Source organism: Flavonifractor sp. An52 (assembly GCF_002159385.1).
In the GTDB taxonomy this organism is placed as follows: domain Bacteria; phylum Bacillota; class Clostridia; order Oscillospirales; family Oscillospiraceae; genus Flavonifractor; species Flavonifractor avicola.
On sequence record NZ_NFIB01000017.1, the window covers coordinates 1 to 57,671 of the forward strand.

The following is a 57,671-nucleotide window of genomic DNA, read 5'->3' on the forward strand; positions in this document are numbered from 1 at the left end:
GTGTTGCGGTGGGGGTAGGCGTGGGGGTGGCCGTGCCGCTCTGGCCGGGATTGCTGCCGGCATAGGCGGGGGTGACCTCCACCGGCTCCCAGCCGTAGCCGGGAATATAGACCTCCACCCAGGCGTGGGCGGCGGAATCTGGGACATTCACATGGCCGGAGGAGGGTACGTCGGCCACATAGCCGGTGACATACCGGGCGGGGATACCCATAGCCCGCAGCATGAGGGTGGCGGCGCTGGCATAGTGCATACAGTAGCCCCGGTGACTCTCGGTGAGGAAATAGGTGACGAAATCCTCTCCCTCCGGGGTGGCGGGGGTGTTGGGATCATACTGAGTGATGGAGGCCAGATAATCGGCGATGGCCTGGGCGCTCTCCATGGTCCAAAGATGGATCAGGTTGATATCCGATTTTGTGAGGTCAGGAATACCGTTCTCCGAGGTAATGCCGTAGGAGAAATCGGGGGTACTGGTTATTTCCCTGCTGTCGCAGGCCTCCATGACCTGGGGCCAGAACTGGTCGGTGGCCTCTACCATGGCATCCCACAGCTGGGGAGAGTCGGGAATGGTCAGATATTTCTCGTAGACAAAGGCCCGATAGCGCGCCTCTGCTCGCCGGGCCTCCACCGGCAGCGCCGCCCCGGAATCGGGGGAGCAGCCAGGCTGGACATACAGGGTGTGGGTCCATACATCTTCTCCCCGGGCTAGATAGGAGTCGTACATGAACTTGGTGCCGCCGAGTTCGTTGGGCTGGGACAGGATGTGATAGGGAACGTACACATAGCCTGGATCGGCGCCCGTATTATGAACCGTGACCTTGGCGTATTGTTTGCTGGGAAAGGCGTTCCGGTCAGCCAGGGCGGGGAAGTTCATGGGCTGATAGCCGTCCAATGCGTTTTCCAAGTCGGAAAGGGGGAATTGGCCGGATACCTCATCGATGGGATAATAGAAGGGACCCAGGTCCTGATAGTCCGATTCCTTCAGAGGCCCCCAGCCGTCGCTGTCGTATACCGCGCTGGAAAAGCCCCGCAGGTAGATCCGGCCCCGCAGGTCGGTATCCACCTCCAGTACCGTCCGGCCGGAGAAGTCCAGAGGTCCGGCGTCGTCCAGGGACACCTTGCCGTCGGCATTGGTAAAGGAGCCGCCGCTGCCAAAGCCGAAGGGTCCTTTGCCGTCAAAGAGGGTAATATTCAGATGAGTTGCCCAGTTGTTGATGGAGTCCAGAGCGTCGTCTGCCCACTGGGGCCGCTGATAGGTGGATTGGGGCATGGCGGCGTTGAGGAGGAGCAGCAGCAGAGCTACCGCCGGAAAGGAGACCAGGGTGAGCCGTGCGGCTCCTGCCCGGTCCCACCGCCGGGCCAGGGACCCCAGGCCCATCACGCACCAGGCCAGAATGAGCACCATCAGAGGCAGCCAGGCCGGTGTGACAGAAATGCAAAGAGGAGCCAGCACAAAGGGGGCGGTGAGCAGGAAGGTGGCGGAAAAAGAAGGGAACCGTATAACCGCCAGGGCCAGCAGAACCACCAGAACAGCGGCCACAGCCAGGGCCAGAATGGTTGCGGCTCTGATCCAGACGGAGGGGGCCAGCTGGAGGATGGGCTCAATAAAGCCGTCCAGCTCCAGACTGGTACACACCGTATTCACCACAGAGCAGCGGAAGGTGATCTCTCCCAGCCGCATGGCGGTGAACATCTGCCACACCACCAGACCGTCAATGCAGAGTACCGCAGCCATACTCACCAGCATCCAGCGGGTAGGGAGTGCGCACAGAACGGTGAGCAAGACTGACAGAAGCACACAGCCTGTAAGGAAAAGGGTGAGCTCAAGAGACTGTCCTACCGCAGAGGAGAAGGACCAGAGGGTGCTGGACAACAGCAGGAAGAGCAGGAAGCCGCCGGTCAGCAGCTCCAGCCAGCCCGGCCGGGGCCGGGGCTGCCGTTTGGAATGCTGTTTCATCGTCCCCCTCCTTCCACGCCGTCCGGCGTTACATGGAGATGGCGTACCTTACCGCCGCCGGGCAGCCGGAGGGCGCCGTCCAGAATGGAGCGGCCCTCCAGAGGTGCGGGGGTGGAGAAGGCCAGCTCCAGACAGGACAGCAGAGCGTTGGGACTGTCCACAGCCCGGTCCTCTGCCACGCCGGTGACGGGAGAAGCCCACTGGATGTGGTGGGGGCGGTCCTGCTGCAGCAGCCAGCGGGAGAGAGCCCACAGCTGGGCAAAGGTGCGGTCCAGTTCCTCGGACGGACCGAAGTGGTCATAGGTCACCACAATGGCGGCCTGCTGGGGTTCCAGGGTCTCCCGCACCACCAGTTCGTCCTTTTTGGAGGACAGCTTCCAGTGGACGGACCGCAGGGGGTCCCCCACCCGGTACTCCCGCAGGTCGTAGTCCTCGCCGGGACCGCCGCCGGGCCGGGGGCGGAGTACCGTACCGGCGTTCTCACCGGCAGCCAGCTCCTCCTTTCCTTCCAGCTCCAGCTGGGCGGGGAGGATGAGGACAGCCCGCTCCGGGCCCTTTCGCACCGGCAGAGGAAAGAGCCCCAGCAGGTCGCAGCAGACCGCTTTCTCTACCTGGCAGACCAGACGGCCGCAGTGGGTGGCGGCCACCGTCAGTTCCGCCGGCTTCCGGGCGGTTACCGTGATCTTGCTTTCCCCCGACTCTCCGGTGAGCTGATTGGTCCAGCGCAGCCTGATCCGGGGGCGGATGAGGGGCAGGAAAGAGGAATGGTACAGGAGCACGCCAAACCGGGCGCTGCCGCCTACTGTGATCAGGGGGGCTTGGGGCACTACCGATGCCATACTCCCCATCCATCCGGGCAGAGCCAGCAGCAGGGAGAGAATGGGAAGCACCAGAATGAGTACCAATACAAAGGTGGACAGGTAAAAGCGGAAAAAGATCTGAAAGAGCACCGCCGCGCCCACCAAAACGGCGTATAAAATCCGACGGCCTGCCATAGCCTTACCCGATCTTGGGCGGCGGGACCAGCCGGAGAATCTCCGCCGCCGGCTGGAAGTTGCCGTTGGCCTCCGCCCGGGGGGAGAGAATGAGTCGGTGTGTCACCACATCGGCAAAGACCATGGATACGTCCTCCGGATTGACAAAGTCCCGGCCAAAGACCAGGGCGGCCGCCTTGGCCATGGCGGTAAGGGCCAGAGAGGCACGGGGACTGGCGCCCTGGACGATCATGGGGTGGCTGCGGGTGGCATTGACCAGCCGAATGATATAGTCCAGCACCGGGTCGGATACAAATACCTGGTCGGCCTGGGCACGGAGGGCGGCCAGACTGTTCAGATCCAGCACCTGGCGCACCTGATCCAGCGGGTTGTTTCCCTGCTTGCGGCGCACCATGGCAAACTCGTCCGCCGGGGCGGGGTAGCCCATGGAAAGCCGGATCATGAACCGGTCCATCTGGGAGTCGGGGAGCGGCTGAGTGCCTGAGGCCCCCGCCGGGTTCTGGGTGGCGATGACCAGGAAGGGCTGGGGCACCGGATGGGACACGCCGTCCACGGTGACCTGCCCCTCCTCCATGGCCTCCAGCAGGGCAGACTGGGTACGGCTGGTGGCCCGGTTCAGTTCATCCGCCAGAAACAGGTTGCACAGCACTGCTCCGGGCTGATACTCCATGGCGCCGGTGGACTTGTTGTAGATGGAAAAGCCGGTGATGTCTGAGGGCATCACGTCGGGGGTGAACTGCACCCGGTTATATTGCAGGCTCAGGGCCTTGGAAAAGGCCAGCGCCATGGTGGTCTTACCTACGCCGGGGATGTCCTCCAGCAAGATGTGGCCCCGGGCCAGAATGGCAAGCAGCACTTTGGCGAGCACGTTATCTTTGCCCACCACCGCTTTCTTTACCTCGCCCAAAATTTCCAGGGCCTGCTTGTTGCCTTCCATGCTCCGACCTCCTTAGAACAATAAATCTGATTCCTATTGTACCAGAGGGTTTCCTTATGTCAACTCAAATGCATAAAAAAGACCGGATTGGAAAAAATCACGGCAGACCCTTGCACAAAACACCGGTTTGTGGTATAGTACATACGTTAGTAGTAGAAGTATGGTGAGAGTGGGGTCACGGCTCCGCTCTTTCTTATTGAAAAAACGGGGTATGTAAATTTTTTACAGCCCCTTGCCGGAGGTGGATTATGGCCAAGGTAACGGAACTGGTATCCGCTCTGGCGGCCCCCCTGGTGGAGGCTGCCGGCTGCTCCCTGTGGGACGTGGAATATGTGCGGGAAGCGGGACAGTGGTTCCTGCGGATTTATATTGATAAGGAAGGCGGCGTCTCCATTAACGACTGTGAGGCGGTGAGCCGCCCCCTGTCCGACGCGCTGGACGAGGCCGATCCCATTGAGGGCAGCTATGTGCTGGAGGTCTCCTCCGCCGGCGCCGACCGACCCCTGAAGAAGCCGGAGCACTTTGCCGCCTTTATGGGGGCTGAGGTGGAGGTCCGCCTCTACCGGGCGGTGGACGGCCGGAAGGACCATGTGGGCACCCTGTCCGGCTATGAAAACGGCGACGTGACCATTGAGACAGCCGACGGTCCCAGAACCTTCGTCAAGAAGGACGTGGCCCAGACCCGGCTGTACGTGCGGTTTTAAGATGTAGGGGCGGACAGAAACCGCCCGTGTTGAGGATAAGGAGACAGAACTATGCCGAAGAAGAATGCCAAAGCGCAGAAGACCAATGAGCTGGACGGCAAGGAATTTTTTGCCGCCATCAACCTGATTGAGAAGGAAAAGGGCATCCCCAAGTCCTATATGCTGGAGAAGATCACCCAGGCCCTGGTGTCCGCCTACAAGCGGGACCATGAGACCGTTGGGGACAATGTGACGGTGGAAGCCGATGAGCAGGCCGGCACTGTCCGGATGTTCGTCAAGAAGGACGTGGTGGAGGAGGTAGATAACCCCTGCACCGAGATGAGCCTGGAGATGGCCCGCTCCAAGCTGCCCCAGGCCCAGCTGGGCGATGTGATCCGGATCGAGATCAAGACCCGGGACTTTGGCCGCATTGCCGCTCAGACTGCCCGTCAGGTCATCATCCAGGGTATGCGCGAGGCCGAGCGGGGCATGGTGTACGACGAGTTCTCCTCCAAGGAGCACGAGATCCTCACCGGCGTGGTCACCCGTATCGATCCCCGCTCCGGCGCCGCCAGCCTGCGGATCGGCTCCGGCAGCGAGGCCACCGAAGCCTTCCTGGCTGCCGGCGAGCAGGTCAAGGGCGAGGAGTACGTGGAGGGTATGCGCCTGCGGGTATATGTGGTGGAGGTCCGCCGTTCCACCAAGGGTCCCCAGGTCCTGATCTCCCGCACCCATCCCGGCCTGGTGAAGCGGCTGTTCGAGATGGAAGTGCCCGAGATCTACGACGGCACTGTGGAAGTCAAGTCCATTGCCCGTGAGGCCGGTTCCCGCACCAAGCTGGCTGTCTGGTCCGCCGATCCCAACGTGGACCCCATCGGCGCCTGCGTGGGTCCCCGGGGCCAGCGTGTCAACAACATCGTGGAGGAGCTCCGCGGCGAGAAGGTGGACATTGTCAAGTGGTCTGAGGACCCCGCCGTGTACATCGCCGCCGCTCTGTCCCCCGCCGATGTCATCAGCGTGGACATCCACGAGGAGGGCAAGACCTGCCGCGTGGTGGTGCCCGACGATCAGCTGTCCCTGGCCATCGGCAAGGAGGGTCAGAACGCCCGCCTGGCCGCCAAGCTGACCGGCTGGAAGATCGACATCAAGCCCGCCTCCGCCCCCGCCGACGAGGAAGTGGAGGACGAGGAGGACGTGATCCTCGAGGACGAGGCCGAGACCGAGGAGTAATCCCTCAGTGATCAAATAAGATGGAAGGGGGGCAGAAGGATGCCCAAGAAGATTCCCATGCGTCAGTGCGTAGGCTGCCGGGAGATGAAGCCCAAGAAGGAGCTGATCCGGGTGGTGAAGAGCCCCGAGGGGGAAGTCTCCCTGGATTTCAAGGGAAAGAAGCCGGGCCGGGGGGCCTATGTATGTCCCGACGAGGCCTGCCTGAAGCGGGCCCGGAAGGCCAAGGCGCTGGAGCGGGCTTTCTCCGCCCCCATGCCCGACGAGGTATATGAGGCGCTGGAACAGCAGATGCGGGAGGGCGATCAGGATGGATAGCGTACTGCATCTGCTGGGCATCGCCCGTAAGGCAGGCCGTGTGGAGGTGGGCGAGGAGCCGGTGGGCGCCGCCGCCCGGGCCCACCAGGCCAAGCTGATCCTCACCGCCTGTGACGGCGCGGACAACAGCCTGCGCCGGGCCGCTCACTTTGCCGAGATCGGCAAGGTGCCCCACCTGCCTACGCCCTACACCAAGGGCGGCCTGGGCGGTGCGGTAGGCCGCTCCGCCTGCACCATGCTGGCCCTCACTGATGTGGGGCTGGCCGCCGCCATTGCTGCCAAGCTGGCTCAAGCCGATCCGGAGCACTGCTCCGCCGCGGCGGAGGAGCTGAAAATCAAGGCAGATAAGGCCCTTCAGCGGCAGAAGGAACAGCGGGCCCATGAGAAGAACCTGCAAAAGAAGAACAAGAAGCCGTGGGCTCCGCCCCCCAAGGCGGCCAAAGCGCCCGAGAATCCGCCCGCGGCCAAAAAGCAGGCAAGACCGTTTGCCCCCAAGGGCAAACTGACCATCAAGAAGCAGCAGCCATGAACAAGAAGTGGCTGAGGACAGATTGGAACAAGCAGGCTTGTTCCAATAAGAAAGCGCAGCGGTCCCGCCGCGTTTTCCTATTGGCGCAAGCCGACCAGTTGGAGGTGGCTTTATTTGCTGAACAACAAATACCGTGTGCATGAGGTGGCCAAGGATTTCAACAAGAACTCCAAGGATATCACCGACATTCTGACCAAATACGCGACGACTCCGAAGAACCATATGCAGCCTCTGGGCGACCGGGAGCTGTCTCTGATTTTCGAGTATCTCACCCAGCACAATCAGGTGGAGAGCATTGAGAGCATCTACGCCGATGTGTATCGGGAACCCAAGGCCGCGGCCAAGGAAACACCTGCCGCCGGGAAGGAGGAGCAGCGCACTGCTCCCGCTCAGCAGCAGAACCAGAAGGGTGGAAAGCCTGTGAAGGAACATACCGCGCCTGTCAATAAGCCCGCCGCTCAGGCGGAGCAGCCCAAGACTCAGCCCGTCCAGCAGCCCAGCCGGCCCACGACCCGTGTGCCTGAGAAGAAGGTTGTGGACACCCGCAAGAGCGGCAACGTGAACCTGGAGAAGTACGACCAGCGGCTGGAGGATCTGGCCGCCGGCAAGACCAAGCAGATGCAGGCCGGCAAGCAGAAGTTCCAGGGCCGCAACCAGCGCAAGGGCGGTTTCCAGGGCGGCAACAAGCGCCGCCAGGAGGAGCAGGAGAAGATGCGCCGGCTCCAGATGGAGATCGCCAAAAAGACCCCCCTCACCGTCAAGATCCCCGACGAAATCGGTGTGGGCGAGCTGGCTTCCCGCATGAAGAAGACCGGCGCCGAGGTGGTCAAGACCCTGATGAAGAACGGCGTCATGGCCTCCCTGTCCGACGTCATCGACTTCGATACCGCCGCCATCATTGCCGAGGAGCTGGGCTGCAAGGTGGAGAAGGAGATCATCGTCACCATCGAGGAGAAGCTCATCGATACCGCTGAGGATAAGGAAGAGGATCTGCTGCCCCGCGCTCCCGTGGTGGTGGTTATGGGCCACGTCGACCACGGCAAGACCTCTCTGCTGGACTATATCCGCAACGCCCATGTGGCGGCGGGCGAGGCCGGCGGCATCACCCAGCACATCGGCGCCTATCAGGTGGAGGTCCAGGGCAAGCCCATTACCTTCCTGGATACCCCCGGCCACGAGGCCTTCACCGCCATGCGTGCCCGCGGCGCTATGATCACCGACGTGGCTATCCTGGTGGTGGCTGCCGACGACGGTATTATGCCCCAGACCGTGGAGTCCATCAACCACGCCAAGGCCGCCAAGATCCCCGTGATCGTGGCCATCAATAAGATGGATAAGCCGGAGGCCAACCCCGAGCGCATCAAGGAGCAGCTCACCAAGTACGAGCTGGTGCCTGAGGAGTGGGGCGGCGAGACCATTATCTGCCCCATCTCCGCCAAGACCGGCGAGGGCATCGACAACCTGCTGGAGATGGTCAACCTGACCGCCGAGATGCAGGAGCTGAAGGCCAATCCCAACCGCTCTGCCCACGGTGCTGTCATCGAGGCCCGTCTGGACAAGGGCCGCGGTCCTGTGGCCACTCTGCTGGTGCAGAACGGTACCCTCCATCAGGGCGACATCATCATTGCCGGTACCGCCGTGGGCCGTGTCCGTGCCATGACCAACGCCCGGGGCGAGAAGCTCACCGAGGCCGGTCCCTCCGTGCCTGTGGAGATCATCGGCATGAGCGAAGTGCCCGGCGCCGGTGACGACTTCCACGCCGTGGCCGACGAGCGTATGGCCCGTGAGCTGGTGGAGCAGCGCAAGCACGACCAGAAGATGGCTGCTTCCAGCCCGGTGGGCAAGGTAAGCCTGGAGGATCTGTTCAGCCAGATCAAGCAGGGCGAGATGAAGGACCTGAACATCATCGTCAAGGCCGACGTGCAGGGCTCCGCCGAGGCCGTCAAGGCCTCCCTGGAGAAGATCTCCAATGACGAGGTCCGGGTGCGGGTCATCCACTGCGCGGTGGGCGCCATCAACGAGAGCGACGTCATGCTGGCTACCACCTCCAACGCCATCATCGTGGGCTTCAACGTCCGTCCCGACTCCAACGCCAAGGACACCGCCGCCCGCAACAAGGTTGATATGCGGATGTACCGCGTGATCTACGACTGCATCAACGAGATCGAGACCGCCATGAAGGGTATGCTGGCTCCCAAGTTCAAGGAAGTGGAGCTGGGCCAGGCCGAGGTGCGCAACGTGTTCCGCATCACCGGCGTGGGCATGGTGGCCGGCTGCTACGTCACGGGCGGCAAGATGCAGCGCGGCGCCCAGATGCGCCTGCTGCGCGACAACGTGGTGATCTACGACGGTTCCATCGCTTCCCTCCAGCGCTTCAAGGACAGCGTGAAGGAAGTGGCTCAGGGCTACGAGTGCGGCATCACCTTCGAGAAGTTCCAGGACATCAAGGAGGGCGACGTCATTGAAGCCTTCCTGATGGAGCAAATTGAAGTATAATTATAAAAAATGAAATCAGACCCGTTCCGTCCCCAATTCATTTGAGGAGGGGGCGGGTCTGTATTGCGTAATAGGAGAAAAATATGGCAAGTAATCGCATTGGACGTATCAACGAGGAGATCCAGCGGGAGCTGGCCACCCTCATCCGCACGGTCAAGGACCCCCGGGTCCACGGACTGGTGTCCATCACCGGCGTGGATACCACCTCTGACCTGCGCTATTCCAAGATCTATGTCAGCGTGCTGGATAAGAGCGACGTGAGCGAGGTGGTCAAGGGCCTGAAATCCGCCGGAGGCTACCTGCGGCGGGAACTGGGTGCGGCCCTGAAGCTGCGCTATACCCCCGAGCTGCAATTTGTAGAGGATGACTCCATCGGCCAGGGTGCCCATATCCTGAGTATGCTGCGGAATCCGGAGGTAGTGAAGCCTGCCAATCCGGCCAACGCCCACATCGATCTGGACAGCGAGGAGTGAGCTCCATGACCTATACCGAAGCTGCGGCCTGGCTGAAGGACCACGACCGCTACCTGGTCCTGACCCACAAGCGCCCCGACGGGGACACCATCGGCTGTGCCGCTGCCCTGTGCCTGGGACTGCGCGGCCTGGGCAAGACGGCTCATATCTGCCCCGGCACCGGGGAGACTCATCTCTTCACCCCTTACCTGGAGGGCCTGCTGGCCCCCGAGGGGTATGAGCCGGAGACGGTGGTCAGCGTGGACATCGCCGCCCGGGGTCTTTTTACCAAATCCGGTCAGCCCTGGCTGGAGCGGGGAATCGATCTGGCCATTGACCACCATCCCTCTCAGGAGTTTTTTGCCAAGGAGACCTGCCTGGACGCCGGGCGGGCGGCCTGCGGCGAGATCATCTACGACATCCTGAAAGAACTGGGGCAGATCAACCAGGAGACGGCGGTTCCCCTGTATGTGGCGGTATCCACCGACACCGGCTGCTTCCAGTACAGCAACACCACGGCGGATACCCACCGGGTGGCCGCCGCCCTGATGGATACTGGAATCGATGTATTCCCCCTGAACAAGCGCCACTTCCGTACCAAGACCTGGGCTCGGCTCCAGGTGGAACGGCTCATTGTGGAGCGGATGCACCGCTATGAGGACGGCAAGGTGGCCGTGGCTCCCGTGTCCCTGTCTCTGATGGACGAGGCGGGCGCCACTGAGGAGGACATGGAGGATATCGCGGCTTTCCTGGGCCAGATCGAGGGGGTGGAGACCTCCGTCACCATCCGGGAGCTGGAGGACGGGGCCTGCAAGCTGTCCGTCCGCACCAGCGGCGGACTGAACGCTACCCGTGTGTGCGCCCTGCTGGGGGGCGGCGGGCACGCCGCCGCCGCGGGCTGTACCGTGGACGGTACGCTGGAGCAGGCGGAGTCCGCCATCCTGGACGCCATCCGGCAGGTGGAAAGCAATGCCTAACGGAGTCATCATCATCGACAAGCCCCAGGAGTGGACCAGCATGGATATCTGCGCCAAGCTGCGGGGGATCTTCCACGAAAAGCGGATTGGCCACGGCGGCACCCTGGACCCCATGGCTACCGGTGTGCTGCCTGTCTTTGTGGGGCGGGCGACCCGGGCGGTGGAGTTTGCCACCGAGGGGAAAAAGGAATATATCGCCGGATTAAAACTGGGTGTTATGACAAATACCCAGGATACCACCGGCCAGGTGCTGGAACAGCGGCCGGTCCAGGTGGATCGGGAGACCCTGAAAGCGGCCCTGGAACCCTTCCGTGGGGATATTCTTCAGATCCCACCCATGTATTCTGCCATCAAGCGGGACGGCAAAAAGCTCTACGAGCTGGCCCGTGCAGGCAAAGAGGTGGAGCGGCCCCCCAGGCCGGTGACCATCTATGAGCTGGAGGTGCTGGAGGAGGCCCCGGCTGGGTTCCCTCAGGAGGAGGATGCCTGGTATCTGCGGGTGCGCTGCTCCAAGGGCACTTATGTCCGGACCCTGTGCCATGATATTGGGCAGGCGCTGGGCTGCGGTGGCTGTATGTCCGCCCTGCGGCGCACCGAGGCGGCGGGATATACTCTGGATCAGGCGGTAACTTTGGAGGAACTCCAGGCTGCCACCGACCCGGCGTCCCTGCTGATCCCGGTGGACGGCTGCTTTGGGGAATACCCGGCGGTGACCATCGGAGCGGAGGTACTGAAGAAGGCCAAAAACGGCAGTCCCTTTTCCTGTGCCGTGGCTGACGGTACATGGAGGGTGTACGGCCCCGATGGGGAATTTTTGCTGTTGGGCCGGTGCGCCGGCGGTGTAATGGCTACCATCAAAAGTTTTTTCGAGGTGTGAGACAGTGAACGGGACAGAGACAAGACGTGTGATCGCCCTGGGCTTTTTTGACGGCGTTCACTTGGGCCACGGCGCCCTGCTGCGCCGGGTGGGGGAGAAGGCGGCCGAACTGGGAGCCGTCCCGGCGGCGGTCACCTTTGATACCCATCCGGAGAACCTGATCCTCAAGACCCCGGCGGTCCCCCTGCTCAGCTCCCCCCTGGACCGGGCGGAGCTGATGCGGCGGTACTACGGTATCCGGGATGTGATCGTGGCCCACTTTGACGAGCGGATGATGCACCAGCCCTGGCGGGAGTTTGTCACCGACTATCTGGTGAAGGAGCATGGGGCGGTCCATCTGGTGGCCGGCCACGATTTCCACTTCGGCTATAAGGGAGAGGGTAATCCGGAGCGGCTCCAGACACTGTGTCAGGAGCTGGGCATTGGCTGCGATATCATTCCCAAGGTGTGCCGGGACGACATCACGGTGTCATCCACCTATATCCGTACCCTGGTAGCCCAGGGCGAGATGGAGCGGGCCAACGAATTTTTGGGCCATCCCCATACCCTCACCGATACCGTGGCCCACGGCAAGAAGCTGGGGTCCACTCTGGGCTTTCCCACGGTGAATCTGCGGTTCCAGCCCGGTGTGCTGGTGCCCGCTTATGGGGTATATGCTACCAAAGTGTGGTTTGAAAACGGCGACAGCCGCCTGGCGGTGACCAATGTGGGGGTGCGCCCCACGGTGGACGACGGCGACCGGGTGACTGTGGAAGGATTTATCCTGGATTTCAACGGCAACCTGTACGGACAGAGTGTCCGGATGGAGTTTTATAAGCGCCTGCGGGGCGAGCGGAAGTTCGACAGCCTGGAGGAGCTCAAGCAAGAAGTCATGCGTAACGCGGAACAGACCCGAGCCTATTTTGACGGTCGGTAAGACGGCTGCCATCCGAAAGGGGACACCATATGCGCTACCACAAGATTTACCCTGCTGCCATCTGCTTTGCTGCCTATCTGATTGCCATCGGGCTGATCCTGGGTGATCCCACCCGGATTCTGCCCGGCCTGTGGAAGATCATACAGACGGAAGATGCCCTCATCACCGACTATGTGAAGATCGCGGGCATTGGGGCAGCCTTTGTCAACGCCGCCCTGGTCACCCTCATCAGCCTGGGCATCCTCCATTTGAGTAAGGACCCCCTTAACGGCTATACCCTGGTGGAGATCGGCCTGATGGCGGGCTTTGCCCTGTTCGGCAAGAATATCGCCAACATTTGGCCCATTATCTTCGGCACCTTCCTGTACGCCAAGGTCCGCCGGGAGGACTTCGGCAAATATGCCTCGGTGTCCCTGCTGGCCACCTCCCTGTCGCCGGTGGTCAGCTATGTGGCCTTGGACAACGGCTGGGGCAACATCTGGTGGGCTATTCTCATCGGCGCCATCATCGGCTTTGTGCTGCCCCCTCTGTCCGCCTATACATACAAGATCCAGAACGGTATGAACCTGTACAACATGGGCTTCGCCTGCGGCCTGCTGGCTACCATTCTGGTGCCGGTAATGACCTCCCTGGGGGCTGATCCCAACGTGGCGCACCATTGGGCCACCGGCTACAATCTGCAGCTGGGAATCTGCCTGGGCAGCCTGTGCCTGCTCCTCATCATTATGGGCTTGTTTTTCAGCGGACGTCCTATCTGGGCAGCCTGGGCCGGCTACCGCCGGCTGCTGCTCACCACTGGCCGGGCCCCCAGTGACTACCTGCGTATGTTTGGCGCTGCCCCTACTTTGATCAACGTAGGTGTTAACGGACTGATCGGTATGACCTTCATCCTGGCCACCGGCGGCGATTTAAACGGTCCCACTATGGGCGGCATCTTTACCATCATGGGCTTCTCCGCTTTCGGCAAGCACGCCCGCAATATCATCCCCATTATGCTGGGCGTGGTGCTGGGCAGCTTTTGTATGCACTGGCACATCAACGACAGCGGTGTGCAGCTGGCTCTGCTCTTTGGTACCACCCTGGCCCCCATCTCGGGGTATTTTGGCTGGCCCTTCGGCATCGTGGCCGGATTTCTCCACTCCTCGGTGGTGTTGCGGGCCGGTACCCCGGTAGAAGGCTTTAACCTCTACAACAACGGCTTTTCCGGCGGCCTGCTGGCCATCGTGCTCTATCCCATCATCACCGAGGCGGTGCGGCACCGCAAACCGGAGCTGCAGAACGAGGACTACTTCGACGCCTTCGAGCACGACTCGCCGGTGGTTCCCCCGCCTACCAGAAAGAAATAACCCATTATATTCTTTACAAAAGAACCCCCGGAACCACTGGTTCCGGGGGTTCTTTTGCATTTAGTTGGCATCGATTTCCTCGTAGGCGTGCGTTCCCCATTCTCCCAGCGCCCGGAGGGCGGGGTCAATGGAACGGCCCAGCTCGGTTAAAGAATACTCCACCTTAGGCGGAATTTCCGGGTACTGCTCCCGGTGGACCAGCTTGCACTGCTCCAGCTCCTCCAGGGATTTGGAGAGCATGACGCTGGAAATGCCGGAAAGCCTGCGCTGAAGCTCGTTAAAACGGATGATCTCCTGTTGGTTCAGCTCCCAGAGGATGCGTAGCTTCCACTTTCCGCTGACCAGTCCCAGGGCGAATTTGACGGGACAGCCCTCCATCAATACCCCTCCTCACTAAGTTTTTTCTTACTGAGTAAAGAAAAATTGCGTACTTGCGCATTTTTAGACGATATTTATAATTATAGCCACAAGCACGAAAAAAGAAAGGGGTATTTCTCAATGAATGTACAGCAGGCGATCGAGACCCGCCGGAGTATCCGCGCCTATGAGGCCCGGCCCGTAGAGCGGGAGAAGCTGGAGGCGGTGCTCCGCACGGGCAATCAGGCGCCCATCTTCGGGCAGTTCCATATGAGTGTGTTTGTGGGGCCGGAGCAGATCAGTGCCGTGGACACCGCGGCGGTGGAGGGGATGGCCCACTCCGGTGTGCCTTTCCTGGAGGATCTGGCCGCCCAGGAGGGCTTCCATCCCCTCTATGGCGCGGCGGCCCTGGTGGTGCTCTCCGCCCCGGGCGGAAATGACGAGAAGGGCTTCAACATGGCCAATGTGTCCTGCGCGGCGGAGAATATGATGCTGGCCGCCACCGAGCTGGGGCTGGGCTCCTGCTTCCTCATGGGTCCCGTGATTGCCTTCAGCGACCCGGCTCTGCGTGCCAGACTGGGCCTGCCGGAGGGCTACGAGCCCCTGATCGGTGTAGCCCTGGGCTATGCCGCCGGGGAGCATCCAACCGCTCCGGATCGGAAAAACGACAACATTACCTGGTGCGACTAAAAAAGAACGGGACGCCTGCGGGCGTCCCGTTTTGTTGCTTATCTGGAACCGCGGTGGCTAAGGCGGATACATCCAAGGGTGTAGGACACCTGAAGCACCCCCCACACCAGCACTGCCACCAGGATGGGCAGCAGGCCGATGTCGGCCACCAGACTCAGAAGCATCAGCACCAGCCAGAGGGCGGCACAGGCTCCGTTGGCAGCTTTGAAGGCGCGGAAGGAGGCCTGCCCGATCTGGGCCTGCTCCAGTTCGTCGCAGCTTTCCAGCCACTTTTTCTGGAAGTTCATGTCGTAGACGCTGCCCTTTTTCTCGGGATTCATCCGACGGGTCTGATCCACCACCTTCTGCTGGAGGACCATCATGAGACCCATGGATGCCAGAAAGCACAGGGCATTGGTCAGAATATCGGCGTAGAGAAAACCCGCCGCCAGGAAAAACAGATTGGTCAGTACCACCAGACTGCTCAACAGCAGGGCATAACTCAGCTGATCCTCCATCCTCTGGTAGGCATCATCCGACTCCTGGTCCCAGGCGGCATATCCCTTTTTGGCGGCGCGGTACAGGCCAAAGCCAGGGATCAGCAGCACGGCGCTGCACACCGGGATGGCCCAGGGGGTAATGACCTCCATCAGCCGGTCCAACCCAGTCCAGATCACGTCCAGTGTCCCCCGGTCCGCCGCCATGGCGCTAAAAAAGCCCGCAGCAGCGCCCAGAACGGCGGACAACAGAATTACCAGCAAAAAGAGAGGGAAGGACCTGCGATTGTCCCGCTTCACCGTGTCATTCATCGTGCTCATCCTCCTGATAGGTAAAAATGTCCTCCACGGTCACCCCGCAGAGTTTGGCCAGCTTGAGAGCCAGGGTTACGGAGGGGGAATAGTCTCCCCGCTCAATCTGGCTGATGGTCTGGCGGGATACCCCCGCCAGGCGGCCCATCTCCTGCTGATTGACCCCCAGTCTGGCCCGGTATTCCTTGAGCCGGTTGTAAAGCGGCATGGTCACACCTCCGGTTGACAAATATCCACGTCAAAATGACAAGTATTCTTGTCAAAACAAGCATAGCACTGACAAGGATAGTTGTCAAGGCAAATGTGATGGAATGGCATAAAATTTAAAACAACAAAAAGCGGCGCGCCGCAGTTTCGCGGCGCGCCGTTGGAATGGCGGGGGATCTTAAGACTTCTTGGGGTCGTCGGCGGAGGACTCGAACACCGCCTTGGCGGAGGCACACAGGCCTGCCAGTCCCTGGATCTCCGAGGGGATGATGAGCTTGGTGGCCTGGCCGTTGGCGGCGGCCTGGAAGGCCTCCAGGGCCTTGATCTTCAGCACCTGGTCGGTGGGGCTGGCCTCGTTGAGGAGCTTCAGGGCCTCAGCGGTGGCCTGCTGCACCTTCAGGATGGCCTCGGCCTCGCCCTCGGCCTTCATGATGGCGGCCTGCTTGGCGGCGTCGGCCCGGAGGATGAGCGACTGCTTCTCGCCCTCAGCCACCAGGATCTGGCTCTGCTTCTGGCCTTCGGCCTGGAGGATGGATTCCCGGCGCTCTCGCTCGGCCTTCATCTGCTTCTCCATGGCGTCCTGGATCTCTCTGGGCGGGATAATGTTCTTCAGCTCCACCCGGTTGACCTTGATGCCCCAGGGGTCGGTAGCCTCGTCCAGAATGGAGCGCATCTTGGAGTTGATGATGTCGCGGCTGGTGAGGGATTGGTCCAGCTCCAGCTCACCGATGATGTTGCGCAGGGTGGTGGCGGTCAGGTTCTCAATGGCGCTCATGGGGTGCTCCACGCCGTAGGTATACAGCTTGGCGTCGGTGATCTGGAAGTAGAGCACCGTGTCAATCTGCATGGTGACGTTGTCCTTGGTGATAACGGGCTGAGGGGCAAAATCCACCACCTGCTCCTTGAGGGAGACTACCTTGGCAACCCGTTCCACGAAGGGCAGCTTGAAGTGGACGCCCACGCCCCACACGGAGTGGAAGGCGCCCATACGCTCAATGACATAGGCCTTGGACTGCTGGACGATTTTCAGGTTGGCGGCCAGCAGCAGGATAATGAGCACAGCCAGAATGATGATGATAATGGGAATAATGGGGATATTGGGCATACTCCACTCCTCCTTTTTAAACACTCGATGGGTGTTCAGGCTTGCTTCACACTTGTGACAATCAGCTTAACCCCTTCGATCCGAAGGACCCGCACGGGAGTACCTTCAGGAATGGGCTCTTCCGACTCGGAACGTGCGGTCCAGACGGCGCCGCTCACCGTGACCTGTCCCTTGGCGGCCCGGTTATCGATGGCCTGGGTGACCACACCTTCGGCGCCCACCGCCCGGTCGGCGTTGGTGGCCACCTGCTTGGGGGTCACATAGCGCTGGGCCAGGGGACGGATCACCAATAGGGTGACCAGAGAGACCACCAGGAATACCGCAAACTGAATCCAGATATTATCCACGAAAAAGGACGTGATCAGTGCGGCCAGTGCGCCCAGCGCGAACCACAGGGAGACCAGAGTTACAGTCACTCCCTCCAGAACGGCCAGGACCACCAGCGCCACCAGCCAGCAAATACTGGGTATGGGCATAGACGGACCTCCTTTCTTACGCTTATCCTAACATAGTTCCATAAAAAAGGGAAGTGACATTCCGTTACAGTTTGCCAAGCGGAGCGAAATAGGGTATACTGGACCAAACGATTGCTGTGACAAGGAGCCTGACATGAAAGAACTGGAATTGCTGATCCCCACGTTGTTTGGTCTGGAGGGCCTGTGTGCCGAGGAGCTGCGCCGGCTGGGCCTGCCGGAGGTGAAGGCAGAGAACGGCCGGGTGGGCTGCAAGGCCCGGCCGGCGGACATCCCCCGGGTGAATCTGAACCTGCGTACCGGCGAGCGGGTGCTGCTGGTGGTGGGGCGGTACCATGCTGCCGACTTTGAGGCCCTGTTTGAAGGGGCCAAAGCCCTGCCCTGGGAGAACTTTATCCCTCGGGAGGGGGCCTTCCCGGTGAAGGGCTATTCCCTTAACTCCCAGCTCCATGCCCTGCCTGCCATCCAGTCTGTGCTGAAAAAGGCTCTGGCCGCCCGGCTGGGGCAGAAGTACGGCCTGGATACCCTGCCGGAGACCGGCGCCCTCTATCAGGTCCAGTTCTCTCTGATGCACGATGAGGTTACCCTGATGCTGGATACCACCGGGGCGGGGCTCCACAAGCGGGGCTACCGGGCGGTGGGTGTGGCTGCCCCCCTGCGGGAGACCCTGGCCGCCGCTATGGTGCTCCTCTCCCGCTACCGGGGAAAGGACCCCTTCTGCGATCCCTTCTGCGGCTCGGGCACCATCGCCATTGAGGCCGCTCTCATCGCCAAGAATCGGGCCCCCGGACTGAACCGGGCCTTCTCTGCCCAGCGGTGGAAGTGGCTGGACAGCGGGCTGTGGCTCCAGGCCGCCGACGAGGCCATGGACAAGGAGTTCCATGGCGACTACGACATCTGGGGCGGGGACATCGACCCCAAGGCGGTAGCCATTGCCCGGGACAATGCGGTAAAGGCTGACGTGGAGGATGTGGTTCGCTTTGAGGTGGCCGACGCCACCAAATTCCACCGGGATGCCCCCGTGGGCCGGGTGGTCACCAATCCCCCCTACGGTGAGCGCATCCTGGAGAAGCGGGAGGCGGAGGATCTGTACCGGGCCTTCGGCAAGGCAGTGCGCACCCTGCCGGAGGGGTGGAAGGTGAGCGTACTCTCCTCCCATACCGAGTTTGAGCGGACCTTTGGCCGGACGGCGGACAAGAAACGGAAGCTGTATAACGGTATGCTGAAATGCGACCTGTTCCAGTACGGCCTTGACAGACGGAGGTAGGATATGAAAAAGAAGCGGATGCTGCGATTGCCCTGTTTGCTGCTGGCCCTCTGCCTTCTGCTGGGGGGACAGGCTCTGGCCGCACCCGAGGGAGCCGTGGTATGGGGCTACAGCGAGGGACTGGCCCAGTGTGAGTATAACGGCAAGTGGGGCTTTGTGGACGCGCAGAAGCGGGTAGTCATCCCCCTGAAATACAACAGTGTGGTATCCTTTTCTCTGGGGTTGGCTGCCGTCAATCTGGACGGTAAGCTGGGTGTGATCCGGCCGGACGGTACCTACCTGATCCAGCCGGAGTACGGCACGCTGCTGCCTCTGGACTGCGGCCTCTATGTGGTGCAGAAGGGCACCCGCTGGGGTGTGGCCAGTATCCTGCCTTTCTCCGACGGACAGGGGGGAACCACCAATCTGCTTTACGATCTGATCTATGACAGTGCCACCATCACGGAGCAGGGAGGGACCCGGGTCCTTACCTTGACCCGCGATGGAGAGGTCACCAAGATCCCGGTCTTTGAGCTGCCCCGAATCCTGGTGGAGAAGGGGGTGCCCTCCGCCCGGTTTTCTCTGACCCGTGGCAAGCTGCCCGATTTCAGCGATGTGTCTCCCAGGGACTGGTTTGCGGTATGGGTGGACATCGCCTACAATGTGGGGCTGACCTCCGGTGTGGGCGGCAACCGGTATGCGCCGGAGCAGACCCTGACGGTGGCTGAGGTGCTCAAGCTGGCCGCCACCATGGAGAGCCGCTATAAAGATGACAGCTTCCATACCAGCAGTTCCACCGGACCCTACTGGTACTCCGGCGCGGTGAACTACTGTCTGGCCAGCGGCATCATTCAGAGCGGCACCTTCAGCCAGAAGGACTACCTGCGCCCGGCTACCCGGCGGGAGATCGCCCAGATCTTTGCGGACACCAGCCAGGCCAAGCACATGAAGAACATCAACGATCTGTCCAGGATCAAGGTCTCCGTGCCCGACGTCAAGCCGGGCGATCCTGGCGCGGACGCCATTTACAGCCTCTATGCCAAGGGTGTGCTTACCGGTGTGGACAGCAAGCTGACCTTCAACCCCAAGGGAACGGTGACCCGGGCGGAGGCGGCGGCCATCGTGGCCCGTATGGCACGGGCGGAGCAGCGGCTGACTCTCTGGGGGACCTTTAATCCCAGCGCTTTTGCCGCGTGAGTTGGAGCAGATTGAAAGAGAGAGGAGGGTGCCTGTGCGGCACCTGTTCATAATGAACCCCCATGCGGGGAAGTTTGACCGCAGCCAGGAGATGCTGGAGAAGATACGCCACATTATGGCCGGCCGCCGGGAGGAATGGTCGGCGGTGCGGACAGAGGGACCGGGCCACGCCGTATCGCTGGTAGAGGAAGCCGCCCGTCAGGGGGACGAGCTGCGGGTGTATGCCTGCGGCGGAGACGGTACCCTCAATGAGGTGGTCAACGGAGCCGCGGGACAGGCCCATGTGGCGGTGACCCACTGCCCCATGGGTTCGGGCAATGACTTTCTGCGCATATTCGGCCAGGATGCCGCCCGGTTCTGGCAGCTGGAGCAGCTGCTGGATGGGCCGCAGACCGCCATGGACCTGATTGAATGCAACGGGCGATACTCCCTGAATGTGTGTTCGGTAGGGTTTGACGCCCGCATTGGGTTTGGGGCCGCCGATTTTAAAAAGCTGCCCCTGGTCAGCGGCACGGCGGCCTATCAGATGTCCGCCCTGCGCACCATCATCCGGGGGATTCACCTGCCCTATCAGGTGTCAATCGATGGCGAACCTATGCCCGGCGACCGGTTCACCCTGTTGTGCGCCTGCAATGGCCGGTACTACGGCGGCGGTTTCAATCCAAGTCCCACGGCTATGCCCGACGACGGGATGCTGGACTTCATCGTGATCCCGGCAGTGTCCCGTTTTACGGTCCTGGCACTCATCAAAAAATTTGCCCGGGGGGAGATCGGGGACATCCCGCAGGCCATTCTGCGCCGGGGCCGGACTATGAATGTGCGGTGCGACCGGCTCACCGCGGTCAATGTGGACGGCGAACTGGTGGAGGGGACCGACCTGTCCATCCGACTGTCCGAGCAGAAGGTGCAGTTTTTCTATCCCGCCGGGGCCACATGGCAGGGGGCGCGAGCTTGTAAAGAGAAAGCGTGTATGGTAAAATAGAGATGTACAAATATAGGCCTATCCGTTCAAAAGGAGGATATTATGTACAGAATCGTCAAGTGGACCATGATTATTTTGAGCGCCCTCTATCTTCCCTGCGTCCTTCTGGTCCCATTTTTGACTGCCCTGCGTACGAGTCTGCTGGCGTGGCTGCTCTATGCGATTTTTGTGGCGGTCACTGTCTTTGTGTGCGCCATCAACAGCAAAGCCTGCCGCACGGTGGGGCAGGGCATGGACCTGGACGAAAAGAATAAGGAGATCAGGATTACCCAGGAATTGGAGCGTTCCAAGCATTACTGGAGTCAGATGTGAGAGTGTGGATTAGCACTCCTGCTGTGAGTTTGTGAACAAAACTTGAATTTTTCCAAAACCGACCCCCTTTTTTCAAAAAAGGGGGTTGATTTTTTGCGCGGAGAGAGGTATTATCATACACGTGGTTAGCACTCGCGCAAAATGAGTGCTAACATATTGGATTGGTTAATAAGAAAATGAATCATATAAGGAGGAACCTATTATGAAACTCAAGCCTCTCGCCGACCGTGTGGTCATCAAGCTGGTCGAGGCCGAAGAAAAGACCAAGAGCGGCATCATCCTGACTGGTTCTGCCAAGGAGAAGCCCGAAGTGGCTCAGGTCATCGAGGTGGGCCCCGGCGGCCTGGTGGACGGCAAGGAAGTCACCATGACCGTGAAGGTGGGCGACAAGGTCATCACCAGCAAGTATGCCGGTACTGAGGTGAAGATCGACGGCGAGGAGTACACCATCGTTCGTCAGTCCGATATCCTGGCTATCGTGGAGTAAAGAACGTCCAGGGGGGATTGCATCCCCCCTAGATACGAAACCGCCGCGCCGCAGGCGGCACAGCGGTTTCGATACCCCCCTCGCCTTTGTACACAAAGGCGGTTGCCCGCCGGTGGCGGAGCAAGCATAGGTGTCCTGCGCAGGCGCGTGTCCTGCTCCGGACAAATTTTGATTTTAATTCCGCTCAGGCGGAATTTGCATGGAGGTAATTCATTATGGCTAAGATCATTTGCTACGGTGAGGAAGCCCGTCACGCTCTGGAGCGCGGCGTCAATCAGCTGGCCGATACCGTTAAGATCACCATGGGCCCCAAGGGCCGCAACGTGGTGCTGGACAAGAAGTTCGGCGCTCCCCTGATCACCAACGACGGTGTGACCATCGCTAAGGAGATCGAGCTGGACGATCCCTTTGAGAACATGGGCGCTCAGCTGGTGAAGGAAGTTTCCACCAAGACCAACGACGTGGCCGGCGACGGCACCACCACCGCCACCCTGCTGGCCCAGGCCATCATCCGTGAGGGCCTGAAGAACCTGGCCGCCGGTGCCAACCCCATGGTCATGAAGAAGGGCATCGCCAAGGCTACCGCCACCGCCGTGGAGGCCATCAAGGCCAACTCCAAGAAGGTCAATGGCTCCGACGACATTGCCCGCGTGGGCACCGTGTCTTCCGGCGACGAGACCGTGGGCAAGCTGATTGCCGAGGCCATGGAGAAGGTTTCCAACGACGGCGTTATCACCGTTGAGGAGTCCAAGACCGCTGAGACCTACAGCGAGGTCGTGGAAGGTATGCAGTTCGACCGCGGCTATATCACCCCCTATATGGTCACCGACACCGAGAAGATGGAGGCCGTTCTGGACGACGCCCTCATCCTCATCACCGATAAGAAGATCTCCAACATTCAGGAGCTGCTGCCCATCCTGGAGCAGGTGGTGCAGTCCGGCAAGAAGCTGCTGGTCATCGCCGAGGACGTGGAGGGCGAGGCTCTGTCCACCCTCATCGTCAACAAGCTGCGCGGCACCCTGAACGTGGTGTGCGTCAAGGCCCCCGGCTTCGGCGACCGCCGCAAGGAGATGCTGGAGGATATCGCCGTTCTGACTGGCGGTACCGTCATCACTGCCGACATGGGCTATGAGCTGAAGGAAGCCACCATGGATATGCTGGGCAAGGCCCGCCAGGTGAAGGTCTCCAAGGAGAACACCATCATCGTGGACGGCGCCGGCTCCTCCGAGGCCATCAAGAACCGCACCAACCAGATCCGCAGCCAGATTGAGACCACCACTTCCGACTATGACCGTGAGAAGCTCCAGGAGCGTCTGGCCAAGATGGCCGGCGGCGTGGCCATCATCCGCGTGGGCGCTGCCACCGAGGTGGAGATGAAGGAGAAGAAGCTCCGCATCGAGGACGCTCTGAACGCCACCCGCGCCGCTGTTGAGGAAGGCATTGTGGCCGGCGGCGGCACCGCTTATGTGAACGCTGTCTCCGCTGTGGAGAAGCTGCTGAATGAGACCGAGGGCGACGAGAAGACCGGTGTCCGCATCATCGCCAAGGCTCTGACCGAGCCCATGCGCCAGATCGCCACCAACGCCGGCATCGACGGCTCCGTGGTGCTGGAGAACGTGAAGAAGGCCGACAAGACCGGCTATGGCTTCGACGCCTACAACGAGACCTATGTGGACATGATCTCCGCCGGTATTGTGGATCCCACCAAGGTGACCCGTTCCGCTCTGGAGAACGCTGCTTCCATCGCTGCCACTCTGCTGACCACTGAGTCTCTGGTGGCCGATAAGAAGGAGCCCGCTCCCGCTGCTCCCGCTGCCCCCGACATGGGCGGTATGTACTAATCCAACGCCAAACATTGGGGCCCCCGGAACATTGTTCCGGGGGCCCTTTCTTGTCGGACACCAGTACAAGCGTTTTGCCGGAGGCAAAACCTTGATGCCGGGCGGATTCATTCCGCCCCAGCAGATAAAATGGGGGTCCCCGCGGAATTGCGGATTCCGTGGGGAGGGCCGACAAGAAGGAGGCCGCTCCCGCTGCTCCCGCTGCCCCCGACATGGGCGGTATGTACTAATCCAACGCCAAACGTTTGGGCCCCCGGAACATTGTTCCGGGGGCCCTTTTATGTTTGGGATCGGTCCGGCTGGAGCGGTCCGCCGCTGGTGATGGCTGCCCAGGTTCTGCCGTCGCCGGTGACAAAGACACAGGACAGCGTGTCCTCCTGACCGCCATCATAATACATACTGACTGTAAGTAGAGTCCCTACGTCCAGAGCAGCACCACTGGGTATGGCAGCCTGTTGTGCAAGGTCTGCCGCAGCAGGTGGGGCAGTGGTCTGTGCCTGGGACAGCTGGGGTACTTGGGCTGATCCCTGCCCAAGTACGGTTGCCATCCCTTGCCCCGCCGAGGCAGGAACAAAGTTTTGCAGGGAAAAGGCACTCTCCACGCTGCCTGGAATCAGCAGTCGGGCGGCAGGCAGCAGCCACAGGGCGTAGAGGATCACAGGGGAGATGCGCCTGCGGAAGAGTGCGCGCAGGAGCAGTAGCACGGCGATGAGTAAAGTCCCCTGTACGGTCATTTGCAGCAGCTGCGTCATGAGCCTTCCCTGCCTTTCCGCAAAAGCGTGATCAGCTCTTCTACCTCTGCGCTGTCCAGCGCCTCCGAGCTCACCAGGGACTGGGCCAGCAGGGCCACGTCCCCACCGTATACCCGGTCCAAAATCTGCCGGGTCTCCTCCTGTACCGCTGCTTTCTTCTGAATCAGTGGCCGGTAGAGCTTTACCGGCTTGGCCTCTTCACAGGAGATGGCCCCTTTCTTCTCCATACGCTTCAGGAAGGCGGCTACCGCCGGCTTGCTCCAGTTCTGGGCCGCAACACCGTCACAGATCTCCCGAAAGGTAGCGGTCCCTCGTTTCCAGATCTCCTGCATGATGAGCCACTCGCTGTGAGAAAGAGATACACTGCGTTCCATACCACACCCCCATTAACTATTTGTCTAATAAGACTATAGCGCATCTCGAACGGGAAGTCAAGAAGATATTAACTAAATAGTTAATAGAGCCGGCGGCTGGGGAAAGCAGGAGGAGGTGTCCTTTCCTTCACAAGCTGAAAAATTCTTTCAGGTGCCCCTTGCATTTTAGACCAGAATATGATAGGTTGATAGTAATAGAAAATACTTTTATAAAAGAAGGGGTGGCGTATGCAAAAAGCGTTGACGTCTGCGGCCCTGAAACAAACCAATCGGCGAAGAATCTATCAATATATTTATCAAAATGGGGAGCCGGTGACCAAGCAGGAGATTGCCGGGGCCCTGGGGCTGAGTTTGCCTACGGTATCCGGTAATCTGAACGATTTTCTGGAGGAGGGCCTGCTGTCCTATTCCGGTACCCAGGCCTCCACAGGCGGGCGGAAGCCCAGAACCATCTCCCTGGTGGCGGACGCACGGTTTTCCGTGGGCATCTCCATTATGGATGACGCGGTGCGGCTGGTGGCCATCAACATCCGGGCTCAGGAGTTGGGATACCAAAAGATCTATAAGAAATTCAATCATGGTCCCCGCTACTATCAGGAGGTGGCCCAGCTGCTGGAGCACTTCCTGGACGCGCTGGGGCTGGATCGAAAAAGGCTGCTGGGCGTGGGGATCACCGTTCCGGGCATTGTGGATGCCGAGCGGGAGCGGCTGGTGTTTGCCCCCACGCTGGAACTGCGGGATATCCCTCTGGCTGAAATCACAGGGGCCTTTTCCTATGCAGTTCGTGTAGAAAACGACGCCAATGCCAGCGGATATGCGGAGAGCTGGGCAAGAAGCGAGAGCAGAAATTTGATTTATCTCTCTCTGGAGCGCGGCGTGGGCGGCGCCATCCTGATGGGGAACAAGCCCTATGTCGGGGACAACGGCCGCAGCGGCGAATTCGGCCATATCTGCATTGTGCCTGACGGCAGACCCTGCCGGTGCGGCAAGCGGGGCTGCCTGGAAGCCTACTGCTCCACATCCCGGCTCAGCGATGATCTGGGCATTACCCTGGAGGAGTTTTTCTCCATGCTGAAGTGCGGCAACTACCAGATTGCCCTGACCTGGGAGCAATATCGCCATCACCTGACCGACGGCCTGGCCATCATTCGGATGGGCATGGACTGTGATATTGTGTTGGGCGGAATGCTGGCGGCCTATCTGGAGGACCAGCTGGATCTGATCCGGCAGGAGGTATGCCAAAAGACCCTCTTTGACGAGGATGGCGCATTTCTGACTTTGGACCGGTTCAAATCTCACAGCGCCTGTGTGGGCACGGCCCTGCACGATGTGAACCGCTTCTTGGATTCCTTTTAATGAAATAAGAAAAAAGGGACGCCCGGCAGCAGTGCTGCCGGGCGTCCCTTTTTGGCAAATGGCACATAGCACTTTATACAATCTTTTCGGCAATTGGGAGAAATGTCAAAAAGGGGATTGACTTTTCATATTTGAGAGTGTAATCTAATGGCAAGAACTTTAGTAAATCTATTTTATAAAACGGATTTACGATAGCGTAACGGTGATAAGGAAAAGGAGGAACCAGCTATGGGCAAGCGACCTGTTACTCTGTGTACCTGTCAGTGGGCGGACCTGCCTCTGGACGAATTATGTGCGCTGGCGGAGAAGATGGGCTATGACGGCCTGGAGATCGCCTGCTGGGGCAGCAATCTGGATCTGGACCGGGCCCTGGAAGACGAGAGCTACATCCCCTGGGTGCAGGAGACCCTGAAGAAGCACAACCTGATCTGCAAGGCCCTGGCTACCCACATCATCGGCCAGTGTGTGGGCGACGCGCCCGATCCCCGGCTGAATAACTTTGCGCCCGCCGCTCTGGCCGATCAGCCCGACGCCATCCGCCAGTGGGGCATCGATACCATGAAGAAGGCCGCCGTGGTGGCCAACAAGATGGGTATCAAGATCATCACCGGCTTTACCGGCTCCCCCATCTGGCGCTACCTCTACTCCTTCCCCCAGACCACCGAGGAGATGATCGAGGACGGCTACAACAAGATCGTGGAGCTGTGGACCCCCATCCTCAACGAGTTCAAGAAGAACGATGTGAAGTTTGCGCTGGAGGTCCATCCCGGTGAGATCGCTTTTGACTACTACTCCACCAAGCGCCTGCTGGAGAAGTTCTCCGACCGGCTGGAGTTCGGCATCAACTTCGATCCCAGCCACCTGATCTGGCAGGGCATCAAGCCCCACCTGTTCCTGTCCGACTTCCGGGACCGCATCTACCACGTCCACATGAAGGACGCCGCCGTCACTCTGGACGGCCGCAGCGGTCTGCTGGGCTCCCATATCGACTTCGGTGATCTGCGCCGGGGCTGGAACTTCCGCTCCCTGGGCCACGGCGACGTGAACTTCGAGGAGATTATCCGGGTGCTCAACGACATGGGCTACGACGGTCCCCTGTCGGTGGAGTGGGAGGACAGCGGTATGGACCGCATCGACGGCGCCACCGAGGCCGCCGCCTTTGTCCGCAAGGTGGACTTCAAGAAGTCTGATATCAAGTTTGACGACGCCATCTCCAATGGCTGAGGAAAGGCAGGTCTGAAAGCATGGCAAAAGAACTGAGATACGGTATGGTGGGCGGCAGCGTGTACGCCTTCATCGGCGAGGTGCATCGCAAGGCCATCGCCTTTGATCCCCGGGCGGAGTTGGTGTGCGGCTGCTTCTCCAACATCCCGTCGGAGAACGAGGATACTGCCAAGGCCTACGGCATCGATCCCGGCCGGATGTATGCCGACTACAAGGAGATGGCAAAGGCGGAGGCCGCCCGGGAGGACGGCATCGACTTCGTCTCCATCTGCACCCCCAACTTCCTCCACTATGAGATCGCCAAGGAGTTCCTGCTGGCGGGCATCAACGTGGTGTGTGAGAAGCCCCTGTGCTTCGAGGTGGCTCAGGCGGAGGAGCTGGAGGCCCTGGCCAAGGAGAAGGATCTGCTCTTTGCCGTGACCTATACCTATCCCGGCTACACCATGAGCCGGGTTATGAAGGACATGATCGCCGCCGGCAAGATCGGCAAGATCGCCGCCGTCAACGCCGAGTATGTGCAGGACTGGCTCATCAACGAGCTGGAGCCCCAGGAGGGAGCCAAGGAGAACCTGTCCGTCTGGCGGAAGGACCCCAAATTCTCCGGCATTTCCAACTGCGTGGGCGACATCGGTACCCACATCGAGGCCTATGTGAACTACGTCACCGGTCTGAAGATCAAGCGCCTGGCCGCCACCACCAATAAGTACGGCCACGCTCTGGACCTGAACGCCAACATCCTGGTGGAGTACGACAACGGCGTCAACGGCGCCTACTGGTGCTCCCAGATCGCTGCCGGCCACTACAACGGCCTGGTGGTCCGGGTCTTCGGCGACCAGGGTGCTCTGGAGTGGCGTCAGGAGCAGCCCGACTATCTGTATTACACCCCCAAGGGTCAGGCCATGCAGGTACTTACCCGGGGCGGCAACGGCATCGACCAGCCCGCCGGCGGCTACAGCCGTCTGCCTGTGGGCCATCCCGAGGGCCTGTATGTGGCCTTCGCCAACATCTACCGGGACTATGTCACCGCCCTCATCGAAAAGAAGGCGGGCCGGCCTTACTCCACCGACTCCATTACCATGGTGGACGCCGGTGTGGACGGCGTGAAGTTTGTCCACGCAGTGGTGGAGAGCGCCGAGAAGGACGCCGCCTGGGTGGAGCTGTAACCAACATAGGGCATTTTTTGCAGCAGAAGCTGCGGAAAATAAATTGACAAGGAGGACAATGAACATGAAAAAGTATCTTGCGCTCATTCTTGCCATCGTCATGTCCCTGAGCCTGGTCGCCTGCGGCGGCGGCGGTTCCGGCGGCAGCAGCGAGACCCCCAGCGGCGGCGGTGAGACCCAGACCGGCGGCCAGACCGCTTCCGGCGGCGACATCTACGTCCTGGTTCCCAACGCCGACCACGGCTGGACCGGCGCTGTGCTGACCTACGCGCAGCAGAAGGCTGAGGAAGTCAACGCCGAGGGCAACTACAATGTGATCGTACAGGCCGCTACCGACGCCAAGAACCAGCAGGAGCAGATCGACGACCTTCTGGCCGCCGCTACCCCCCCTGCCGGCATCGTGATCCTGCCCTATGACAACACCATGGAATCCTCCATGAACAACATCGCCGCCACCGACATCCCCTTCATCATGGTGGACCGCATCATCGACAACCCCGTGGTGCAGGAGAAGGTAGTTGCCAACGTGAAGGGCGATAACGAGGGTATCGGCAAGGCCACCGCCGAGCGCTTCATCGCCGACGGCCTGCAGCCCGGCGACAAGCTGTATGTCATGATCGGCGACACCTCCTCCGTGCCCGAGATGCGCAACAAGGGCTTCACCGAGACCCTGGCTGCCAACGGCTGGACCGAGGAGCAGCTGGCCACCATCGAGTACTCCGCCGCCACCGGCTGGAGCCGTTCCACCGGCAAGCAGCTGTTCATCGACTGGATCAACAGCAAGACCGTTGAGGAGCTGGGCGAGTATCACTACATCTTCACCCACGACGACGAGATCGGCATGGGCATCCTGGAAGCTCTGAGCGGCACCGAGATCGAGCAGGCCAAGAAGGACGCTTTCCTGGAGGCCATCAACTCCATCGGCTCCTCCTCCGGCCTGGGCGAGATGTACGAGGTCCTGTCCGGCACCCACGCCAACACCGCCTATCCCGACATCGTGGCCAACTTCGACCTGTTCTCCGTTACCTATCCTCCCAAGATGATCCAGAATGCCGTGGATGACATGATCAGCCATCTCAACGGCGAGACCGTGGAAAAGGATCATACCATCACCGTCGACGTAGTCGACTCCACCAACGTGGCCGATTACGAGGGCTTCTAAACCAGACCGAGCGGCGGTCCCCGCGGGCGCTGTGCCGCCTGTGGGGACCGCCGTTCCTTAAAGAGGGTGCCTGACCATGAAAATATTACAGATGACCGATATTACCAAACGCTTCTTCGGCGTCACCGTGCTGGATAAGGTCAGCTTCGACGTGGAGGAGGGGGAGGTACACGCACTGCTGGGCGAAAACGGCGCCGGCAAGTCCACCCTGATGAACATCCTGGGCGGCGTCCACCAGCGGGACGGAGGCACCGTGGAGTTCTGCGGGAAGCAGATGGATTCCATCACAGTCAAATCGGCGGACGAGGCAGGGATCGCCTTCGTCCACCAGGAACTGAACGTCATCAACGACCTGACCGTCTACGAGAATCTGTTTTTGAACAAGGAGATTTTGGGCAGGTTCCGTCACCTGAATAAAAGAGAGATGATCCGCCAGTCCCAGGAACTGTTCAACCGGCTGGGCGTGGACATCAACCCCACCGATATGGTGGGCAGCCTGGACACCAGCCGCAAGCAGCTGCTGGAGATCGCCAAGGCCCTCCACGCCGAGGCTAAGCTGTTTATCCTGGATGAGCCTACCACGGCTCTGAACACCGAGGAGATCGAACATCTCTTCGGCATCGTGCGCCGGCTGAAAGGGGAGGGAAGATCCTTTATCTTCATTTCCCACAAGATGCCGGAGATTTTTGAGATCGCCGACCGCTATACCATCCTGCGCAACGGCTCCTTCATCTCCTCCGGACGCATCGCCGACATCACGCCGGAGGAAGTGACCCGGCAGATGGTGGGTGAGGGCTATGTAAACCAGGAGGTTTATGAGGCCCGCAAGCTGGGTGAACCCATCCTGGAGCTGGAAGGACTGACCGGCAAGGGCTTCCACGACGTGACCCTGTCCGTCCACAAAGGCGAAGTGCTGGGCTTTACCGGCCTGAAAGGCGCCGGCAGCAGCGAATTGATGCAGGCTGTCTTTGGAGCCATTCCCTTTACTGCCGGCAAGCTGAAGGTATGGGGCAAGCCGGTAGCCTCCGGTACCATCCATAAGGCCATGAAGGACAAGGTGGCTATGCTGGCCGCCAATCGGAAGGAAAACTCCGTCATTCCTGATATGACGCTTCTAGAGAATACATATTGCGCTGAGCACACCCTCAGCGGCCGTCATCCCCATATCCATGTGAAGCGGGAGGTGGCCAGGTACAACAAGCTCAAGCAGATGCTCAACATCAAGGCGGAGAGCCATGAGGACCTGATCGTCAGCCTCTCCGGCGGCAATCAGCAGAAGGTGATCCTGGCCCGGTGGCTCAACACCGAGGCGGAGATCCTGCTGCTGGACAATCCCACCCAGGGCATCGATGTGGGCGCCAAGACCGAGATCTACAAGCTGATCCAGGAACTGGCCAAGGCGGGCAAAACCGTCATCGTCAATACCCTGGAGATCCCGGAGATCCAAAAGGTGGCCGACCGCTGCGTGGTGTTCTACCACGGCGGCGTGCAAGCCGTGCTGGAGCGCAGCGAGATCACTGAGGAGCGGGTCATGCTCCTGGCTACCAACGCATCCGCCATCCGTGCGGAGCAGGGACAAGAGGTGTGAGACCATGAAAGAGAAGAATAAAGCGGCCACTCTGGTCAAAAGTATCTGGCACAAATATAACTTCATCCTGATCTTCCTGGCCATCCTGGTGGTATTCCTCATCATCAACCACGGCGCCACCACCATGACTACCCTGATGAATATTCCCCGTCACTCCACGGTGATTGGCATCATTGCCCTGGGTATGGGCCTGATCATCCTGACCGGCGACATCGATCTGTCGGTGGGCTCCCAGCTGGCGCTGGTGGGCGGCCTCACCGTCATGGTGTTCAATAACACCAACAACATCGCCCTTTCCTTCCTGTTCGCCGTCTTTATGGGCGTGATTCTGGGTCTCATCAACGGCGTGCTCATCGGTCTGGTGAAGATGCCCGCCTTTATCGTCACGCTGGCCACCATGCTGATGTACCGCTCCATCGCTCAGACGGTGATGAACAGCAACAACTGGACCATCTATCAGCTGGACGCCGGTCTGTCCCAGTGGCAGCCTCTGTGGGTCATCGGCAATCAGTCGGTGTTCCAGATCCCCATTCTGGTGCTCATCCTGGTGGTGGTAGTGGCCATTATGACCTACCTGTCCACCAGCACCAAGTTTGGCAAGCGGGTATACGCTCTGGGCAGTAACGAGCGGGCCGCGCAGCTCTCCGGTATCAATGTAAGCATGACCCGGGTGCTGGTCTTTGTCATTGCTGGTGTGCTGATGGGCATCGCATCCTTCCTCTATGTGGCTAACGTGGGCTCCGTAGACCCGGCCACCAGCGGCAAGAACTATGAGCTGTACTCCATCGCCGGCGTGGTCATCGGCGGCATCAGCATGAGCGGCGGCAGAGGCCGTATCCTGGGCGTGGTGTTTGGTTCCATGTCCTTCACCATCATCGACAAGATCATCACCGCTCTGGGCCTCAACCCGCTGATCAACGACACCATTAAGGGCGCCATCCTGCTGCTGGCCATCGCCGTGCAGATGCTGCCCGCTATCACACAGAAGCTGCGCAAGGCGCGCACGGTATAATCAAAATGAAAAAGGGAGGGTATCGCCATGAAAACCTATGAGGAGATCGACAAAATTGCCTATGAGGGGCCGGACAGCAACGAGCCCTTTGCTTTCAAATACTACAACCCGGACGAGGTGCTGGCGGGCAAGCCCATGCGGGAGCACCTGAAGTTCGCCATGAGCTACTGGCATACCATCTGTGCCGAGGGTGTGGATATGTTCGGCAGCGGCACCATGGATAAGAGTTTCGGCCAGAGCGATCCTATGGCCAAGTTCCGGGCCAAAGCAGACTTTGCCTTCGGACTGATGGATAAGCTGGACCTGGATTACTACTGCTTCCACGATGTGGACGTGGCTCCCGAGGGCGCCACCGTCAAGGAGAGCATTGAGAACTTCAAGGTCATGGTGGGCTACCTGAAAGAGCTCCAGGAGAAGCACAACAAAAAGTGTCTGTGGGTCACCGCCAACAACTTCGGCGACAAGAAGTTCATGGCGGGCGCCGCCACCTCCTGCTGTGCCGACGTGTATGCCGTGGCCGCTGCCAAGGTGAAAGCCTGTATCGACGCCGCCATCGAGCTGGGGGCCACCGGCTATGTGTTCTGGGGTGGCCGTGAAGGCTATGAGACCCTGCTCAACACCGACATGGGGCTGGAGCTGGATAATCTGGCCCGCTTCCTCACCATGGCCCGGGACTATGGCCGTGCCCACGGTTTTACGGGCGACTTCTACATCGAGCCCAAGCCCAAGGAGCCCACCAAGCATCAGTACGACTTCGATGTGGCTACCTGCATGAACTTCCTGCGGAAGTACGGCCTCACCGGCGACTTCAAGATGAACATTGAAGCCAACCACGCCACCCTGGCGGGCCACACCTTCCAGCATGAGCTGCGCACCGCCATTGTCAACGATTCCTTTGGCTCCATCGACGCCAACCAGGGCGACCTGTTCCTGGGCTGGGATACCGACCAGTTCCCCACCGACGTGTACAACACCACTTACTGCATGATGGAGGTGCTGAAGGCAGGCGGCTTTACTAACGGCGGCCTGAACTTCGACGCCAAGACCCGCCGTCCCTCCAACACCCTGGAGGACATCCTGCTGGCCTACATCGCCGGTATGGACTCCTTCGCCCTGGGCCTGCGGAAGGCTCTGGCCCTCCAGGCCGACGGTCGGCTGGACCAGTTCGTGGAGGACCGGTATGCCAGCTACCGCAGCGGCGTGGGCAAGACCATCGTGGACGGCACCGCCACCCTGGAGTCCCTGTCTGACTACGCCATGGGCCTGGAGAAGATCGACGTGCCCAGCGGCCGGCAGGAGTATCTGGAGACCATTGTCAACAACGTCATGTTCCGCTGAGCGCTTGTGCGCGGAGGGGCGCGCCGAAGGCGCGCCCCTTTTACATGGGAAAGGAGAAGAACTATGGCATATCTGATGGGCGTGGACTTGGGCACCTCCGGCACCAAGACCGCCCTGTTTGACGAGACAGGCCGCACCGTGGCCTCCTGCACCGCCACCTATCCGCTGGACCAGCCCCATAATGGCTGGGCAGAGCAGGATCCGGAAGCCTGGTGGCAGGCTGCCTGCGAGACCATCCGGGGTGTACTGGACCAGAGCGGTGTCTCACCCAGTGAAGTAAAGGGCGTGGGCCTGTCCGGCCAGATGCACGGTTTGGTGATGCTGGATGGGGAGGGAAGGGTGCTCCGCCCCTCCATCCTGTGGTGCGACGGGCGCACCGGGCGGGAGTGCCAGGAGATCACAGAACTGGTAGGGAAGGAGCGGCTCATCCAGCTCACTGCCAACCCGGCACTTACCGGGTTTACCGCCGGTAAGATCCTGTGGGTGCGCCGCCATGAGCCGGAGCTGTACGCCAAGTGCCGTCACATCTTGCTGCCCAAGGACTACCTGCGCTATAAGCTGACGGGAGAGTTTGCTACCGAGGTATCCGACGCCTCCGGCATGAACCTGCTGGACGTGGCACACCGCTGCTGGAGCCGGGAGGTGCTGGACAAGCTGGATATCGACCCGGCCTTGCTGGGTAAGCTGTATGAATCTGTTGATCTGACCGGCACGGTGACGGCGGCTGCCTCTGCTGCTACCGGCCTGGCGCCCGGCACACCGGTGGCGGGCGGCGCGGGAGACAACGCCGCGGCCGCGGTGGGCACCGGCGTGGTGCGGTCGGGGCGCGCCTTTGTCACGCTGGGCACCTCCGGCGTGGTATTTGCCCACGCCGATCAGGTGAGCATCGACCCCGGCGGACGGGTCCATACCTTCTGCGCCGCCGTGCCCGGAGCGTGGACGGTCATGAGCTGTACCCTGGCCGCCGGTCTGTCCCTCCAGTGGTTCCGCAACCAGTTCTGCGCCGAAGAGCGGCGGCAGGCGGAGGCAGAGGGGGTGGACCCCTACGACATCATGACCCGGGAGGCCTCCCAGTCCCCCATTGGGGCCAACCGGCTGCTCTACCTGCCCTATCTGATGGGTGAGCGGTCCCCATTGCTGGACGAGAAGGCCAGAGGCGCTTTTATCGGCCTGTCCGCCATGCATGGCCGGGGAGATTTGATCCGGGCGGTGATGGAGGGCGTGTCCTACTCCCAGCGCCAGTGTCTGGACATTTTGCGGGAGATGGGGGTGGCCCCCGACCATATCATGGCCTGCGGCGGCGGCGGACGCAGTTCCTTCTGGCGGCAGATGCTGGCCGATGTGCTGGGCTGCACTGTCCAGACCGCCAAGGCCGCTCAGGAGGGGCCGGCCCTGGGTGTGGCTATTCTGGCTGGTGTGTGCGCGGGGGTATATCCCGATGTGCCTACCGCCTGTGACGCCATCGTTCATCCCGATCAGTCCTGCGCTCCCAATGGGGCGGACAGTACCCGGTATGAGCCTTTCTACCGGCTGTATACTGGGCTCTATCCCGCCCTTAAGGACAGCTTTTCACAACTGTATGACCTGTGAAAAACGCGGCGCTGCCCACCGGCAGCGCCGCGTTTTTGCGGTGCAGCTTGAGAAACACGGCCAGAAGAATACCGGCCAAGAGGATGGATTTTGCTATGGGAAACACAACTAGATAAAGAAAAATATACCAGCAGAAAAGGCGCTGTTACATATATTACACAAAAATTTTTCAGAAATAATACGGTGTAAAGGCTGATATTACTAAAAAAGGCTTGTACCCGAAGGAATGTTTTGTTAAAATAACACTGTATCAAACGGAGCGGTTCAACCGCTGCGGACCGGGGAGAGATGGTGCTGCCCGGAAGAAAGGAAGGAAAGGGCCAGGAAACAGAAGAGAAAGCCGGACGCTCCGTCCGGTTTTTTTGGCCAAATCTGCAGTATGGAGGTGAGAGGGAAGGACACATCCGGGAGAAGAAACGGCTGCGCGGGTGCGCGGCCTCGTGTAAGGAAGGATGGATGATGATCGAATGAGACATAAGTTCAGACCTATACTATCCGCGCTGCTAGCCGTCGTAATGCTCCTGTCCTTGCTGCCCACGGCAGTTTTTGCCAAGGGTGAGACGGAAATAGCTAGTGACTTATTTATCTCTGAGTATGTGGAAGGTAGTGGAAGTAATAAGGCAATAGAAATTTATAATGGAACGGGCAAAGCGATTGACCTTAGCGAATATTCTTTGTGTATGGTAAACTTTAGTGGCAGCGGGACTCCTACGAAGGATGCAACAGTAAGAGATGCCCAATTAAGCGGAACACTAGAAACGGGACAAACTTTTGTGTACTATAATAGCAAAGGAACGTATGATACCCAGTTTTCAACTATTGCACAAAAAGAAGCCAATGATAATGTTTGCAATTTTAATGGAAACGATTATGTTTACCTGAAAAAGGGAGAAAACATCATTGATGTATTTGGTGGCATATCCACTAGTATGAGTGATTATCCCTATGATGGAGGGTTTGCTGCAGACTGTACATATGTTAGAAATTCTGACATTACTGCTCCAAACGCCACTTATACGCCAAATGAGTGGACTAGTCATCCCAAAGATACTTTTAGTGATCTTGGCAAACATACAATGGGTGAGGGTGGCGGTGAGGTGACCCCTCCTGATCCTGAGGAGCCGCAGGTTATCACCATCGCCCAGGCGCTGGATGCTGCCGATGGTACGGAAAATCTGACCGTCAAGGGCGTGGTCACCCTCCTGGATGGGCAGAATGTCTATCTTCAGGACAGCACCGGCGGTATTTGCGCCCGCATGAGCGGCCAGTTTGATGATATCGCCCTGGGTGATACCGTCATTGCCACCGGCAAGCGGGATACTTATAACGGCCTGCCCCAGCTGGGCAGTGCAACCTATGAAAAATCCTCCGGGCTGACCCTGACCCCCACGGTCAAGACCATCGGGGAACTGACTGCTGCCGACATCTGCACCTATGTGACACTCCGCAATGTGGAAGTCACGGAAGTGTACGACAACAACGGTGCTTACTCCAAACCCAACATTACTGTGAAGGACAGCAGCGGCAATACCATTCAGCTCTATAAGGCTGTGGTGGATAAGAATGAGGACGACACTTGGACTGTGGCCGTTGGCAACACCATCACCATCACCGCCGCGGTGGGCGTGTATGACAACACTACCCTCCAGCTGCGCAACACCACCGCCAGCGAGATCGACCTGGACGGCACCCCTGCCGGGCCCATTGCCCACGGGGAGCAGGTGGTCATCTATAACCCCGCCTACGACAAGGCCCTGTCCGGAACCTATACCGGCTACTACAACAACGGCACCACCGTGACCATGGAGAACGGCACCCTGTCCGGCTTCACCACCGCCGATGTGTGGACCGTGGCCGACAACGGCGACGGCACCTGGTCCTTCTCCTACGACGGCCAGAACATCGGTATGGGCGATTCTTTCTCCAGTATGCCGCTGGGTGAAAAGAACGACCAGTGGGTGCTGGAGGACGCGGGCGACGGCCTCTATTACATCAAGAACACCGTTCGCGGCGCTTACATGGAGTGGTACGACAGCAAGGGCAACTGGAGCGGATTCGAATACATCAATGAGGGTACGGAGTCTCTCTTTGCCCTGGCATTCTACAAGGTCACTGATATTCCGGAGCCCCCCAGCGGCGAGGTGCCTGAGGATGGCGCTCAGGTGGTGCTCTACAACGAGGGCGCCAAGGGCGTTCTGGCCGGTTCCGACGGCAACGAGACCAGCCCCTCCATCAACAACGCCGAGGCCACCGTGGCCGACGGCGTGGCCACCCCCGCCAACGGCGCCCGGGTCTTTACCGTGGAGGTCAACGGCGAGTGGTTCCGCTTCAAGACCTCTGACGGCTACCTCTGCTCCAACGGCACCGGCAACAACGCCTTCTATTCTGCCGAGGCTACCGAGGATGCCGACTGGAAGCTGACCTCCTTCAACGGTGGCTTTAACCTGGAGAGCCGTACCGCCAAATTCAACGGCAAGTATTCCCAGTACCTGGAATACTATGCCGGCTCCTACAAGACCTACAGCCTGTACAATGACAGCGATAAGGACATCTACACCTTTAACTTCTACCCTGTGGCTGAGGACGTTACCATCACCGATGGCGTGGTCAATATGCCCGCTGTCACCTTCGGCCTCCTGCCCGATGCTTATGTGGGCCAGGAATACTCCGTCAGCTTCACCGTGGATTCCGTCTTTGGCGTGAAGGACATCTCCGCCAAGTACGGCGACACCGCTGCCCAGCTGACCAATGACGACGGTACCTACTCCTTCACCATTCCCGGCTCTGCCATGGTCGCCGGTGATCTGGTGATCACCATTGAGGGAACGGACAACAAGGACGTGGCCTTTACCGATACCACCACCCTTGCTGTCAAGGACGAGCCCTACATCCTTGAGGTATTCCCCGCCGCCAATGCCCAGACCGGTGATGAGAAGAAGCCTGAGATCGGCTTCACCTTCGGCAACGCCGGGGAGAATCCCACCGTCACCCTGAAGGTGAACGACCAGGATGTTATTCCCACCGTGGAGAACGGCAAGGCCTCTTACACCCCCGCCGAGGCCATGCCCGACGGCAAAGTTACCGTCACCGCCACCGTCACCCGCGCCGATGAAAAGACCGTCTCCCGCACCTGGACCTTTACCATCGGCACGGCCCAGTATCAGCTCTACTTCGGCCAGCTCCACTCCCACACCACCTACTCCGACGGCGCAGGCTCTCTGGACTCTGCCCTGGAGTATGTAGAGAATCTGCCCGAGAGCGCCAACGTGGACTTTGTGGCCTTTACCGACCACTCCAACTACTTCGACAGCTCCAGCGACGCCAACCCCGAGGCCGCCCTCTACGACCCCGAGCAGATGTCCGAGGAGAGCGCGGCGAAGTGGAACGCCTACACCGGCGCCATCAACGCCTTCAACCAGGAGCACGCCGGCGAAGTGGTGGCCCTGGCCGGCTTCGAGATGACCTGGTCCGGCGGACCCGGCCACATCAACACTTTTAACACCCCCGGCATCGTCTCCCGCAACAACACCACGCTGAATAACAAGACTGCTGACGCGGGTATGAAGGCCTACTATGCCCTGCTGAGCAATGAGAACCTGGTGGACTCCATCAGCCAGTTCAACCACCCCGGCACTACCTTCGGCAACTTCAGCGACTTCGGCTACTATGATCCCATCATTGACACCCGGATGCACCTGGTGGAGGTGGGCAACGGCGAAGGCGCCATCGGCGCCGGCGGTTACTACCCCAGCTATGAGCAGTACATCATGGCCCTGGACAAGGGCTGGCACGTGGCTCCCACCAACAATCAGGACAACCACAAGGGCAAGTGGGGCAACGCCAACGACGCCCGCGACGTTATCCTGACCGGTGACTTCTCCCAGGAGGGCATCTATCAGGCCATCCGCGACCGGCGCATCTATGCCACCGAGGACAAGAACCTGGAAATCCAGTACACCCTCAACGGCGAGATGCTGGGCTCCATCATCGAAGAGGTCCCGAACGAGGCCGCCATCAACGTCTCGGTCTATGACCCCGATGACTCCGACTCCATCTCCAAGGTGGAAGTGGTGGTTAACTCCGGCGCTGTGGCCTACACCTGGGACAATCCCACTGAGCTGGCCTCCGGCGAGCTGAAGTGCACCATCCCCGCCAACTACAGCTACTACTTCATCCGCGTCACCCAGGGCGACGGCGATCTGGCGGTCACCGCCCCCGTGTGGGTGGGCGAGATGGTGAAGCTGGGTATCTCCGCTGTGGAATGCGATACCGCTACCCCCGTCACTGGCGAGGAGTTGAAGATTAACACCACTCTGTTCAACAGCGAGTCCAATTCCGCCACCGTTAAGTCCATCACCTACACCAGCGGCAGCGAGACTCTGGGCACCGATAACACCGAGCGGACCATTCCCGCCTCTGGCACCCTTGCCGTGGAGTGGGGCTATGTCCCCGATATGGCCCGGGTGATGACCGTTACCGTTACCGTGGTCCTGGTGGAGGACGGTATTGAGTATACCTACTCCAAGGATATCTCCCTGGATATTCTGGACGCCAGCCAGCTGGTGTACATCGGCATCGACGCCTCCCACTACAATGAGTATGTGAACGGCAACTACAAGGACTCCATGGGCAACTTCGGCAATCTGGCTGCCGGCTACTCGGTGCGCACGGTTCAGCTGAACACCAGCGCCGACCTGGTCGCCGCCTGTGAGAACAAGGACAACAAGTATAAGGCCATCATCCTCACGGCTCCTTCCCGCCGTGACGGCGAGGTTTTGCGTGATCCCTATGTTTGCTACTCCGATGCAGAGATCGAGGCTTTGAAGACCTTCAACGCCGCTGGTGGTACTCTGGTGCTGGCCGGTTGGTCCGACTATTATGAGCACTATGAGAGCTTCCCGGCTGCCGACCATATGGCCGCCCAGCAGAACAAGGTCCTGGCAGCCCTGGGTTCCTCCCTGCGCATCGGCGACGACGCCACCAACGACAACGAGCTCAACGGCGGACAGACCCAGCGGCTCTACTTCTCCACCTATAATTGGGACAACTTCCTGATGAACGGCGTGGAGTTTGATCCCGAGAATCCCAACAACAACCTGTACTCTCAGCTCTTCAGTCAGTATGGCGGTGCCTCCATCTATGTGGTGAACGCTGAGGGCAATCCCACCAGCATCCTGCCCGACACCGTCTCTCCCGTGGTCTACGGCCACGCCACCACCTACTCCAAGGACAGCGATAGCGACGGTCTGGGCGGCGAGTCCATGCCCAAGTACACTGTGGCCGAGGGCGATAACCGCCTGATGGTGCTGGCTACCGAGCAGATGGAGGGCAAGGGCCTCATCGTTGTTTCCGGCGCAGCCTTTATGTCCAACTTCGAGGTCCAGGCTCAGATTGGTGACTCCGGTGCTGAGAAGAACTATTCCAACTACAACATCTGCGAGAATCTGGTTAACTATTTGAATCCCGTGACTGTTACTCCCATCGAGCAGGTGCAGGCTCAGGAACTGGAGGGCGTGAAGTACACCATCGAAGGTGTGGTCACCTCCAATGCCTCCGGCTACGACAAGGATACCGCCTTCTTCGACTGCATCTATGTTCAGGACGACACCGCCGGTATCAACGCCTTCCCCGTGGCGGGCAACTATAAGATCGGCGACGTGGTCCGCATTACCGGTACCACCTCTTCCTATCAGGGCGAGCGCCAGATCGCCGTGACCTCTATTGAGAAGATTGGCGAAGGCACCGTGGAGCCCAAGCTTATCACCACAAAGGAGGCCGCCGAGTCCACCTATTTGGGCAGCTTGGTGAAAATCCAGGGTGTGGTGGTCAGCTTTGCGGAGGCAGAGGGCTTGGTCCAGACTATTATGGTTCGGGATGAGAGCGGCTACGACGCCCGGGTGTTCATCGACGGCTACATCACCAAGGACAAGGGCATCAATAATCTGGAGGTGGGCCACGAGATCACCGTGGTGGGCCTGTCCTCCTATGACACCAGCTTTGACGGCCCCGCCGCCCGCATCCGGGTCCGGGACCGGGCCGACATCGTGTGCGGCACTGAGACGGTGGACATTCCTCCTGCGTATGTGCCTCCCACCTCCACCACCTACGCCATCACCGTGGAGGACAGCGACAACGGTACCGTGACTACCAGTCGCACCCGCGCCTCCAAGGGCCTGACCATCACCCTGACTGTGAAGGCTGACGAAGGCTACGAGCTGAATGTGCTGACCGTTACCGACAAGAACGGCAACGAGATCAAGCTCACCGACAAGGGTGACGGCAAGTACACCTTTGCCATGCCCGCCTCCGCCGTCACCGTGGAAGCCTCCTTTGCCGCCAAGAGTGTGGAGAACGAACTGCCCTTCACGGATGTGGATGTGGACGACTGGTTCTACGGTGCGGTAAAATACGTCTATGACAACGGCCTGATGAACGGCACCTCTGCCACCCAGTTCTCCCCCTTCATGACCACCAGCCGGGCCATGATCCTTACCATCCTGGCCCGCTACAATGGCGTGGATACCTCCACCGGCGCTACCTGGTATGAGGCCGGTGTGGCCTGGGCGGTGGAGAACGGCGTGTCCGACGGTACCAATCTGGAGGCTGCCGTGTCCCGTGAGCAGCTGGTCACCATGCTGTGGCGTCTTGTGGGCAGCCCCGTTATTGAGTGCGACCTGACCGCCTATCCTGACAGCGGTTCTGTCAGCGACTGGGCCGCCCAGGCTATGGCTTGGGCTGTGGATACCGGTATCATTATCGGTACTGGCGCCGGTACCCTCAATCCTCAGGGGAACGCGACCCGTGCGGAAGTGGCTGCCATGCTGGCCCGCTTTGCAGAAAACGACTGATTCCATACTTGCGTATGCGGGGCGCCGCCTGCCTCGGTGGGCGGCGCCCCGCCTTATATCTTGAGAGGAGAGCTCCATGGGACAAAAGAAACAAAAGCAGCCTGTTCTGCCGGAAAAGCAGCCCCTATGGCCTCCCAGCAAGGGCCGGATTGCAGGGCTGATTGTGGGGCTGTGCCTGCTGCTCATTCTGGTGGTGGGGGGTGTGCTGCTCCAACCGGAGAATGGGGAGCTGACTGCGGCCCAGAAGAGAAACTTTGCTTCTGCCCGCGTTACCGATATCCTGGCCGATGATGCCCAGCCGGATGAATGGACCGAGGGCCTGCGGGTAGGCAGCCAGTATTTGGAGCTTGAGATTCTCAGCGGTCCCTACAAGGGGGCCGTTCTGGAGGCCATCAATTACCTCACCGCCTATGCCAATGTGGACTGTTCCCTGGGTACCCGGGTCATTGTGCGGCTGGATGTGGATGACAATGGGGACCCATATGTGGTCTCCATTCCCAACTACGACCGGGGTATTGTTCTGGTGGGGATGCTGGTGGTTTTTGCTCTACTGCTGATCCTCATTGGCGGCAAAAAGGGAGTCATGGCTCTGCTGGGATTGGCCTACACCCTGGCCGGTATCTGGTTTTTGCTCATTCCCATGGTACTGAAGGGAGCGCCATCCATTCCGTCGGCTATCTTTATTGCGGCGCTGACGGCGGCGGCGTCCCTGCTGATGCTGACCGGTTTTTCACGCAAGACCCTGTGCGCCGGACTGGGCTGCGTATGCGGCGTGGCGGCGGCAGGCCTGTTCGCCTGGATCGTGGGGATCATCACCCCGATTGGCGGGTTCAATATGTCGGAGGCGGAGGAACTGGTGCTGCGGGCCTATGACAGCCCCCTGGAGATCCGGGGCCTGCTGGTCAGCGGCATCCTCATCGCCGCCCTGGGGGCGGTGATGGATGTGGCCATGTCCATCTCCTCTGCCTGCCACGAACTGCGGACGGTGGACCCGGAGATTACCTCCGGCCGTCTGTTCCGGTCGGGGATGAACATTGGCCGGGACGCCATGGGCACCATGGCCAATACGCTGATCCTGGCCTTTGCGGGCGCCTCCTTCAATATGCTGCTGCTCTTCCAGGTCTATCATTACCCTCTGATTCAGATCATCAACAGCGATACCATGGCCATTGAGCTGATCCAGAGTGTGGCCGGCTCGGTGGGCATTATCTTGACCGTGCCGCTGGTTTCCCTGTTTGCCTCCCTGCTGCTGGGGAAGAAAAAGAAGCGGGCTGGATAAGCGGACAAATCAAAAAAGAAAAAAGCCACTGGAAATTCTAGCGAATTTCCAGTGGCTTTTTTCTATGCAGAAGATGATTGGACCTTAAGGAGTAAGCGGAGCAAAGGACTCTTTTGCCAGTTTGATAAATGCCTTTCCGATGGGGGAGATATTATCCCAGGCGGTGTAAGCGATGCCGATATCCCGGTAGGGGGCCTCTGTAAGATCCCGGACTTCAAATTGAAAGTTCAGGTAGTCCCGATAGGACATCTCCGACAGGATGGTCACACCAAGTCCCCGGGAAACCATGGAGATGGTGATGTCATCGTCACTGATGCAATATTTAACGTTCAGGTTGAGGTTGTAGTTCTTAATCAGTTCACCTACCTGATGCCGCGGTCCTTCTCCCGGCATGATAAAAGACTCCGGTTCCAGATCTTTCAGGGAAAGACGTTCCTTTTCTGCCAAAGGGTGGCCTGGGGGCAGGATAACAGCCAGCTTTTCCCGATAGAGGGTCACAAATGGAAACGGGGTTTGGGAGGAGACAGAGAGAAAACCAAACTCCACGGTGCCGCTGGCCAAAAGACGTTCCACGTCGCTGTAGTTGCCATGGAGCAGCTGAATTTGAATATTGGGGTAGCGGTCATTGAAGCGCTTGACCATATCCGGAAAGGTATGGATGGCCAGGCTGGGGATGGATGCAATGCAGAGCTTACCGGCGCCTACACCCAGGTAGAAGGAGGCCCATTGATCCAGCGTGGTCTGACTGTTTACGATCTTGATGATAAACGGCATAGCTTCCTGGCCTGCGCTGGTCAATCTGGTTTTTCGTCCTTCCCGAGTCAGCAGGCGAAAGCCCAGGGCCTGCTCCAGACTATAGATACAGTGGGAGACAGCAGACTGGGTATAGCCCAGTTCTGCAGCGGCACGGGAGAAACTTTCGCACTCAACGACCTTTAAAAATACCTTGTATTTGTCGGTTTCCACAGCTTGCGCCTCCTGACGTGCTCATACGGTAAAGTATGAAAATCTTTGATGGGAACTATCGGAAATATTCGCTAGATTTTGGGCAAACTCTGTGCTAATATTTGTGACAAAGAAACAAAAGTTTTGCGGCTTGATTGTTAAGATGATTGTTAATAAGCCTGTCTATTTAATAACAAGACAAAAAGAAAAACGTGTCAATATTTATTGAAGATTTGAGAAAAAAGAAATATTTGGCGGTTTCAAATACGGAAAAAATAACAGCGTAAAATGACTTTCTTGAGGCGAGGCAAATTAAGAGAGAAAAGGGGGGCTGCGCATGGAAACCGGAAGGATTTTTAACATTCAGAAGTGCTCCATTCGTGATGGACGGGGGATGCGTACATCGGTCTTTTTCAAGGGCTGCGGCCTGCACTGCCTCTGGTGTGCCAACCCGGAAGGAATTTCCTTTGAACCGGAAATCACGCTGAATCCTCAGAACTGCATCGCCTGCAACGGGTGTATGCGAAATTGCCCCACGGGTGCTTCCCGGCTGGATGAGAATGGGGTGCCGGTGTACCAGCGGGACCAGTGCACCAGCTGCGGACGGTGCGCGGACCTGTGCCCCACCGAGGCCAGAAAGCTGAACGGCCAGGACTATACGGTGGAGCAGCTGTTCAAACGGATCTATCAGGATCGGTTTTACTTTCAGCATTCCGGCGGCGGCGTGACCTTTACCGGCGGAGAGGCGCTGATGCAGCCGGAGTTCCTGTTGGCGATCAGCAAAAAGTGCAGGGAATATGGCGTCAACGTGGCCATTGAGACCTGTGGCTGCGGCGACTATGAGAAATTTGCCCCCTGCCTGGATTACATCGATTTTATCTACTTTGATCTGAAGCATATGGACAGTGAGCAGCACCTGAAATGGACGGGTCAGCGCAACGAGCGTATTCTGGAAAATCTCCGCCGGATCAGCCAACACGGCAATGAGATCATCGTCCGCACGCCGGTGATTCCGGGTATCAACGATTCAGAAGAGAATATCCGGGAGACCGCTCGGTTCATCCTGCCCCTGGCGGCGGTCCAGAAGTACGAGCTGCTGGCTTACCACAAACTGGGCGTCAACAAATACAAATTGCTGGGTAAGCCCTATCTGCTGGAGGAGATTCAGGAGCCGACGGCAGAGCATATGTTCCATCTGGTGGACGTGGCCAACGAGGTGCTGGCTCCGGCAGGGAAGAAATGCTTTTATAACCTGAACAACGACTACGATGAGTAAGTCTGGCAATGGGATAGCTGGATCACTCCGGTGATCCTTCAAGATAAAACTGCTTTTCAAAGGAGGAATCTGTTATGGCATCTGAACGAGTGGAATTTTTAAAGGCGCGTCTGCGCAACACAAATCCGTCCATTTCGGTGGAACGGGCCAGACTGGTGACCCAGTTCTACCGCATTCCCTCCATCGAATCTCCCATTATGCTGGCCGGCTATGCCTTTACTTCGGCCAGCCTGGGTATCTCCCGCTGCATGGCCCACCCTCTGGGTGCTATGTATCATGTGCCCCACGGTGTGGGCAACGCCATCTGCCTGCCGGTGGTGATGGAGTTCAATATGGGCGCCTGGCCTGAGCGCTACGCGGACATTGCCACCTTCTTCGGTGAGGATGTGTCCGGCCTGTCTGTGCTGGACGGGGCCCGCAAAGGCGTGGAGTGTGTCTACCGCCTGGTAGAGAACCTGCCCATTCAGCCTCTGGAGCATTGGGGGGTCACTCTCCAGTCGCTGGATCAGCTGGCCGATGAGGCCATGAAGGGCGGCGACCGGCCCAATAACGCCCGTATGACCACCAAAGAGGACTTTATCCGCCTGTATACCAAGGCCCTTACCCTGAAGAAGCAGGGGTGAGAACCATGGCCAACAAGTTTCGCAAACTGGTGGCGGTGGAGCCCATCCGGTTTGACCGGCAGGCGGTGCAGAAGCTTTCTCAGGTGGCAGATGAGGTGATCTGTTACCAGGACAGCCCGGCCAGCCAGGAGGAAATGCTTCGCCGGATCGGCGACGCGGACGCGGTGCTGGTCTTTTACACCAGCACCATCGGGGCCTGGGTCATGGAACGCTGCCCCAACCTGCGCTACATCGGAATGTGCTGCAGTTTGTACACGCCAGAGAGCGCCAATGTGGATATTCAGGCGGCCCATGCCAGAGGCATCACGGTCACAGGGATCCGCCGGTATGGGGATCAGGGCGTACCGGAATTTATCATCAGCGAGCTGGTTCGCCTGTTCCACGGATTTGGCGGCGCGCAGTTCCGGCCGGAGCCCATGGAGCTTGCCGGGGCGCGGGTGGGCGTGATCGGCATGGGCGATGTGGGAAGCCTGGTAGCGGATGCCCTGCGCTTCTTCCACGCAGATGTCTGCTACTTCAGCCGTACCCGAAAACCGGAGGCAGAGGCCAGAGGAATCTGCTATCTTCCGCTGCCTGACTTGCTGGAACGCTGTGACGTGGTGACCACCCACCTGCATAAGCACACGGTGCTGATGGATGAGCAGGCGCTGGCCAGACTGGGCAACGGCAAGGTGCTGATCAATACCACCTTTACACCGCCCTATCCGCTGGAGGCGTTGGAGCATTGGCTAAAGCAGCCGGGGAACTTCTACATCGGAGATACCGCCGGCGCCATAGGCGGAGTGGACGGCCCCATTTTCTCCCTGCCAAATGTGATCTGCCCCGACCGGATCGCCGGCGAGTCGGTGCAGTCCGGGCGGCTGCTGCGGGAAAAAGTACTTGATAACCTGAGACGCTATCTGGAAGAAACTTGACGGTCCAGATTCAAACCAGCTCGATTGAGATTGAAAGGTGTATCTGACCCATGAAATATAATTTTGATGAGATCATTGACCGGCGGAATACCAACGCCATGAATCTGGAAGGGTTCCGGGAGTATATTTTCCACGCCGATCAAAGCCTGAAGTTCCCCTTCCCGGACGACCAGTTTATCCGGATGTGGATCGCCGACATGGAGTTTGCCACCCCCCAGGTCATTATTGACGCCGTCAAAGATCGCCTGGACAAGCGGATCTTCGGCTATACCAAGGTGTTTGACCCGGAATATTATGAGGCCTTTGCGGGCTGGACCCAAAAGATGTACGGTTGGTCCTGCAAAAAGGAGCATCTGTTTACCGCCGCCGGTGTGGTCCCGGCTCTGTATGAGCTGGCGGAGTATGTCTGCAAGCCGGGGGAGAAGATTCTCACCCTCACCCCGGCCTACAGCTATTTCAAGCACGCGGCGGACTATCACGGCATTGAACTGGTGTGCAGCAACCTGATTAACCGGGACAACTACTACACCATCGACTTTGAGGATCTGGAGGCCAAGGCGGCCGATCCTGCGGTGAAGCTGTTTTTCTTCTGCAATCCCCACAACCCGTCCGGACGCATCTGGACGGAGGAGGAGCTGAGACGGGTGGCGGAGATCTGCTTTGACCACGGCGTGCTCATTGTCTCCGACGAGATCCACTGCGATCTGATCCGCACAGGGCTGAAGCACACGCCGCTGGCCAAGCTGTATCCCGACAGTGATCAGATTATCACCTGTATGGCCCCCAGCAAGACCTTCAATATGGCGGGCTTTATGCTGGCCAACATCGTTATTCCCAATCTGAAGGTGATGAAAGTCTGGAAGGAGCGGCACTACGACTGGCAGAATCCTCTGAGTGTGGAGGCGGTCAAGGCAGCTTATCAGTACGGCGAGGACTGGCTGACTCAGCTGAAGCTCTATCTGGATGAGAACTTCCGGTTTGTGGGCCAATACCTGGCCCAGAATCTGCCGCTAGCCAAGTACCGGATCTCCGAGGCCACCTATCTGGGCTGGGTGGATGTGTCGGCCTATGTGTCGCCCGACGAGGATCTGCCCATGTTGTTTGCCCGGGAGGCAGGTGTGCTGCTGGAAGGCGGCGATATGTTTGTGACCAATTCCGACGGCTTTATTCGCCTGAATCTGGCCTGTCCCAAATCTATACTGGAGGAAGGATTGCGCCGGATCTGTAAACTGCTGGCTGAGCGGGCCGCGGCATAAAAAACCATCCGGGCCGGTGGGGGTATCCCACCGGCCCGGATGGTTTTTCAGGGCAGAAATACATAGTGTGCCAGTCGGTCGAAGGCCTCCTGAACTCGGGAGAAGGGGAGGGCCAGATTCATACGGATATGACAGGGACCATGGAACATTCGGCCATCCTGAAGCGCCACCCCCACATCCCAACAGGCGTGGAGCACATCGTCAAGGGTTTTTCCATGGGCCTCACACCACTGGGAGCAGTCGATGAAAAGCATATGGGTGCCCTCCGGCATGGTAATGTCCAGACCGGGGAATCGATTGTGAATAAAGGACACCGCGTAATGCATATTTTGTGAGAGTACCTGGCACAGCTCATCCACCCAGACATAGCCCTCGGGCTGATAGGCCCCGATCAATCCGTGCATGGACAGTACGTTCATCTCGTTATAGTGGGAGAGGGAGGACTCTTTCAGAACGCGGTCATGGAGCCAGGGATCGTAGATGATGTGGTAGCCTCCCACCAGACCGGCCAGATTGAAGGTTTTGGAGGGGGCGTAAAAGGCGGCGGTGTGGAGCCGGGCATAGTCGTTGACGGACTGGGTGGGGATATGTCTGTGTCCGTCCAGCAGCAGGTCGGACCAGATCTCGTCGGCAATGACATAGACATGATGCTTTTCAAAGATGGCCATGGCACGTTCCAGCTCCCAGCGCTCCCACACCCGGCCGCAGGGGTTGTGGGGACTGCACAGGATCATGGCGTGAATTTGGTTCTCTATAATTTTGCGCTCCATATCCTCAAAATCCATGCGCCATACCCTGTTTTCATCTTTCACCAGGTGAGAGTGGACAATATGGTAGCCGTTGTTCTCCAGGCACATGGTAAAGCCAATGTAGGTGGGGGCGTGGACCAGAACATGATCCCCTTTGGAGCACAGTACGTTCAGAGCACTGATGACCCCGCCCAGTACACCGTTTTCGTAGCCGATGTGCTCTGCCTTCAGCCCGGAAACCCCATTGCGGCGCTGGTGCCACTGGATGATCTCATCAAAGTAGGCCTGTCTGGGTACAAAGTAGCCGAAGGCGGGGTGTTTGACCCGCTCCATCAGGGCATTTACAATGGAGGGACAGGCGGGAAAATTCATGTCCGCGATCCACATGGGAATGGCGTCGAAGCCTTCCTTGGGCAGCGAAGGCTCCATGCCGTAGTAATCATCCCCGATGCAGTCCACCGCGCTTGCGTCCAGGTTATGCCGGTCCATAATGGATGTAAAGTCATATGTCATGGAGAGACACCTTCCCTATATGTTATAAAGCTGCTTAATGTTTAAGTCCATTATAAACCAATGCTGGTAATATTCAATGGGGCATCCATATTTTTATGACATAATAGGACAGGACCGGATCATTATTTGATCCGGTCCCGTCCTATTGCAGCTATAAAGGCCCCGCTGCCATACAGCAGGGAGTATTTGGAACATGGCGATCAAGGAAAGAGGTCAATCCTCCTCTTTCCGGTAGACAAAGAAATTTTCCCGACTGCGCTGAATATCACCCTGGTATGCCTCATTCAGCTTCTTCTGGACGGCAATGTGATGTTCCAGTTCCTCTTCTGTAAAATCAGACAGCAAGTCAAAGGTAATCTTCTGGCTGGTGCGGTTGAACTTCTGATGGGCTTTGCTGAGTTCCTCTCCCTCGGCGGTGAGGAACAGGTTGTAAAGCCGCTTGTTGGCGGAATTGCGCCGCTGTTCCACCAGGCCCTTGTCGCACAGCTTGCGTACGCTCTGGGAGCAGGCGCTGGTGGTCTTTTTCAGAATATTGGAAAGATCTGTGACCGTAATGCCGGGATAGGCGGCAATCAGACTGATGATGTCGCCCTCCGCCTGAAAAAGGATGTAGTTGCCGTAGTGGTGGGGAAGGGAATCATATTCCTCCATCAAGGCATAGGCCTTGTCCTGCTCTGCCCAGAGCTGCTTCAGCAATCTTTGCCTTCTTTTTTCCATAAAATACAGCCTCTCTCTCTATCTTGATATGGAGCGGCATCGCGCAAGCAATCTGAAGTAACAATATGGGATAAAATGATTTGATACGAAGGATTTCTTCTATAGTCCCATTTTATATAAAGTTTACCCAATGTGCAATATGCAAGATTGTTAAAAAAGAATAGAACAGGGAAAAGAGATGACAAAAATCCTGTAACCTTATGGGTTACAGGATTTTTGTCAAAGTAAAATAGAGAGGGATATCTCAGCGTCTGGTTTTCAGGCGGGCCATGGCCCGGGCTAGGGCGGCTTTGGAATGGTAATACTCGTGGACGCTCTGCTTCTGGCGCAGGCGCTCCTCGGCACGCAGCTTGGCGGCCTCGGCCCGCTTCCGGTCGATCTCCTCGGGATGTTCGGCGAAACCCACCAGCAGGATCACATAGTCCGGCTTGATCTCGGCAAAGCCGGCTCCCACAGCGGCAGGCTCCCACTTGTTCTCCACCTTGTAGCGCAGCTCCCCTGGCTCCACGGCGGTGACCACCGGTTCGTGGCCGGGGTAGATGCCCATCTGGCCGTCCACAGCGGGAAGAACCAGGGCTTCGGCGGGGCCGATGTAGAACTGGCGCTCGGGGGTAATGATCTCCAGGGTAAAGGTACCGGTTTGGGCCATTTATACCGCCCCCATCTTCTTGGCCTTGGCAATGACCTCGTCCACGTTGCCCACGTTGCTGAAGGCGGCTTCGGGGTATTTGTCCAGCTCGCCGCCCAGGATGGTCTCAAAGGAGCGGAGGGTATCCTCCAGCTTCACATAACGGCCCTCCAGGCCGGTGAACTGCTCGGCCACAGAGAAGGGCTGGGAGAAGAACTGCTGGATGCGGCGGGCCCGCTCCACGGTGCGCCGGTCGTCCTCGCTCAGCTCCTCCATGCCCAGGATGGCGATGATGTCCTGAAGCTCCCGGTAGCGCTGGAGCAGCTCCTGGGTGCCACGGGCGATCTTATAGTGCCGCTGGCCCACCACGTCGGGCTCCAGAATACGGGAGGTGGACTCCAGGGGGTCCACCGCGGGGTAGATGCCCTGCTCCACGATCTTACGGGAGAGAACGGTGGTGGCGTCCAGGTGGGCAAAGGTGGTGGCAGGGGCGGGGTCGGTCAGGTCGTCGGCGGGGACGTAGACGGCCTGTACCGAGGTGATGGAACCGTCCTTGGTGGAGGTGATGCGCTCCTGGAGAGCGCCCATCTCGTTGGCCAGGGTGGGCTGGTAGCCCACGGCGGAGGGCATCCGGCCCATCAGGGCGGACACCTCGGAGCCAGCCTGAACGTAACGGAAAATGTTGTCGATGAAGAGCAGCACGTTCTGCTTCTCCTGATCCCGGAAGTACTCGGCCATGGTCAGGCCGGTAAGGGCCACCCGCATACGGGCTCCGGGGGGCTCGTTCATCTGGCCGAAGACCAGGGCGGTTTTTTCAATGACGCCGGATTCGGTCATTTCCCGCCACAGGTCGTTGCCCTCACGGGTACGTTCGCCTACGCCGGTAAAAATGGAGTAGCCGCCGTGCTCGGTGGCGATGTTGTGGATGAGCTCCTGAATGAGCACGGTCTTGCCCACGCCGGCGCCGCCGAACAGGCCGATCTTGCCGCCCTTGGCGTAGGGGGCCAGCAGATCGATGACTTTGATGCCGGTCTCAAAAATGTCCACCACGGGACGCTGGTTTTCAAAGGCGGGGGGCTGGCGATGGATGGACCATTTTTCCTTGGCATTCACCGGCCCCTTCTCATCAATGGCGTCACCCAGGACGTTGAACATCCGGCCCAGCACGCCTTCGCCCACGGGGATGGAGATGGGAGCGCCGGTAGCGATGACCTCCATGCCGCGGCCCAGGCCCTCGCTGGGGGAGAGCATGATGCAGCGGACGGTGTCGCCCCCCATGTGCTGGGCCACCTCCATGACTTGGCGCTGGCCGTTCAGCTGGACCTCCAGGGCCTCCTTGATCTGGGGCAGGCTGCCCTGATCAAAGGCCACGTCCACCACAGGTCCCATGACCTGTACAATGGTTCCCTTGTTTTCCTTCATATCGTAATCTCCCTTGGACTTTTTACAGTGCGGCCTGGGCGCCGCCCACCACCTCGGTGATCTCCTGGGTGATGGCGGCCTGGCGGGCCCGGTTATAAGACAGATTCAAATTTTGCAGCATGGCCCGGGCATTGTCGCTGGAGGATTTCATGGCGGTCATGCGGGCGTTCTGCTCCGAGCAGTAGGATTCCACCAGAGCGCCGAAGATGTCGCCCTTCACATAGCCGGGCACAAGGCGGTCCATAACCGCCTTGACGGAGGGGACGTATACCACGTCCCGATTGTAGGTGTCCCGGTTTTTCTCATAGTCGGGAAAGACGTCCGGGTCCAGAGGCAGCAGCTTGTGGACGGTGGGCTCCATGCGGAAGGTATTCACCATGCGGGTGAAGAGGATATAGACCTCGTCCAGCTGTTCCTCCAGATAGAGGTCGATCATCAGCTCGGCCATATCCCGGGCCCGGCCCATGTTGGGGTCCTGGGCGGTATAGAGAAACTCCACATCGATGGGGATGCCGTGCTCCTGAAAATAGGAGCGGCCCACCTGACCCACCACGAAGAGACTGGTATGGGGATGCTGGCTCATCTTCTGCTCGGCCAGCTTCAGAATGTTGTGGTTGTAGGCGCCTGCCAGGCCCTTGTCGCCGGTGATGACGATATAGCCGATCTTGCGGTCCTCCGGCTGAACGCTGGGACGCTTGTCAAAGAAAACGTGACTGATCTCCGGAGAATGGTGGAGAATGTCGGAGATGGTGGTCTCGATCTTCTGAAAGTAGGGCTCCACATCGGTGAGCTGCTTCCGGGCCTTCTGAAGATTGGAGGAGGAGATGAGATACATGGCGTTGGTGATCTTCAGGGTCTGCTCCACGCTTTTGATGTGGGTGCGGATCTCTTTTATGCTTGCCATGTGGCGCTCACCCGTTTCTTGGCGTTGTCCAGCACCGAGCGGATGGTCTCAATGGCCGGGCCGCTCAGGTTGCCGGTGGACTGGATCTCGTCCACCACGTCGGTGTGTTCCTGCCCCATCTCCTGGGCAAAGTCCAGCACGAAGGAGCGTACCTTGTCCAGAGGCACGTCGTCCAGCAGTCCGTTGGTGGCAGCATAGAGGATGATGGCCTGGCGGCTTACCGGCATGGGGTTGTACAGAGGCTGCTTCAGCAGCTCCAGCAGGCGGCGGCCGTGGTCCAGAGCCTGCTGGGTGGCGGGGTCCAGATCGGAGGCAAACTGAGTAAAGACCTCCAGCTCACGGAACCGGGCCAGGTCGATACGCAGGGTACCGGCGGTCTTTTTGATGGCCCGGGTCTGGGCGGAGCCGCCTACACGGGATACCGACAGGCCTACGTTGACGGCGGGCCGCTGGCCGGCAAAGAACAGGTCGCTTTCCAGATAGATCTGGCCGTCGGTGATGGAAATGACATTGGTGGGGATATAGGCCGACACATCACCGGCCTGGGTCTCGATGATAGGCAGGGCGGTCATAGAGCCGCCGCCGTATTCCTTGGTAAGGCGGCAGGCCCGCTCCAGCAGCCGGGAGTGGAGGTAGAACACGTCGCCGGGATAGGCCTCACGACCGGGGGACCGCTTGAGCAGCAGGGAGAGGGTACGGTAGGCCACCGCGTGCTTGCTCAGATCGTCGTAGACGATGAGCACGTCCTTGCCTTTGCTCATGAAGTACTCGCCCATGGCCGCGCCGGAATAGGGGGCGATGTACTGGAGGGGGGCGGACTCACTGGCGGTGGAGGAGACGATGATGGAGTAGTCCATGGCGCCGTGCTTCTTCAGGGTATCCTGAATACGGGCCACGGTGGAGGCCTTCTGGCCGATGGCCACATAGATGCAGATCACATCCTGACCCTTCTGGTTCAGAATGGTGTCCACGGCGATGGCGGTCTTGCCGGTCTGCCGGTCGCCGATGATGAGCTCACGCTGGCCCCGGCCGATGGGTACCATGGCGTCAATGGCCAGGATACCGGTCTGAAGGGGGACGTTCACCGGCTCGCGGCTGACTACGCCGCTGGCCTCATGCTCAATGGGGCGGGTTTCGGTGGCCTCAATGGGGCCCAGACCGTCGATGGGCTGGCCCAGCACGTCTACGACGCGGCCGATCAGGCCGTCGCCCACGGGCACGTCGGCAGGGTGGCCGGTGCGGCGTACCACGGTGCCCTCCCGGACACCGGCGTCGCTGCCCAGCAGTACCACGCCCACGCTGTCCCGGGCCAGGTTCATGACCATGCCCTTGACGCCGGTGTCCAGCTCTACCAGTTCGCCGTATACCGCCTTGTCCAAGCCGTAGACGGTGGCAATGCCGTCGCCTACTTCCAGCACGGTGCCGGTCTCATCCCGCCGTACGCGGGTATCATACCCTTGAATCTCCTCCCGCAGGATGGAGACGATTTCTTCGGGATTGGTTTTCATGCCATTCGCCTCTCTTCCAGTTGCCGGCTCAGACCGGCCAGTGCGCCCCGGACGCTCTTGTCATAGGTTACGCCCTCCAGCTCCAGCGTGAATCCGCCCAGCAGAGACGGATCCATGCGGATCTCAAAGACCACATCAGCCTTGTGGTGGAGCCGGCACAGGGCCTGTTTCAGCTTTTCCTGCTCCGCTTCATCGGGGACACGGACGCAGGTCAGGCGGCAGCGGACCGCCCCCCGCTGAGCTAGGGCCTTGTCATGGAAGGCTTCCAGAATGTCGGGCAGCAGAGTCATACGGCCCTTTTCCGCCAGCAGGCGGTAAAAACGCATCAGCAGACCGTGGCCGTCCAGAATGGGCAGCCGGTCCAGAACACGCTCCTTTTCCCAGGCCTGGACGGCGGGGGAGCACAGGGCCTCCCACAGAGGGGCGTCCGCCATCATGGCCTGAGCGGTGGCTTGCAGGGTCTCCTCATCGGGGGAGACGGCATAGAGTGCCTCTGCATAGCGGCGGGCCAACTCATTCATGCCTGCTCACCCACTTCCGACAGGAATGTATCTACAAAGGCCTTGTCGTCGTCGCCGTCCATAGACCGCTGGGCCACCTTGGCGGCTGCCAGCAGGGCCAGGGAGGCCACCTCGTTCCGGGCGCCCCGCAGCATGGCGTCCCGCTGCTCGGCGATCTGGGCCTCAGCCTCGCTGCGCAGACGCTTGGCGTCGGTCTCTGCTTCGGCCATCTTGCCCTCGTAGACACGCTGGGCCCGGTTCTGGGCGTCGGCCACGATCTTGGCGGCCTCATGCCGGGCGTCGGTCAGCTTGCCCTCGTACTGGGCCTTCAGCGCTTCGGCCTGACGGTTATTTTCCTCCGCGGAGGAGATCTCGCCCTTCACCAGAGCGGCCCGCTGTTCCAGCACGGCGTTGACACGGCCGAAGAGAAACTTCTTCAGCAGGAAAAAGAGTATCAGCAGGTTGATAATGGTGAAGAGAATGGTGGAAAGATGGAACTCCAGCATTGGGGGCGCCCCCTTTAACCGACGAAGATGATGAGCAGAGCGGTGATGAAGCCGAAGATGGCGGTACCTTCTGCCAGGGCGCAGCCCAGCAGCAGAGCGCTGTTGATCTTGCCGGAGGCCTCGGGCTGACGGGCAATGGCCTCGCTGGCCTTGCCGGTGGCGAAGCCGATGCCGATACCGGCGCCGATGCCGGTGAAGACTGCGATTGCGGCAGCAATGATAGCCATAGACATGATAATTTCCTCCTGTAAATCAAATGTTTCTTGGATGAATGTGCCTTACTCTTCCTCTTTGATGCCCTCGCCGGTGAACAGTGTGGTCAGGAACACAAAGACGACCATTTGGATTAACCCGTCAAACAGGTCGAAGTAGATGCTGAATACCGCCGGCAGAAATACCGGGACCACAAATTTGAGCATCTCCATGATGATGAATGCGCCCAATACGTTGCCGAACAGACGCATACACAGCGCCAGGGGCCGGATGATGACCTCCATCAGATTGATGGGGAGCAGCAGCGGCATGGGCGCGGCGAACTTCTTCAGTCCGCCCAGCAGACCGTTGTACCGGAACTGGGAGCCATAGATGAGCAGCATACTCATCAGGGCCAGGGCGGTGGTCACGCTGATGTCCTTTGTAGGCGGCGTCAGACCAAAGATGCCAATGATATTGGCAAAACCGATATACAGCGCCACCGTGCCCAGGTAGGGGGCAAAAGGCCGCCAGTGACTGCCGATGTTGGTCTTGACGAAGCCGTTGAGGAACTGCACCGCGCTCTCCAGGGCGATCTGGACCTTGCCGGGATTGCGTACGCTCAGGTTCCGGGTCAGCAGCAGCACCGCAATGACCAGCACAGCCATGACGATCCAGGTTACCACCACCGACTCCGCCACCGGAATGCCTCCAAACAGCGGGATGGTGAAAGCGGTGTGGTTTCCCAACTCCTCCACCAGGGATTCCTTGAATGCATCCAAACACATCACCTCGTTTTCGCAGGCCTTATCTTACTACCTGGTCCAAATTTCCGTAACCCTTTTGAAAGTAAAAAAAGTAATGAAAATACACGGAAAATAAGCTTTTAATGAGAGTTACCAAAAGGAAAGCGCAAAAGAATGGAAAAAGATGCTATGGTTCCACAGAAGGCGCTGTCAGGGCTTATCCGCATCATTTGCGCTTTGGCGCAAAAGTATGCCTGGGACGGCTGCCGGCTTTTGTTTGACAGGCTTCGCGGTTTTTCCTATACTGGTAACAAAGGAGGCGGGTGTCTATGTCCACACAGGCCAGATCCTCCATCCGTGCCCGGTTGATGCGGATGAACCTGGTGATTGTCATCGTATCCATTGCTCTTTCCATAGGCGGGACCCTCTATTTTACCCTGCGCAGTGAACAGACGGCTCTTGACAACAATCTGCTCAATTCCGCGTCCATTCTGTCCCAGGTACCTATGATCCAGGAGGCCCTGCAGGGGGAGCGTACTATAGAGGAGCTGTCCGATTATCTGGACGAAACCACCAGCCGTACTTCCGATATTGACTTGATCCTGGTGGGGGACACCCAGTCCAAATTGCTCTATGTGCCGGACAGCACCCTGATCGGCACCTCCTATGTGGGGACGGCCCAGCAGGCGGCGCTGGCCGGTGCGGCTCCCTACACCTCCAATGAGACGGGGCCCATGGGCTCGGACCACTCCGCCTATGCCCCTGTGCGGGACGAGGCGGGGGAAGTGATCGGCTTCGTCATTGTAGGAGTCTACTTCCGCAGCATGGCTCTGGTGGGTCTGCACACGGTGCTTCGCCTGCTGGCGGTGGGTGTGGTGGCGGCAGTGCTGGGTTCTCTGCTGGCCATGCGCCTGTCCCGCAGCATCAAGCAGTCTCTGATGGGTTATGAGCCGGACGCCTTTGCCCGCCGGTTCCACCAGAGGGAGGATATCCTGGACGCGCTTGAGGAGGGTATCCTGGCCATCGATGCAGAGCAGAAGGTGATTTTTCTCAACAAGGCGGCGGCGGAGATGCTCTCCATTGAACGGCAGACTGCCGTAGGCCGGCCCCTCCATGAGGTCTATCCCCGTTCCACGCTGGACCGCATCCTCCGCACCGGCCAGTCGGAGTACAACGTGAGTATGAACTCCCTGA

General features: G+C 59.4%; 53 protein-coding genes (1 of these 53 running past the window's edge). 32 read left to right on the forward strand and 21 right to left on the reverse strand.

The features are described from left to right. The 3 genes from B5G06_RS08085 to B5G06_RS08095 form a co-directional block, all read right to left on the reverse strand. On the reverse strand, positions 1-1,954 hold a 1,954-nt coding region (locus B5G06_RS08085), incomplete at its 3' end, for a transglutaminase-like domain-containing protein (protein WP_143382721.1). Then, positions 1,951-2,949 (reverse strand): DUF58 domain-containing protein, encoded by a 999-nt coding sequence (locus B5G06_RS08090; RefSeq protein WP_087188572.1) that lies wholly within the window; start codon positions 2,947-2,949, stop codon positions 1,951-1,953. The genes B5G06_RS08090 and B5G06_RS08085, both read right to left, overlap by 4 nt. Before the next feature lie 4 nt (positions 2,950-2,953). After that, a complete protein-coding gene (locus B5G06_RS08095) occupies positions 2,954-3,886 on the reverse strand; it encodes an AAA family ATPase (RefSeq protein ID WP_087188573.1) in 933 nt (310 codons plus the stop codon). Between the two features lie 248 nt (positions 3,887-4,134). On the opposite strand from B5G06_RS08095, the gene rimP reads away from it, so the two are divergent. The 10 genes from rimP to B5G06_RS08145 all read left to right on the forward strand — a co-directional run bounded on the left by rimP (position 4,135) and on the right by B5G06_RS08145 (position 13,707). Then, positions 4,135-4,590, forward strand: a complete 456-nt coding sequence (gene rimP / locus B5G06_RS08100) for a ribosome maturation factor RimP (protein ID WP_087188574.1) — start codon at positions 4,135-4,137, stop codon at positions 4,588-4,590. Positions 4,591-4,641: 51 nt separating this feature from the next. Further along, positions 4,642-5,799, forward strand: a complete 1,158-nt coding sequence (gene nusA / locus B5G06_RS08105; protein ID WP_087188575.1) for a transcription termination factor NusA — start codon at positions 4,642-4,644, stop codon at positions 5,797-5,799. Positions 5,800-5,838: 39 nt separating this feature from the next. Further along, complete coding sequence (locus tag B5G06_RS08110) at positions 5,839-6,114, forward strand: RNase P modulator RnpM (RefSeq protein ID WP_087188576.1); 276 nt, start codon at positions 5,839-5,841, stop codon at positions 6,112-6,114. After that, a complete protein-coding gene (locus B5G06_RS08115; protein WP_087188577.1) occupies positions 6,107-6,643 on the forward strand; it encodes a L7Ae/L30e/S12e/Gadd45 family ribosomal protein in 537 nt (178 codons plus the stop codon). Before B5G06_RS08110 ends, B5G06_RS08115 begins: the two co-directional genes overlap by 8 nt. A 117-nt stretch (positions 6,644-6,760) precedes the next feature. Next, positions 6,761-9,139: a translation initiation factor IF-2 gene (infB, locus tag B5G06_RS08120; protein WP_204220776.1), complete on the forward strand. Its 2,379-nt coding sequence runs from the start codon at positions 6,761-6,763 to the stop codon at positions 9,137-9,139. Positions 9,140-9,222: 83 nt separating this feature from the next. After that, positions 9,223-9,612 carry a 30S ribosome-binding factor RbfA gene (rbfA, locus tag B5G06_RS08125; RefSeq protein WP_087188579.1) on the forward strand — a complete coding sequence of 130 codons (390 nt, stop codon included), beginning with the start codon at positions 9,223-9,225 and terminating at the stop codon, positions 9,610-9,612. Positions 9,613-9,617: 5 nt separating this feature from the next. Next, positions 9,618-10,568, forward strand: coding sequence for a DHH family phosphoesterase (locus B5G06_RS08130; protein ID WP_087188580.1), 951 nt, complete (start codon positions 9,618-9,620; stop codon positions 10,566-10,568). Further along, a complete protein-coding gene (gene truB / locus B5G06_RS08135; protein WP_087188581.1) occupies positions 10,561-11,445 on the forward strand; it encodes a tRNA pseudouridine(55) synthase TruB in 885 nt (294 codons plus the stop codon). Before B5G06_RS08130 ends, truB begins: the two co-directional genes overlap by 8 nt. Before the next feature lie 4 nt (positions 11,446-11,449). Beyond that, the gene (gene ribF / locus B5G06_RS08140; protein ID WP_087188582.1) at positions 11,450-12,361 is read left to right on the forward strand and encodes a riboflavin biosynthesis protein RibF; all 912 of its coding nucleotides are present in this window, start codon (positions 11,450-11,452) and stop codon (positions 12,359-12,361) included. A gap of 29 nt (positions 12,362-12,390) precedes the next feature. Next, positions 12,391-13,707, forward strand: coding sequence for a DUF1576 domain-containing protein (locus B5G06_RS08145; protein ID WP_087188583.1), 1,317 nt, complete (start codon positions 12,391-12,393; stop codon positions 13,705-13,707). Positions 13,708-13,767: 60 nt separating this feature from the next. On the opposite strand, the gene B5G06_RS08150 is transcribed toward B5G06_RS08145, so the two are convergent. Next, positions 13,768-14,085, reverse strand: a complete 318-nt coding sequence (locus B5G06_RS08150) for a winged helix-turn-helix transcriptional regulator (RefSeq protein ID WP_087188584.1) — start codon at positions 14,083-14,085, stop codon at positions 13,768-13,770. 120 nt (positions 14,086-14,205) lie between these two features. Between B5G06_RS08150 and B5G06_RS08155 the strand changes: the two genes are divergently transcribed. Beyond that, positions 14,206-14,754, forward strand: a complete 549-nt coding sequence (locus B5G06_RS08155) for a nitroreductase family protein (protein WP_087188585.1) — start codon at positions 14,206-14,208, stop codon at positions 14,752-14,754. Between the two features lie 38 nt (positions 14,755-14,792). Here the strand turns inward: B5G06_RS08155 and B5G06_RS08160 are convergent, their stop codons facing one another. The 4 genes from B5G06_RS08160 to B5G06_RS08175 form a co-directional block, all read right to left on the reverse strand. Continuing rightward, the gene (locus B5G06_RS08160) at positions 14,793-15,542 is read right to left on the reverse strand and encodes a DUF3169 family protein (protein ID WP_158094675.1); all 750 of its coding nucleotides are present in this window, start codon (positions 15,540-15,542) and stop codon (positions 14,793-14,795) included. After that, positions 15,535-15,750 carry a helix-turn-helix transcriptional regulator gene (locus B5G06_RS08165; protein ID WP_087188587.1) on the reverse strand — a complete coding sequence of 72 codons (216 nt, stop codon included), beginning with the start codon at positions 15,748-15,750 and terminating at the stop codon, positions 15,535-15,537. Before B5G06_RS08165 ends, B5G06_RS08160 begins: the two co-directional genes overlap by 8 nt. A gap of 177 nt (positions 15,751-15,927) precedes the next feature. Continuing rightward, on the reverse strand, positions 15,928-16,854 hold the full coding sequence (locus B5G06_RS08170; protein ID WP_204220770.1) for an SPFH domain-containing protein: 927 nt from the start codon (positions 16,852-16,854) through the stop codon (positions 15,928-15,930). A 35-nt stretch (positions 16,855-16,889) separates the two neighbouring features. Beyond that, entirely contained in the window at positions 16,890-17,330 is a 441-nt protein-coding gene (locus B5G06_RS08175) for an NfeD family protein (protein WP_087188588.1), read from the reverse strand. Between the two features lie 133 nt (positions 17,331-17,463). Between B5G06_RS08175 and B5G06_RS08180 the strand changes: the two genes are divergently transcribed. The 6 genes from B5G06_RS08180 (at position 17,464) to groL (ending at position 23,392) form a co-directional block, all read left to right on the forward strand. Continuing rightward, positions 17,464-18,594, forward strand: a complete 1,131-nt coding sequence (locus tag B5G06_RS08180; protein ID WP_087188589.1) for a THUMP domain-containing class I SAM-dependent RNA methyltransferase — start codon at positions 17,464-17,466, stop codon at positions 18,592-18,594. Positions 18,595-18,597: 3 nt separating this feature from the next. Continuing rightward, complete coding sequence (locus tag B5G06_RS08185; protein ID WP_087188590.1) at positions 18,598-19,770, forward strand: WG repeat-containing protein; 1,173 nt, start codon at positions 18,598-18,600, stop codon at positions 19,768-19,770. Between the two features lie 34 nt (positions 19,771-19,804). After that, a complete protein-coding gene (locus tag B5G06_RS08190; protein ID WP_242955405.1) occupies positions 19,805-20,752 on the forward strand; it encodes a diacylglycerol/lipid kinase family protein in 948 nt (315 codons plus the stop codon). 42 nt (positions 20,753-20,794) lie between these two features. Beyond that, the gene (locus B5G06_RS08195) at positions 20,795-21,064 is read left to right on the forward strand and encodes a hypothetical protein (protein WP_087188592.1); all 270 of its coding nucleotides are present in this window, start codon (positions 20,795-20,797) and stop codon (positions 21,062-21,064) included. Between the two features lie 202 nt (positions 21,065-21,266). Beyond that, positions 21,267-21,551 carry a co-chaperone GroES gene (locus tag B5G06_RS08200; RefSeq protein WP_087188593.1) on the forward strand — a complete coding sequence of 95 codons (285 nt, stop codon included), beginning with the start codon at positions 21,267-21,269 and terminating at the stop codon, positions 21,549-21,551. Positions 21,552-21,766: 215 nt separating this feature from the next. After that, positions 21,767-23,392, forward strand: coding sequence for a chaperonin GroEL (gene groL, locus B5G06_RS08205; RefSeq protein ID WP_087188594.1), 1,626 nt, complete (start codon positions 21,767-21,769; stop codon positions 23,390-23,392). Between the two features lie 278 nt (positions 23,393-23,670). Here the strand turns inward: groL and B5G06_RS08210 are convergent, their stop codons facing one another. Both B5G06_RS08210 and B5G06_RS08215 read right to left on the reverse strand, forming a co-directional pair. Further along, on the reverse strand, positions 23,671-24,144 hold the full coding sequence (locus tag B5G06_RS08210; RefSeq protein WP_087188595.1) for a M56 family metallopeptidase: 474 nt from the start codon (positions 24,142-24,144) through the stop codon (positions 23,671-23,673). Next, positions 24,141-24,518, reverse strand: coding sequence for a BlaI/MecI/CopY family transcriptional regulator (locus B5G06_RS08215; RefSeq protein ID WP_087188596.1), 378 nt, complete (start codon positions 24,516-24,518; stop codon positions 24,141-24,143). The genes B5G06_RS08210 and B5G06_RS08215 overlap by 4 nt, the downstream gene beginning before the upstream one ends. Positions 24,519-24,746: 228 nt before the next feature. Here B5G06_RS08215 and B5G06_RS08220 point away from each other — a divergent pair, with 228 nt between their 5' ends. The 10 genes from B5G06_RS08220 to B5G06_RS08265 all read left to right on the forward strand — a co-directional run bounded on the left by B5G06_RS08220 (position 24,747) and on the right by B5G06_RS08265 (position 43,078). Next, the gene (locus B5G06_RS08220; RefSeq protein WP_087188597.1) at positions 24,747-25,874 is read left to right on the forward strand and encodes an ROK family transcriptional regulator; all 1,128 of its coding nucleotides are present in this window, start codon (positions 24,747-24,749) and stop codon (positions 25,872-25,874) included. Positions 25,875-26,102: 228 nt separating this feature from the next. Beyond that, positions 26,103-27,098: a sugar phosphate isomerase/epimerase family protein gene (locus tag B5G06_RS08225; RefSeq protein WP_087188598.1), complete on the forward strand. Its 996-nt coding sequence runs from the start codon at positions 26,103-26,105 to the stop codon at positions 27,096-27,098. Positions 27,099-27,118: 20 nt separating this feature from the next. Then, the gene (locus B5G06_RS08230; RefSeq protein WP_087188599.1) at positions 27,119-28,261 is read left to right on the forward strand and encodes a Gfo/Idh/MocA family protein; all 1,143 of its coding nucleotides are present in this window, start codon (positions 27,119-27,121) and stop codon (positions 28,259-28,261) included. Between the two features lie 64 nt (positions 28,262-28,325). After that, on the forward strand, positions 28,326-29,423 hold the full coding sequence (locus B5G06_RS08235; RefSeq protein ID WP_158094676.1) for a substrate-binding domain-containing protein: 1,098 nt from the start codon (positions 28,326-28,328) through the stop codon (positions 29,421-29,423). A 76-nt stretch (positions 29,424-29,499) separates the two neighbouring features. Then, a complete protein-coding gene (locus tag B5G06_RS08240) occupies positions 29,500-31,011 on the forward strand; it encodes a sugar ABC transporter ATP-binding protein (RefSeq protein WP_087188601.1) in 1,512 nt (503 codons plus the stop codon). 4 nt (positions 31,012-31,015) lie between these two features. After that, positions 31,016-32,023 carry an ABC transporter permease gene (locus B5G06_RS08245; protein WP_087188602.1) on the forward strand — a complete coding sequence of 336 codons (1,008 nt, stop codon included), beginning with the start codon at positions 31,016-31,018 and terminating at the stop codon, positions 32,021-32,023. 27 nt (positions 32,024-32,050) lie between these two features. Further along, entirely contained in the window at positions 32,051-33,361 is a 1,311-nt protein-coding gene (xylA, locus tag B5G06_RS08250; RefSeq protein ID WP_087188603.1) for a xylose isomerase, read from the forward strand. A gap of 63 nt (positions 33,362-33,424) precedes the next feature. After that, positions 33,425-34,951, forward strand: a complete 1,527-nt coding sequence (gene xylB, locus B5G06_RS08255; protein ID WP_087188604.1) for a xylulokinase — start codon at positions 33,425-33,427, stop codon at positions 34,949-34,951. 1,097 nt (positions 34,952-36,048) lie between these two features. Continuing rightward, entirely contained in the window at positions 36,049-41,799 is a 5,751-nt protein-coding gene (locus B5G06_RS08260) for an S-layer homology domain-containing protein (protein WP_242955406.1), read from the forward strand. Between the two features lie 76 nt (positions 41,800-41,875). Then, complete coding sequence (locus B5G06_RS08265) at positions 41,876-43,078, forward strand: YibE/F family protein (protein WP_087188606.1); 1,203 nt, start codon at positions 41,876-41,878, stop codon at positions 43,076-43,078. 84 nt (positions 43,079-43,162) lie between these two features. Here B5G06_RS08265 and B5G06_RS08270 read toward each other — a convergent pair whose 3' ends face one another. After that, complete coding sequence (locus B5G06_RS08270; protein ID WP_087188607.1) at positions 43,163-44,044, reverse strand: LysR family transcriptional regulator; 882 nt, start codon at positions 44,042-44,044, stop codon at positions 43,163-43,165. A 316-nt stretch (positions 44,045-44,360) separates the two neighbouring features. Between B5G06_RS08270 and B5G06_RS08275 the strand changes: the two genes are divergently transcribed. The 4 genes from B5G06_RS08275 to B5G06_RS08290 all read left to right on the forward strand — a co-directional run bounded on the left by B5G06_RS08275 (position 44,361) and on the right by B5G06_RS08290 (position 48,092). Continuing rightward, a complete protein-coding gene (locus B5G06_RS08275; protein ID WP_087188608.1) occupies positions 44,361-45,299 on the forward strand; it encodes a glycyl-radical enzyme activating protein in 939 nt (312 codons plus the stop codon). A 74-nt stretch (positions 45,300-45,373) separates the two neighbouring features. Next, complete coding sequence (locus B5G06_RS08280) at positions 45,374-45,922, forward strand: iron-containing alcohol dehydrogenase (RefSeq protein WP_087188609.1); 549 nt, start codon at positions 45,374-45,376, stop codon at positions 45,920-45,922. Positions 45,923-45,927: 5 nt separating this feature from the next. Then, entirely contained in the window at positions 45,928-46,836 is a 909-nt protein-coding gene (locus B5G06_RS08285) for an NAD(P)-dependent oxidoreductase (protein ID WP_087188610.1), read from the forward strand. A 50-nt stretch (positions 46,837-46,886) separates the two neighbouring features. Beyond that, on the forward strand, positions 46,887-48,092 hold the full coding sequence (locus B5G06_RS08290) for a MalY/PatB family protein (protein ID WP_087188611.1): 1,206 nt from the start codon (positions 46,887-46,889) through the stop codon (positions 48,090-48,092). Positions 48,093-48,139: 47 nt separating this feature from the next. On the opposite strand, the gene B5G06_RS08295 is transcribed toward B5G06_RS08290, so the two are convergent. From B5G06_RS08295 to B5G06_RS08340, 10 genes are all read right to left on the reverse strand, one after another. Next, a complete protein-coding gene (locus B5G06_RS08295) occupies positions 48,140-49,354 on the reverse strand; it encodes a MalY/PatB family protein (protein ID WP_087188612.1) in 1,215 nt (404 codons plus the stop codon). Positions 49,355-49,567: 213 nt separating this feature from the next. After that, positions 49,568-50,050 carry a MarR family winged helix-turn-helix transcriptional regulator gene (locus tag B5G06_RS08300; protein WP_242955409.1) on the reverse strand — a complete coding sequence of 161 codons (483 nt, stop codon included), beginning with the start codon at positions 50,048-50,050 and terminating at the stop codon, positions 49,568-49,570. 265 nt (positions 50,051-50,315) lie between these two features. Further along, positions 50,316-50,720 (reverse strand): ATP synthase F1 subunit epsilon, encoded by a 405-nt coding sequence (gene atpC, locus B5G06_RS08305; RefSeq protein ID WP_087188614.1) that lies wholly within the window; start codon positions 50,718-50,720, stop codon positions 50,316-50,318. After that, a complete protein-coding gene (gene atpD / locus B5G06_RS08310) occupies positions 50,721-52,121 on the reverse strand; it encodes a F0F1 ATP synthase subunit beta (RefSeq protein ID WP_087188615.1) in 1,401 nt (466 codons plus the stop codon). A gap of 22 nt (positions 52,122-52,143) precedes the next feature. Continuing rightward, a complete protein-coding gene (gene atpG / locus B5G06_RS08315) occupies positions 52,144-53,025 on the reverse strand; it encodes an ATP synthase F1 subunit gamma (protein ID WP_087188616.1) in 882 nt (293 codons plus the stop codon). Further along, the gene (gene atpA / locus B5G06_RS08320) at positions 53,013-54,533 is read right to left on the reverse strand and encodes a F0F1 ATP synthase subunit alpha (RefSeq protein ID WP_087188617.1); all 1,521 of its coding nucleotides are present in this window, start codon (positions 54,531-54,533) and stop codon (positions 53,013-53,015) included. The genes atpG and atpA overlap by 13 nt, the downstream gene beginning before the upstream one ends. Next, positions 54,530-55,054 (reverse strand): ATP synthase F1 subunit delta, encoded by a 525-nt coding sequence (gene atpH, locus B5G06_RS08325; protein ID WP_087188618.1) that lies wholly within the window; start codon positions 55,052-55,054, stop codon positions 54,530-54,532. Before atpH ends, atpA begins: the two co-directional genes overlap by 4 nt. After that, the gene (gene atpF, locus B5G06_RS08330; protein ID WP_087188619.1) at positions 55,051-55,539 is read right to left on the reverse strand and encodes a F0F1 ATP synthase subunit B; all 489 of its coding nucleotides are present in this window, start codon (positions 55,537-55,539) and stop codon (positions 55,051-55,053) included. The genes atpH and atpF overlap by 4 nt, the downstream gene beginning before the upstream one ends. 14 nt (positions 55,540-55,553) lie before the next feature. Then, positions 55,554-55,772, reverse strand: coding sequence for an ATP synthase F0 subunit C (gene atpE, locus B5G06_RS08335; protein WP_207752835.1), 219 nt, complete (start codon positions 55,770-55,772; stop codon positions 55,554-55,556). A 45-nt stretch (positions 55,773-55,817) separates the two neighbouring features. Next, complete coding sequence (locus B5G06_RS08340) at positions 55,818-56,519, reverse strand: F0F1 ATP synthase subunit A (RefSeq protein WP_204220772.1); 702 nt, start codon at positions 56,517-56,519, stop codon at positions 55,818-55,820. 287 nt (positions 56,520-56,806) lie between these two features. Here B5G06_RS08340 and B5G06_RS08345 point away from each other — a divergent pair, with 287 nt between their 5' ends. After that, on the forward strand, positions 56,807-57,671 hold the 5' portion of the coding sequence (locus B5G06_RS08345) for an ATP-binding protein (RefSeq protein ID WP_087188622.1). 752 nt of this gene lie beyond the right edge of the window; only the first 865 of its 1,617 coding nucleotides appear in the window; the start codon lies at positions 56,807-56,809; its stop codon lies off the right edge, out of view.

Bases quoted from the DNA above. Each gene is read 5' to 3' on its own strand.
- B5G06_RS08090 (WP_087188572.1), bottom strand. From the start codon at position 2,949: ATGGCAGGCCGTCGGATTTTATACGCCGTTTTGGTGGGCGCGGCGGTG.
- B5G06_RS08095 (WP_087188573.1), bottom strand. From the start codon at position 3,886: ATGGAAGGCAACAAGCAGGCCCTGGAAATTTTGGGCGAGGTAAAGAAA.
- rimP (WP_087188574.1), top strand. From the start codon at position 4,135: ATGGCCAAGGTAACGGAACTGGTATCCGCTCTGGCGGCCCCCCTGGTG.
- nusA (WP_087188575.1), top strand. From the start codon at position 4,642: ATGCCGAAGAAGAATGCCAAAGCGCAGAAGACCAATGAGCTGGACGGC.
- B5G06_RS08110 (WP_087188576.1), top strand. From the start codon at position 5,839: ATGCCCAAGAAGATTCCCATGCGTCAGTGCGTAGGCTGCCGGGAGATG.
- B5G06_RS08115 (WP_087188577.1), top strand. From the start codon at position 6,107: ATGGATAGCGTACTGCATCTGCTGGGCATCGCCCGTAAGGCAGGCCGT.
- rbfA (WP_087188579.1), top strand. From the start codon at position 9,223: ATGGCAAGTAATCGCATTGGACGTATCAACGAGGAGATCCAGCGGGAG.
- B5G06_RS08130 (WP_087188580.1), top strand. From the start codon at position 9,618: ATGACCTATACCGAAGCTGCGGCCTGGCTGAAGGACCACGACCGCTAC.
- truB (WP_087188581.1), top strand. From the start codon at position 10,561: ATGCCTAACGGAGTCATCATCATCGACAAGCCCCAGGAGTGGACCAGC.
- B5G06_RS08145 (WP_087188583.1), top strand. From the start codon at position 12,391: ATGCGCTACCACAAGATTTACCCTGCTGCCATCTGCTTTGCTGCCTAT.
- B5G06_RS08150 (WP_087188584.1), bottom strand. From the start codon at position 14,085: ATGGAGGGCTGTCCCGTCAAATTCGCCCTGGGACTGGTCAGCGGAAAG.
- B5G06_RS08155 (WP_087188585.1), top strand. From the start codon at position 14,206: ATGAATGTACAGCAGGCGATCGAGACCCGCCGGAGTATCCGCGCCTAT.
- B5G06_RS08160 (WP_158094675.1), bottom strand. From the start codon at position 15,542: ATGAATGACACGGTGAAGCGGGACAATCGCAGGTCCTTCCCTCTCTTT.
- B5G06_RS08165 (WP_087188587.1), bottom strand. From the start codon at position 15,750: ATGCCGCTTTACAACCGGCTCAAGGAATACCGGGCCAGACTGGGGGTC.
- B5G06_RS08170 (WP_204220770.1), bottom strand. From the start codon at position 16,854: ATGCCCAATATCCCCATTATTCCCATTATCATCATCATTCTGGCTGTG.
- B5G06_RS08175 (WP_087188588.1), bottom strand. From the start codon at position 17,330: ATGCCCATACCCAGTATTTGCTGGCTGGTGGCGCTGGTGGTCCTGGCC.
- B5G06_RS08180 (WP_087188589.1), top strand. From the start codon at position 17,464: ATGAAAGAACTGGAATTGCTGATCCCCACGTTGTTTGGTCTGGAGGGC.
- B5G06_RS08185 (WP_087188590.1), top strand. From the start codon at position 18,598: ATGAAAAAGAAGCGGATGCTGCGATTGCCCTGTTTGCTGCTGGCCCTC.
- B5G06_RS08195 (WP_087188592.1), top strand. From the start codon at position 20,795: ATGTACAGAATCGTCAAGTGGACCATGATTATTTTGAGCGCCCTCTAT.
- B5G06_RS08200 (WP_087188593.1), top strand. From the start codon at position 21,267: ATGAAACTCAAGCCTCTCGCCGACCGTGTGGTCATCAAGCTGGTCGAG.
- groL (WP_087188594.1), top strand. From the start codon at position 21,767: ATGGCTAAGATCATTTGCTACGGTGAGGAAGCCCGTCACGCTCTGGAG.
- B5G06_RS08210 (WP_087188595.1), bottom strand. From the start codon at position 24,144: ATGACGCAGCTGCTGCAAATGACCGTACAGGGGACTTTACTCATCGCC.
- B5G06_RS08215 (WP_087188596.1), bottom strand. From the start codon at position 24,518: ATGGAACGCAGTGTATCTCTTTCTCACAGCGAGTGGCTCATCATGCAG.
- B5G06_RS08220 (WP_087188597.1), top strand. From the start codon at position 24,747: ATGCAAAAAGCGTTGACGTCTGCGGCCCTGAAACAAACCAATCGGCGA.
- B5G06_RS08225 (WP_087188598.1), top strand. From the start codon at position 26,103: ATGGGCAAGCGACCTGTTACTCTGTGTACCTGTCAGTGGGCGGACCTG.
- B5G06_RS08230 (WP_087188599.1), top strand. From the start codon at position 27,119: ATGGCAAAAGAACTGAGATACGGTATGGTGGGCGGCAGCGTGTACGCC.
- B5G06_RS08235 (WP_158094676.1), top strand. From the start codon at position 28,326: ATGAAAAAGTATCTTGCGCTCATTCTTGCCATCGTCATGTCCCTGAGC.
- B5G06_RS08240 (WP_087188601.1), top strand. From the start codon at position 29,500: ATGAAAATATTACAGATGACCGATATTACCAAACGCTTCTTCGGCGTC.
- B5G06_RS08245 (WP_087188602.1), top strand. From the start codon at position 31,016: ATGAAAGAGAAGAATAAAGCGGCCACTCTGGTCAAAAGTATCTGGCAC.
- xylA (WP_087188603.1), top strand. From the start codon at position 32,051: ATGAAAACCTATGAGGAGATCGACAAAATTGCCTATGAGGGGCCGGAC.
- xylB (WP_087188604.1), top strand. From the start codon at position 33,425: ATGGCATATCTGATGGGCGTGGACTTGGGCACCTCCGGCACCAAGACC.
- B5G06_RS08265 (WP_087188606.1), top strand. From the start codon at position 41,876: ATGGGACAAAAGAAACAAAAGCAGCCTGTTCTGCCGGAAAAGCAGCCC.
- B5G06_RS08275 (WP_087188608.1), top strand. From the start codon at position 44,361: ATGGAAACCGGAAGGATTTTTAACATTCAGAAGTGCTCCATTCGTGAT.
- B5G06_RS08280 (WP_087188609.1), top strand. From the start codon at position 45,374: ATGGCATCTGAACGAGTGGAATTTTTAAAGGCGCGTCTGCGCAACACA.
- B5G06_RS08285 (WP_087188610.1), top strand. From the start codon at position 45,928: ATGGCCAACAAGTTTCGCAAACTGGTGGCGGTGGAGCCCATCCGGTTT.
- B5G06_RS08290 (WP_087188611.1), top strand. From the start codon at position 46,887: ATGAAATATAATTTTGATGAGATCATTGACCGGCGGAATACCAACGCC.
- B5G06_RS08295 (WP_087188612.1), bottom strand. From the start codon at position 49,354: ATGACATATGACTTTACATCCATTATGGACCGGCATAACCTGGACGCA.
- atpC (WP_087188614.1), bottom strand. From the start codon at position 50,720: ATGGCCCAAACCGGTACCTTTACCCTGGAGATCATTACCCCCGAGCGC.
- atpD (WP_087188615.1), bottom strand. From the start codon at position 52,121: ATGAAGGAAAACAAGGGAACCATTGTACAGGTCATGGGACCTGTGGTG.
- atpG (WP_087188616.1), bottom strand. From the start codon at position 53,025: ATGGCAAGCATAAAAGAGATCCGCACCCACATCAAAAGCGTGGAGCAG.
- atpA (WP_087188617.1), bottom strand. From the start codon at position 54,533: ATGAAAACCAATCCCGAAGAAATCGTCTCCATCCTGCGGGAGGAGATT.
- atpH (WP_087188618.1), bottom strand. From the start codon at position 55,054: ATGAATGAGTTGGCCCGCCGCTATGCAGAGGCACTCTATGCCGTCTCC.
- atpF (WP_087188619.1), bottom strand. From the start codon at position 55,539: ATGCTGGAGTTCCATCTTTCCACCATTCTCTTCACCATTATCAACCTG.
- atpE (WP_207752835.1), bottom strand. From the start codon at position 55,772: ATGTCTATGGCTATCATTGCTGCCGCAATCGCAGTCTTCACCGGCATC.
- B5G06_RS08340 (WP_204220772.1), bottom strand. From the start codon at position 56,519: ATGTGTTTGGATGCATTCAAGGAATCCCTGGTGGAGGAGTTGGGAAAC.